Annotated in this window: 44 protein-coding genes and 2 pseudogenes; 13 read left to right on the top strand and 33 right to left on the bottom strand. The window is 44.4% G+C overall.

The window, feature by feature from the left end:
- Positions 1-47 precede the first annotated feature (47 nt).
- The 8 genes and pseudogenes from MHN09_RS14055 to MHN09_RS14020 form a co-directional block, all read right to left on the bottom strand.
- Positions 48-503, bottom strand: a complete 456-nt coding sequence (locus MHN09_RS14055; protein WP_239241148.1) for an MFS transporter — start codon at positions 501-503, stop codon at positions 48-50.
- A 308-nt stretch (positions 504-811) separates the two neighbouring features.
- Positions 812-1696: a type II toxin-antitoxin system RelE/ParE family toxin gene (locus tag MHN09_RS14050; protein ID WP_061095653.1), complete on the bottom strand. Its 885-nt coding sequence runs from the start codon at positions 1694-1696 to the stop codon at positions 812-814.
- Position 1697: 1 nt separating this feature from the next.
- Positions 1698-2774 (bottom strand): DUF3696 domain-containing protein, encoded by a 1077-nt coding sequence (locus MHN09_RS14045; RefSeq protein WP_061095652.1) that lies wholly within the window; start codon positions 2772-2774, stop codon positions 1698-1700.
- A complete protein-coding gene (locus tag MHN09_RS14040; RefSeq protein WP_196494304.1) occupies positions 2771-4057 on the bottom strand; it encodes a DUF262 domain-containing protein in 1287 nt (428 codons plus the stop codon). The genes MHN09_RS14045 and MHN09_RS14040 overlap by 4 nt, the downstream gene beginning before the upstream one ends.
- Before the next feature lie 881 nt (positions 4058-4938).
- The gene (locus MHN09_RS14035) at positions 4939-5574 is read right to left on the bottom strand and encodes a hypothetical protein (protein WP_239241147.1); all 636 of its coding nucleotides are present in this window, start codon (positions 5572-5574) and stop codon (positions 4939-4941) included.
- Positions 5575-5741: 167 nt separating this feature from the next.
- The gene (locus MHN09_RS14030; RefSeq protein WP_060658345.1) at positions 5742-5987 is read right to left on the bottom strand and encodes a hypothetical protein; all 246 of its coding nucleotides are present in this window, start codon (positions 5985-5987) and stop codon (positions 5742-5744) included.
- 100 nt (positions 5988-6087) lie between these two features.
- The gene (locus MHN09_RS14025; protein ID WP_239241145.1) at positions 6088-6630 is read right to left on the bottom strand and encodes a type IV secretion system protein; all 543 of its coding nucleotides are present in this window, start codon (positions 6628-6630) and stop codon (positions 6088-6090) included.
- A gap of 444 nt (positions 6631-7074) precedes the next feature.
- Positions 7075-8122, bottom strand: a pseudogene (locus tag MHN09_RS14020) (IS110 family transposase).
- A gap of 160 nt (positions 8123-8282) precedes the next feature.
- Here MHN09_RS14020 and MHN09_RS14015 point away from each other — a divergent pair.
- Both MHN09_RS14015 and MHN09_RS14010 read left to right on the top strand, forming a co-directional pair.
- Positions 8283-8807, top strand: a complete 525-nt coding sequence (locus MHN09_RS14015; RefSeq protein ID WP_239241143.1) for a hypothetical protein — start codon at positions 8283-8285, stop codon at positions 8805-8807.
- Between the two features lie 25 nt (positions 8808-8832).
- Positions 8833-9492, top strand: a complete 660-nt coding sequence (locus MHN09_RS14010) for a hypothetical protein (protein ID WP_061095650.1) — start codon at positions 8833-8835, stop codon at positions 9490-9492.
- A gap of 242 nt (positions 9493-9734) precedes the next feature.
- Here the strand turns inward: MHN09_RS14010 and MHN09_RS21465 are convergent.
- From MHN09_RS21465 to MHN09_RS13995, 3 genes and pseudogenes are all read right to left on the bottom strand, one after another.
- Positions 9735-10826 (bottom strand): annotated as a pseudogene (locus MHN09_RS21465) (site-specific integrase).
- 203 nt (positions 10827-11029) lie between these two features.
- Positions 11030-11704: a nitroreductase family protein gene (locus MHN09_RS14000; RefSeq protein ID WP_239241141.1), complete on the bottom strand. Its 675-nt coding sequence runs from the start codon at positions 11702-11704 to the stop codon at positions 11030-11032.
- Positions 11705-11898: 194 nt separating this feature from the next.
- A complete protein-coding gene (locus tag MHN09_RS13995; protein ID WP_014977175.1) occupies positions 11899-12267 on the bottom strand; it encodes a hypothetical protein in 369 nt (122 codons plus the stop codon).
- Between the two features lie 332 nt (positions 12268-12599).
- On the opposite strand from MHN09_RS13995, the gene MHN09_RS13990 reads away from it, so the two are divergent.
- Positions 12600-13058 (top strand): retropepsin-like aspartic protease, encoded by a 459-nt coding sequence (locus MHN09_RS13990; RefSeq protein ID WP_239241139.1) that lies wholly within the window; start codon positions 12600-12602, stop codon positions 13056-13058.
- 91 nt (positions 13059-13149) lie between these two features.
- Here the strand turns inward: MHN09_RS13990 and MHN09_RS13985 are convergent, their stop codons facing one another.
- The 3 genes from MHN09_RS13985 to MHN09_RS13975 all read right to left on the bottom strand — a co-directional run bounded on the left by MHN09_RS13985 (position 13150) and on the right by MHN09_RS13975 (position 14684).
- Entirely contained in the window at positions 13150-13560 is a 411-nt protein-coding gene (locus MHN09_RS13985; protein WP_039228102.1) for a late embryogenesis abundant protein, read from the bottom strand.
- A gap of 267 nt (positions 13561-13827) precedes the next feature.
- Positions 13828-14136: a hypothetical protein gene (locus tag MHN09_RS13980; RefSeq protein ID WP_168534214.1), complete on the bottom strand. Its 309-nt coding sequence runs from the start codon at positions 14134-14136 to the stop codon at positions 13828-13830.
- The gene (locus MHN09_RS13975; RefSeq protein WP_039232321.1) at positions 14136-14684 is read right to left on the bottom strand and encodes a YaeQ family protein; all 549 of its coding nucleotides are present in this window, start codon (positions 14682-14684) and stop codon (positions 14136-14138) included. Before MHN09_RS13975 ends, MHN09_RS13980 begins: the two co-directional genes overlap by 1 nt.
- Before the next feature lie 255 nt (positions 14685-14939).
- Between MHN09_RS13975 and MHN09_RS13970 the strand changes: the two genes are divergently transcribed.
- A complete protein-coding gene (locus tag MHN09_RS13970; RefSeq protein ID WP_239241137.1) occupies positions 14940-15581 on the top strand; it encodes a peroxiredoxin-like family protein in 642 nt (213 codons plus the stop codon).
- A gap of 193 nt (positions 15582-15774) precedes the next feature.
- Here the strand turns inward: MHN09_RS13970 and MHN09_RS13965 are convergent, their stop codons facing one another.
- Positions 15775-16683, bottom strand: coding sequence for a hypothetical protein (locus tag MHN09_RS13965; RefSeq protein ID WP_239241135.1), 909 nt, complete (start codon positions 16681-16683; stop codon positions 15775-15777).
- 305 nt (positions 16684-16988) lie between these two features.
- Between MHN09_RS13965 and add the strand changes: the two genes are divergently transcribed.
- Together add and MHN09_RS13955 are read left to right on the top strand one after the other, a co-directional pair.
- Entirely contained in the window at positions 16989-17984 is a 996-nt protein-coding gene (gene add, locus MHN09_RS13960) for an adenosine deaminase (RefSeq protein WP_239241133.1), read from the top strand.
- A gap of 141 nt (positions 17985-18125) precedes the next feature.
- Entirely contained in the window at positions 18126-19556 is a 1431-nt protein-coding gene (locus MHN09_RS13955; protein ID WP_239241131.1) for a glycosyl hydrolase family 28 protein, read from the top strand.
- Positions 19557-19641: 85 nt separating this feature from the next.
- On the opposite strand, the gene MHN09_RS13950 is transcribed toward MHN09_RS13955, so the two are convergent.
- From MHN09_RS13950 to MHN09_RS13935, 4 genes are all read right to left on the bottom strand, one after another.
- Positions 19642-20211 carry a class GN sortase gene (locus MHN09_RS13950; RefSeq protein WP_168534204.1) on the bottom strand — a complete coding sequence of 190 codons (570 nt, stop codon included), beginning with the start codon at positions 20209-20211 and terminating at the stop codon, positions 19642-19644.
- 51 nt (positions 20212-20262) lie between these two features.
- Positions 20263-22401, bottom strand: a complete 2139-nt coding sequence (locus tag MHN09_RS13945; RefSeq protein WP_239241129.1) for a marine proteobacterial sortase target protein — start codon at positions 22399-22401, stop codon at positions 20263-20265.
- A gap of 140 nt (positions 22402-22541) precedes the next feature.
- Positions 22542-23702 carry an MFS transporter gene (locus MHN09_RS13940; RefSeq protein ID WP_239241128.1) on the bottom strand — a complete coding sequence of 387 codons (1161 nt, stop codon included), beginning with the start codon at positions 23700-23702 and terminating at the stop codon, positions 22542-22544.
- 162 nt (positions 23703-23864) lie between these two features.
- Positions 23865-24818 (bottom strand): YihY/virulence factor BrkB family protein, encoded by a 954-nt coding sequence (locus MHN09_RS13935; RefSeq protein ID WP_101565449.1) that lies wholly within the window; start codon positions 24816-24818, stop codon positions 23865-23867.
- Positions 24819-25219: 401 nt separating this feature from the next.
- Between MHN09_RS13935 and MHN09_RS13930 the strand changes: the two genes are divergently transcribed.
- The 3 genes from MHN09_RS13930 to MHN09_RS13920 all read left to right on the top strand — a co-directional run bounded on the left by MHN09_RS13930 (position 25220) and on the right by MHN09_RS13920 (position 27639).
- Complete coding sequence (locus MHN09_RS13930; RefSeq protein ID WP_168463266.1) at positions 25220-25774, top strand: type 1 glutamine amidotransferase domain-containing protein; 555 nt, start codon at positions 25220-25222, stop codon at positions 25772-25774.
- 14 nt (positions 25775-25788) lie between these two features.
- Positions 25789-26481: an SDR family oxidoreductase gene (locus MHN09_RS13925; protein WP_202942139.1), complete on the top strand. Its 693-nt coding sequence runs from the start codon at positions 25789-25791 to the stop codon at positions 26479-26481.
- Between the two features lie 270 nt (positions 26482-26751).
- A complete protein-coding gene (locus MHN09_RS13920) occupies positions 26752-27639 on the top strand; it encodes an SDR family NAD(P)-dependent oxidoreductase (protein ID WP_049587896.1) in 888 nt (295 codons plus the stop codon).
- A 67-nt stretch (positions 27640-27706) separates the two neighbouring features.
- On the opposite strand, the gene MHN09_RS21585 is transcribed toward MHN09_RS13920, so the two are convergent.
- The 7 genes from MHN09_RS21585 to MHN09_RS13885 form a co-directional block, all read right to left on the bottom strand.
- Entirely contained in the window at positions 27707-29122 is a 1416-nt protein-coding gene (locus MHN09_RS21585; RefSeq protein WP_239241127.1) for an ATP-binding cassette domain-containing protein, read from the bottom strand.
- Positions 29119-29988 (bottom strand): ABC transporter permease, encoded by an 870-nt coding sequence (locus tag MHN09_RS13910; RefSeq protein WP_239241126.1) that lies wholly within the window; start codon positions 29986-29988, stop codon positions 29119-29121. The genes MHN09_RS21585 and MHN09_RS13910 overlap by 4 nt, the downstream gene beginning before the upstream one ends.
- Positions 29985-30968 carry an ABC transporter permease gene (locus MHN09_RS13905; protein WP_239241125.1) on the bottom strand — a complete coding sequence of 328 codons (984 nt, stop codon included), beginning with the start codon at positions 30966-30968 and terminating at the stop codon, positions 29985-29987. The genes MHN09_RS13910 and MHN09_RS13905 overlap by 4 nt, the downstream gene beginning before the upstream one ends.
- Before the next feature lie 2 nt (positions 30969-30970).
- Positions 30971-32581: an ABC transporter substrate-binding protein gene (locus tag MHN09_RS13900; RefSeq protein ID WP_239241124.1), complete on the bottom strand. Its 1611-nt coding sequence runs from the start codon at positions 32579-32581 to the stop codon at positions 30971-30973.
- Between the two features lie 425 nt (positions 32582-33006).
- Positions 33007-35217 carry a xanthine dehydrogenase family protein molybdopterin-binding subunit gene (locus MHN09_RS13895; RefSeq protein WP_239241123.1) on the bottom strand — a complete coding sequence of 737 codons (2211 nt, stop codon included), beginning with the start codon at positions 35215-35217 and terminating at the stop codon, positions 33007-33009.
- The gene (locus tag MHN09_RS13890) at positions 35204-36229 is read right to left on the bottom strand and encodes a xanthine dehydrogenase family protein subunit M (RefSeq protein ID WP_239241122.1); all 1026 of its coding nucleotides are present in this window, start codon (positions 36227-36229) and stop codon (positions 35204-35206) included. The genes MHN09_RS13895 and MHN09_RS13890 overlap by 14 nt, the downstream gene beginning before the upstream one ends.
- Positions 36229-36738 (bottom strand): 2Fe-2S iron-sulfur cluster-binding protein, encoded by a 510-nt coding sequence (locus MHN09_RS13885; protein WP_239241121.1) that lies wholly within the window; start codon positions 36736-36738, stop codon positions 36229-36231. The genes MHN09_RS13890 and MHN09_RS13885 overlap by 1 nt, the downstream gene beginning before the upstream one ends.
- A 243-nt stretch (positions 36739-36981) precedes the next feature.
- Between MHN09_RS13885 and MHN09_RS13880 the strand changes: the two genes are divergently transcribed.
- Positions 36982-37632, top strand: coding sequence for a DUF1456 family protein (locus MHN09_RS13880; RefSeq protein WP_061096414.1), 651 nt, complete (start codon positions 36982-36984; stop codon positions 37630-37632).
- A 169-nt stretch (positions 37633-37801) separates the two neighbouring features.
- Complete coding sequence (gene gloA / locus MHN09_RS13875; RefSeq protein ID WP_014950300.1) at positions 37802-38350, top strand: lactoylglutathione lyase; 549 nt, start codon at positions 37802-37804, stop codon at positions 38348-38350.
- Positions 38351-38520: 170 nt separating this feature from the next.
- On the opposite strand, the gene MHN09_RS13870 is transcribed toward gloA, so the two are convergent.
- From MHN09_RS13870 to MHN09_RS13840, 7 genes are all read right to left on the bottom strand, one after another.
- Positions 38521-41997: a DUF748 domain-containing protein gene (locus tag MHN09_RS13870; RefSeq protein WP_239241120.1), complete on the bottom strand. Its 3477-nt coding sequence runs from the start codon at positions 41995-41997 to the stop codon at positions 38521-38523.
- A gap of 145 nt (positions 41998-42142) precedes the next feature.
- On the bottom strand, positions 42143-42733 hold the full coding sequence (locus tag MHN09_RS13865) for a DUF2780 domain-containing protein (protein WP_014950298.1): 591 nt from the start codon (positions 42731-42733) through the stop codon (positions 42143-42145).
- 306 nt (positions 42734-43039) lie between these two features.
- On the bottom strand, positions 43040-44281 hold the full coding sequence (locus tag MHN09_RS13860; RefSeq protein ID WP_239241119.1) for a M56 family metallopeptidase: 1242 nt from the start codon (positions 44279-44281) through the stop codon (positions 43040-43042).
- On the bottom strand, positions 44274-44666 hold the full coding sequence (locus MHN09_RS13855) for a BlaI/MecI/CopY family transcriptional regulator (protein WP_014950296.1): 393 nt from the start codon (positions 44664-44666) through the stop codon (positions 44274-44276). Before MHN09_RS13855 ends, MHN09_RS13860 begins: the two co-directional genes overlap by 8 nt.
- Before the next feature lie 162 nt (positions 44667-44828).
- Positions 44829-46814, bottom strand: coding sequence for a class I adenylate cyclase (locus MHN09_RS13850; protein WP_239241117.1), 1986 nt, complete (start codon positions 46812-46814; stop codon positions 44829-44831).
- 169 nt (positions 46815-46983) lie between these two features.
- Positions 46984-47643: a hypothetical protein gene (locus MHN09_RS13845; RefSeq protein ID WP_049587874.1), complete on the bottom strand. Its 660-nt coding sequence runs from the start codon at positions 47641-47643 to the stop codon at positions 46984-46986.
- 187 nt (positions 47644-47830) lie between these two features.
- Positions 47831-48409 (bottom strand): DUF4136 domain-containing protein, encoded by a 579-nt coding sequence (locus MHN09_RS13840; RefSeq protein ID WP_014977133.1) that lies wholly within the window; start codon positions 48407-48409, stop codon positions 47831-47833.
- 249 nt (positions 48410-48658) lie between these two features.
- On the opposite strand from MHN09_RS13840, the gene MHN09_RS13835 reads away from it, so the two are divergent.
- Positions 48659-49720: an L-dopachrome tautomerase-related protein gene (locus MHN09_RS13835; RefSeq protein ID WP_049587873.1), complete on the top strand. Its 1062-nt coding sequence runs from the start codon at positions 48659-48661 to the stop codon at positions 49718-49720.
- Positions 49721-49737: 17 nt separating this feature from the next.
- On the top strand, positions 49738-50289 hold the full coding sequence (locus tag MHN09_RS13830; RefSeq protein WP_049587872.1) for a DsrE family protein: 552 nt from the start codon (positions 49738-49740) through the stop codon (positions 50287-50289).
- Positions 50290-50469: the final 180 nt, after the last annotated feature.

The following is a 50469-nucleotide window of genomic DNA, read 5'->3' as shown; positions in this document are numbered from 1 at the left end:
ATTTTTGATCGGATAACTCCGAAATAGGCGATCGGATTAGACCGAAATCAGTGATCGGATTGAACCGAAATGGGTGATCGGAATGGGCCGGAACATGCAGCTAAGTCGATGTCTTGGTTTTTTGCCCATAATCCCGAAACGGTCAACATTTGAGACACGGCTCCAGCGCCCACCGACATAAATAAGACGCCTGCAAGAAATACGTGCCAAAACTGTTTGCTAAAGATAAAGGCGACCATGGCAATGCCCACGCAAATCATGGTTAGCCCGTAAAGGCGATTTGCGTTAAAACCTTTGTCTGCCAAGTGCCCGAGGTACTGACTGATCACCAACCCTGATAGCGTAACGGACACCATATAAATACTTATATAAATAGGCTCAACGTTGATCTCATAAATGAGGAAATAGCTCATCAGTGGCGTAACAAACGACGATGTTAGGCCAGTTAATAGACTTAACAGTAAAAAAGGAAGTTGTGAAGAGAATGCGTGACGCGATGACATGAGGATACGAGCTCCGAGGGACTGTTAAACGTGGTTGACCGAAATTCGTAAAGAAAAGGTCGCAGCCCTTAATAACGAGGGCGCATTATAAGTGCTGCGTATCTCATGTCTATGACAAAGCTTTTATTAGTTAGCCACTAACGCAGGAAGTCTAGGAAACCGAGGTAAATTAAGCGTAATTAAAAATACCTTAAATTATTTAGCAAACAGTGGTTTAGCGTAGTTTCTCTAGAGTTGTCAAAGCTAGTGACTGTACTGTTAGTGTACCTAATTACTGTATTTCTTGGCAGTAGTAGAGCAAGCAAAACTTAGTTAAGTAGTCGTTGGTACTCTCTTTCCGCAACTGCGATTGCTTGCTCATACCCCTCATCATTGCTTTTCTTGATAAAGCCGCACAGCAAAGCTTGTATATTGTCTTTATGGTGTTTGAATATAATTCTTATAGCACCTCCAGAATGAGCTGAAAGCCTTATCTCTCGGTATCCACCATCTCCGTGAAGAGAGTCAAATAACGGCCTACCTCCGTTAAAGTTACGTCGACATGCCAAGTCGATTTTTTGGGCCATTCTGATCTGATTCTCAATGGTTTGCTGTGCATACCAAGCCGTCAGATGCTCCGAAACAATATGTTCTCCAAGAAGGCCTGTTAGCTCCAGCTTGTTTTGATTTTCGTAGTGAAGTTTACCGTGTTCAACAGATGCAATATTTTTTAGATATAGGGATTCTTCGACATAACGGCCTTTTTCATCCACTCTACATATTTCAATTTCAGGTTGGCACCAACGTTCTGCGGTATTCAGAGTAAACAAGTAACCTGAAAGAGTCCAAGCTAATCCATATACATCTGCTTGCGAGTCTGCTGGATGGTGAGGAACATAAAAATTGTACTGTGCCATCTCTTCAATTTGTTCTTCAGACAAACTATCAAGAGCAGGGCTTTTATCTTCAATTTCGTATAAAAATAGTGCTAAGTCAGGATCAGAGTCTTGTTCGATAAAGTCCCCAAATGAGTAACCATTTGCGATTTCAAGATCATACAAGGAGCCCTCATTACAATCCAAGTAAAAGAAAAACCTATCCTTTTCACTGTGAAGCTCGAGAACGCCTTGAATTGAATCAGAAAATAGCTCAATTCCAGCATCACGTTCTGGAGCTGGGAAACTATTGGTATTTATACAAATGATTTGATCCATGCTATCTCGCCTTCCTAGCTAGAATTGCTCTGTTCCTTAATGTTTGGTCAAAAAAACCAGTTGGCCAAAAGTCTAGTTTTCCATGCTCATCAATATTAGGGGTGTCAAACTTCGAGCTCCCATCTTCATTTTTTGACAAATAATGGAAGGTCACATCTTGATTGGAAATCTGCTCTTGTTTGACGGCAATCCTAATACCATCCATAACATGTTCGCTATGAGTTTCAACAATTATCTGCACTCCACAAGAGGCAGCAAGCGCTAATAGCCTTCCCATTGCGGTTTGCCCTTGAGGATGCAAATGTGCTTCTGGGTTTTCTATCACTAACATAATGCCATTTGTTGCTTTACTTTCTTCCCAGTCTCTTACCCAATCATCTTGATCTTCTAAGGTTGGAGCTCGGGAAACAGAGCATAAAGTTGCTGCAATGATAGGTAATGTATAGCTTAAGCCAAATCCCACATTAGTAGGCTTGTGCTCATCTATCTCAGCATGAGAGATGCCAGCCTTGCGATTGGTTGCAAACTCAAAATTTACGCCTGGTGCAATCTCAGTTAACCAGCCCTTAACGGCATGTTCATAGGTTTCTCCTGCTACTTCTGGGTGAGTAAGCTTCTCAGGGACAAGGTATCCATACTTTGAAAGTTTATCTATTAGGTCTAAAGTATATTCGCCTCGATTTCCTACTTTGGGGCGTGCGTCTAAAGCCACGTTTAGAGGTAAAAACGTTTGAGGTCCAAGCCTATCAGCACCAACATATATAAACTCTGGGCAGAAAAAGGGAACAGTATTGTTGTGCTCAGAAAGCTCCATTTCCCCAACATTTCCATTTTCGTGTTTTAGAGAGATGTTTATGTTATTTGTTGACCTTACTAGATTAGAACGCAAATCTTCTACGTATCCGTGCCCATCTAGCAATGGAGACTCATTAGAGTAAGCTGCGTGATACATTCGTAACGATTGTATTATTGAACTTTTACCGCAATTATTTAAACCAGAGAGCAATGTTAAACCAGTAAGCGGTATGGTCTCGTCAATGAACGACTTAAAGTTTTTTATGGTAAGTTCAGAAATCACAAATAATCCTCCATTGAAATGACATCTTTAACCAGAGAGCTAATTTTTTGATGTCCATAAATCACACCTTGAGCTCTAGATGAATGTCTACTAATTGAATTACTAAATTCAATATCGTGATATAGCTCCTTTTGCCTTTCATAAACATCGTGTTTTCTACTTAACAGAATTTCGAATTCGGATTGTTCAATATCAGCAAGAACATTAGCCCAAGTCTCAAAAAGTGCTTTATTTATAGGGCTTTTTCTATCATCACTAGGTAATGATTTTCTGAACGCATGCTCTCCAAACAGATACGAAGCTCTATACATTGCGACTTCAAACTTACTCTCAATTTCATTTATCGAGGTAACTTGTAGACTAGGTACTGGGCTAGGGTAAAAAATTTTATTTAATTGTTCGTGCGTCACTTCATCAAGTACATTTAACGTACGCATCGTATTACTTAACCAGCTGTCCATACCTTGTTTGTATTCAGTTCTTGAGAATAACATAAATGAAACAAGTCTTAAGATCAGCTCACTAGCCCCCATACGACTATCATCAATTTTTTTACCTACTGCGTTAATGAACTTACTTGAATTAACCAAACGCTGGAGAAGAGAAGACGATGGGCCCTCGTACAGTGCGTGTCTAATTTCTTGCGATGTTAACGGCATACCACCCGTATTAATTCGTTTAAATATATTCCGCTTAACGGCTTCAGGAGTTCCTGGCTCAATAATAGTGAATCGCATCTCTGTTTCGTAGATGCTATTGACAAGCTTCTGGGACGACAGGTCGTTTTCTATAGCAGCCCAAGCTTTGTTTCCATATCTCTCATTTAAAAACTCAAGATTTTTTAACTGTAGAAAAACACCATTTTTATCACCCAACATAAAGTCTCGAATGGTAGACAACCTCTGCAAGCCATCGACTACTTCCCAGTTACCTTTTTCATCGGCAGCAACATAAAACATTGGTAATGGCACTCGGAGCATAATTGACTCAATTAGTCGGCTTTTTCGTGTAACATCCCAAACTTCTTTTCGTTGAAAAGAAGGAGAAAGTACTATAGAGCCTTGTTTGAGTCTGCGTAGTAGTACATCCATAGGAACAACTCGCTGAGCAATCGTAATCGCGTCAGGATCAAACGGTTCCATTGCCTCTGTTTCGTCTTCCGCTTCAATCCCGATCTTTTCGCCAGATTCAGAAAGCTCTTCTCGAGGCAAATTAAACTCGTTGTATTCTTCGGTGCTCATACTCACTTCGCTTTTCAATTTGGTTGCTAGTTGTGTTGCCATTTTTCGACCTAATGATATTAAATCGGCTAGTACATTATTTGGACGTTGTGTCGGCAAGAATATCACCTTAACGAGAAGCTTTGTACTTCTAGTTGATTCTGCGTAATTAACAGTACACATTCACAACATACTAAGTACTCCATGATATAGTTACAGTAGTGGCCTTTTTTGAACGTCGTTGTTTTAGCTCCTCTCTGGCCCATTTTGACGACTCCTGCATATCCTTCCTCAAGTTTTCCTTTTCGGCTTCTGTGAGGGGGGCGTGGTGGCTCTGTATTGGGTTCTTTTCTTTTCATGTTACCTCTATTGATCTAGCTACGTTGATCTCATTGGTTTAATTCATTCCCTTCTTGGCGTTCAAACCATCATCTCACCATGTGCATTGATGCTTAACAAGTAACCTATACCGACAGCAGGTGACCAAGCTTCCAATGGGAGTCCAGAGGGGCTTGCCCCTTTGGGCATAGCGCAGCGTAAACCTTCAATACCTACTTAAAAAGTTTATTCATGACGAGGGACGAGGCATGAATAAACCAGTGATAGAGCTTAACCGTTAGGTTAATGAAGTTACCACTTGTTATACCGGATTCTTTTATTAACTCTCATTTTTTCGGAACGCTTGTAGGTACATCAAAACGGAGTCTGTTGAACAGACTCAACGGAGTTATATCAGAGGGATACGGTGCAAGATTTTAGATATGTTCAGGTCGAAATTTGAGCATTAGCGTTGGTGGCTGATTTGAAGACGTGACAAGTCGACCAAAGCTAATTGCCATGAAAAACTAAGGAGTGCTAATGAATAGGTGGGTATCTTAAGTCGAGCGGTGTTAAGCCTGTATCAAATTGCCCCTGGAATGATTCTGTTTGTGTGGCTTCATCCACTATCGCTTTAACTCGCTTCTTCTGGGCCATTTTTCTGCAGTAGGTAGGCCATACATTACACAGGCCCGTTTTTTTAACCGCTCCAGTGCACGATTTCTTTGTTCATCCAGCCAGCCCGACTTCAAACGAAGCTCTTTCATCAGTTTCATGGTTAACCATTTGAGTCCAGCCGTCCCACGAATTTGACCGTCTTGGTTACGAATATCCATGTTGGCACTGTTGAGGTAGCCTGTTTGCGTTAATTTATCGATATAACGAAACCAAGAGGATTCAGGCATTGTTTCGTTATACATTTTTTCATACCGCTTGATCATGGCTCGGTGTTTGACTGGATCATTAAATGCGGTCTTTGGGACTCCAATGCGGAATGTTGCCCAATCCATATAACTGATTAGAACCGTTAAGACCCGAAATGCTCTGACTCTTACACGGCGCTGCATATCCCTGTGAGGGCTAATCAATGAATTTAGTGACTTGAGAACAAAGGGGTTGTCCTGAAAGTGCTTCAGCTTGTCTATCAAGCGGCAAGTAGCCTCTGGCACGCTACTTTGTTTTACTACTCGCAGAACTACACGTACTTCAGAGGAATAGCCTTTGATTGCTGTTGGTGTTGTTTTAGTGTTCTTGCGTGACATACTATCAGTCCTCACAAGACACATTGGATAGGGTAAAATTTAAGCACTTTAACTCTGTGTGAGGTGCTCTATAATGTTTTATTGTCATGTTATACCTCTCAGGAAGGTTAATGTGAAAATGCGGGCCGGTGTTGCGAGCACCGGCCTGTGTGTCTTTATGATTTGCGTTACTTGAACGGCCAACCTTTGGTTTTATTGGTTTGCTTATTCAACGACATCATTCCTCGATACGCCTTGTTTGCCACTTTGTTTTGAATCCCTTCCAGCACGTCAGCTAAGCGATAAAGCTGTTTACTGTATTTGGTGGAGTGTGCCCACTGACCTGCAAAATAAAACGCCAGCATTACCAGGAACATGACCGCGAAAAACGCGCCAAAGTCGGTCCAGTTTTGAGGTGGAAAATGTAGTTCCATGCTTGTTCTCCTCTATGCCTAATGGTGAAATCCTGGAGACCTGTTCTCTCAGAACTTCGGTGTGTGATTCTTTAGCCAACCGTCTACCGGCCAGTGAAACTCAATTTGACTCACGCCCCATACCTGCCGCTCTGGCAAATGGTGTGTCGCCTGTACCTGGTTCTTTGGACTTTGCAGAATCGCTGCCAATTGAGCCTGTCATCATTTCAGCCATCTCTGAGTTGGTCGCCGACTTAAACGCGGCTTGAAGGGCGGATGCGCCACCGGCAGTACTCATCATTGCACCAGCCGCCATTCCCCCTGTGGTCATTGCGGCCCCGGCCATTGCTCCGGCACTGATGTTGCCCGAAGTGGTGGCGGCCCCTGCGCCTGGGATGAGACCGGCAACGATATTGGGAACGGAGTGGATTAGTAACACCAGGACCAACGCAACAATAAAAATAACCAGTAGCTCTCGCATGGGGGCGTCGTCAGAGAGGTTGACCAGGAATGAATCCATGATGGACATCGCAATGCCGATCATGAGAGTCATCGTCATGAGTTTTAACGCCAGGCCAAGGACGTTACGGAAATAGTTAATGGCGATATCGGAAGTCCAGCGCGAGCCGCCAAAGCCGAGGACAAAGATTCCTGCATAACACATATGAGCCTCCGGGCTGTCAATGAAAAAAGATAGCCCTTTGACCACTATTTCAAGATCAATACCTTTGCCTTTTTAGAACTCGTTTACTTCGTCTGTCATGGTCGATGTTAAGCGTATTGCCTATGTCAAACACATATAGAGGCTCTTATTGTTGCTCTTTTCAAATCCTTTTGACTGGCAACGGCACTAGACATTCATCGGTTAACCTTCCTCTGTCCTATTCAAAGCTAAGTGGCTGCATTGACCAGTTAGTATCAGGTTCAGTTAAGGTGTAAGCAAATTCGTAAAAAGGTAGAGATGCGCAACAGTGGCATGTCTAATCAAACGTAGCAGGTCATGACTTGTTGGTATACTTATCGATGCTGCTTGATGCAGAGTGCTGTGCGATAAGTCGATACTCGTCGTTTAACCAGTTAGACGTTGCAGCTTATGCCACTGTGCGACTTACCCGTTTAAAAAACGTTCTTCATCGAATACCTGCTGGTTCTTCAACATAAAGTAAGCACATCGCCCGATTTTATGAGCGAGTGCAGATAAGGCCTTCGCCTTGCTCATTCTCTTTTGTAGCTTGGCTAAATATCGTTTGGCGTTGTCATTACCTTTGAGGTACAACACCGCTGCTTCACTGAATGCCCACTTCAAGTGTGCGTTGCCAATCTTATTACCCTGCGTACCGTGTGTGTTACCGGCCGACTCAGCTTTGCATTTCACTAACCGTGAATACGGGGCAAACTTCTGAACTGATGGAAACCGCTTAATATCGCCAACTTCATACAAAATGGTCGGGCTAAAGTTTTTCCGATACCTGGAAACGACTTAAGGATATGTAAATCTGTTGCACGGTGTGTTTGTGCCTGAGTCTTTACATAGTGTTCAATCTTGTAAAGTTCACTCACCATGGTTTCGATAATATTGAGGTTTAAATCCATGCTCTTTTGCACAGCTTCATCAGGAAAAAAGTGATGCATTTTTTCTCGGTCAGGTGAATTTTGCAGATTCAAACGAGACTCCAGCGCTGGTAGGTTGTATTGACTGATCGTACTGGACACGTGCGCTTTCAGTTGCGCACTCATTCTCATTATGTGGGTTCTACGACGAAGCGCATCACGTATTGAGCGATGTTCTTTTGAACAGGCATGTGCTAACGGGAAATTGCCACCACGCATGAGCTTGGCAATCTTGAGTGCATCAATCTTATCATTTTTGGTTTGCCTGCATGAATGGCTTTCATGTAAAGCGCATGGCCAAGAATAAAATCAATATTGTGCTCTTCACAAAAATCAGACACCCAATACCAACAGTGCATGCATTCAACACTAACAACAATATTGCCCAGATATGGCTTTAAAAGCGCTAACAGTTTGTCCGGTGAATCATCGATTTTTTCGTGAACGAGAATATTGTTTTCATTATCAATAATGCAGACGTAAAGCAGTCTTGTGTGAAGATCGATTCCACAATAGTACGGATGTGTATTAGTATAAAAGTTCATTGAGTTTTTTCCCTTGGTTTGGTCGCCTATTAGGATAAACTCAGTTTATGCTGATAGGGAGGGGGCTCAATGATTATCAAAGCGCTGCTATCGGACAAATTTTCCGATGCGCTTCAAATTTGCAGCAGAGCGCGGCGTTATGAATTAAGGTAAGTGACAGATGATTTCTCCTCCAACAGACAATTTATATAAATTTCTCGCTGTGCTTGGACTTCTAATTGCCGGGTCATCGGGTGCATTTTGGTGGAATGCTTCCAACGATTTCGATGCCTTTTTCGAGTCCAATGAAGGATATATAAATATGATGTTTGAGGGAGCGGAGGCATACGGAAGGTTTGCAGCGAAAACAAATGAAGGAATAGCCATTTACAATAGCGACCAAGGCGATATTAACTCTCTGTCTGAAACTCACAAAAAGGAACTTGATGCAATACTTCAAGGGTCCGAGAAATTGAAGGTAGAGACTGGCGCACTGCTTGATGCAAACCCTGCCAAAAGATTCACAGTCAATTCGAAATTGGAAAAATACCAATGGGCGAGAAACATAAGCGTTCTTGGAGACGCTTTGGGTGTTCTCATTTCAGGATTTGGTTTTTATTTTTGGCATATACGTTTGCAGCGGCATATCGATCATCTACATTCACAGGTCACGCATAACAAGTCAGTGCAGCCGTCCGCTGAATGAGGCGTTAAGCCTCAATGGAAAAATAATGAAATACGAAGAATTACAAGCTATAGCTAATGCAATTATAGATTCGAACGATAAGCTCATATATCTCAATTTTTTTATCTTTTTGATTACCGTTGTCTGTGTATATTGTGTAGCTCTATTCAAAAAATCGGGTGAATTAACAGCTATTAAACTTGCTTTTAGAGACATAAAAGAACAGAACCGAGTGATTACATCAGAGACCGAAAGCATTAAACGTCAGTTGGAAAAGGGCACCATTGAGTATCAAATTAAGCTGTCTAAGTATCATGAGAAAAAGATCGACGCGATTGAGAAAATTTACTCTAAATTGGCAGACTTGTTGAGTGGCTCGAGAAAAATCCTCTTGGCGACTGATGAAAACAAATTTCATGAATTCAACGATGCTGTGGACGAGTTTCGTAATAGTTTTGAGGCTGAAAAGCTTTGGCTGGATGCATCGGTCAGTAAAGAAATTGAAGAGTTTGCTATAGAAATCGATAAACAAGTTCGCCAATACCAAGGAGCTATGAATGTATCAATGTTGCCTGGTTTACAGGGGAAACACGTTGATCAGGTGTATGACAAGCAGGAAAACTTTTATGAGTTTACAGTAACCAAATCAAAGGTTTTAAAAGAGCAATTGGAAGAGTTGCTGAGAGGCTATTTGTCTCCTGAATAAAAGGCTTAACAAACGATCAAGGAATAGACATAGTTTCCTAACCCGACAGAAAGTTTTAAATCATGTTTAAACTAACATGCGTCTGTTTAAACATGATTTAGGCAGTATTGAATTGTTATGGATATTGGAGGCTGAAACGTACCGGCTTCCCAAGTGTCAATAAACCAGACTTGTCCATTGCTCACAGCCAGGACACGTCGGCCTAATCCCCATTTCATTGACACTTGAGGGGGCGGTGTTGTCTAAGCCTTTTTCCCTTTAGCAATCGCGTCAAGTTCTTCAACCAGGTCTTCAGCTCTTGGGTGGGTATAGTGGCGTAGCATCTGTATCGATTTATGGCCGCTGATGGCGGCGGCTTGCTGATCACTCAATCCGCCTTCAACCAAACGGCTGACGCTCTCGTGGCGCAGGTCGTGGAATTTAAAATCCTTCAGACCAATCTTGGCTTTGATCTTCATCCATACCTTGTTGAAGTTGTAGGGGTGTCGCTTGCCGTCTTTGCCTGATTCACCAAAGAAAATCAGGTCGGTATTAATGGGCCGTAGCGGATTATTAATCGCCTGCTAAAAGGATTCTAACGCCAGGAGAGAAAGCGGAACGGTTCTCGGCATGGTGTTTTTGGTTTCGAGCAGGAAAACCACACGCTTTTTTAAATCGACCTGGGAGCGGCGGAGAGAAGTGATTTCAGATGAACGCATACCAGTTTCCAGCGCGATACGAACAATCCAGGCCAGCATCGGATTGGTGTGTACCTCAACAGCTTCCAGGAACTGTAGCTCTTCTTCCTCGGTCAAGCGTCGTTCCCCGCCAGAAGGCGGGGAGTGCTTACGAATATTATGAACCGGGTTAATTGCCAGACCGATACCCCATTCTTTAATCGCAATGTTGTACAGGTGACTGAGCAGAGCAAGGTCAATGCGCACGGTATTAGGTGAGCGTGACTTGGGTGCTAGGTTACCTCTGGCGTCGCAACGGTCCAGGCCAGCTAACCGGTCATCTCGATACTTGGCAATGATTTCTGGAGTCAGGGCGGCCAGGGAGTATTTCCCCAGGGCTTTGATAATCGGTTTGGAATGTCTTGCATCACAGGCTGCGGTCGCCGGTCGTTTGGTCGGTGAGATTTCTGCCAGGTAGCGTTTTAATGCTTCTTCAATGGTGAGGCGTTCTGACGAGGAACGTTTGATGTAGACGCCACGCACAATTTCATCTTCAGAGCGTCTTACCCAATCCTCGGCATCGCGTTTGAGACGAAAAGTTTTGGACGTCGTCGGCCAGCCGGTTTTTCGAATAACGGCTTTCCAGGTACCTGAGGTAGTTTTAACTAAAGTTGCCATGTGAGTACTCCCGAATGCGTACTGTACTGATTTTGTACCTCGGGACGGAATAAAAGGCAACATTCAAAGAAGGGTAAGCGATAAGTGCTTGATTTGAATGGTGGCCCCTCGCAGACTTGAACAGCGGACCAATCGATTATGAGTTATGCCGTTTTAAATACTTAGTTTACTTCATGCGCCCAGGCCAATAGCGCTTTTTAAATTTAAAGAAAGCTCGCAATTTCGCTAAGCGACTTTTTTTGCATGGCGTGTGCAGGAATTGTGGCGTTATCCGCCGGATAGCCCGCAATAATAAGCATATAAGCACGCTCGTTATTAGGCCGTTGACAGACTTCGGTCAAAAAGTTCATTGGCTTTGGTGTGTGGGTCAAGGTTGCCAAACCTGCGTTGTGGAGTGAAGTAATAAGCATACCCACTGCGATACCCACCGATTCGTGCACAAAGTAGTTTTGGCTTTTTTCGCCCGTTTCTGTCTCTCCAAACTTTTGACTGAATACGGCAATAAGCCAAGGCGCGGTTTCCAGATAGGGTTTACTTGCGTCAGTGCCTAACGGCTTTAGGTCATCTAGCCACTGTTGCCCCGCACGCCCATTATAAAAACCGCGCTCATGCGCTTCAGCCTGTTCGCGTATTTGTTGTTTTACTTCGGGCGACTGAATGGCGGCGAAATGCCAAGGCTGATGATTCGCTCCACTAGGTGCGGTGCCAGCAGTCAAAATACAGTTTTCGATTACCGCTTTATCAACGTGCTTGTCACTAAAGTGACGAATACTGTGGCGGCGCTGCATGGTTTTTAAAAAATCTTCGCTTCGGGAAAGCATTTGCTCTTCAGGGTACTCAATAAAATCACTGAGCGGAGAATGGTCGTGAGGCTGCATTTATAATCTCGTTTTTCTGCTTTTTTACTACTCTATCGTTAGTGACGGGTTATTAAAAATAAAAACGTGCTAACTAGGGCGTGTTATATACATCGAAATAGAAAATGGCGTAAACAAGTATGCACAATAAAAAAGCGACTCACTCAGGAAAAGTGAATCGCTTTGGTGAAATACGTTGGTAGTAGAAAACGCTGTTAGTGGCGTTTGAACGGCGGGCGAGTGCCGCGTTTTTGCGTGTCAGTCTGCTCTTCTAGCATTTCAAGTTGGGCAACGTCATACACAGGCATCATGGTTGTCACTCTGCGATACGGTGGCTTACCGCGCATGATGACTTCTTTCACTTCTACGTACTCAATCGCTTCTTGCCCTACGGATTCCAATTGCGCTACATCGTTAACCGATAAGCTTACGATCTTGCGTTTAAATGGCGGCTTTCCTGAATAGTCAACTACTTGTACATCAACCGTTTCATCAGTTGATGATGTCATAGCTTGCGCTGCGTTTGCAGAAAAACCAAGTGAAACAGCCGTAATTAATGAACCCAATACATAGCGTAATTTCATGTCGTGTCCTCTCGTTGACATACATACCTTTCTACATTGTATGAGCAAAAAAGTTCTAAACAATGACGATTGGTGATAGGTAATTGCTATCACCTAACTGGATATAGAGAATTTAAGTAATCAAGAGAATGGGGAGCAGTTGAAAGAGAAGCTACTGCGTTGAAAACGGAGTGTTTAACGATGGTGCGGAATGGATGGTTTTGTGCACTATTATGGTGCTGTGGCACCGTCTGATATTGTAGAGTTTCGGTAAAATCAATCATTTACCCTTTGGTCTTTATCTTGCTGTCAATCAACACCTATATAAAGTATCGACAAAGGGTGTATGTGCGGTGAGTGTAAAATTTAAAATCCCCTTATTTGTTCTGCTAACTTTTTGGTTAGCGTGCACATCTGCCGTGTCAGCGATAGAGCAAAATATTCCTCTTTCACAAAGCAAAGGCGGAACACTGTATCTAGAAGCGACCCTAGAATCGAACATAAAGGCTTCGTTTCTATTAGATACGGGTTCAAGCTTGTTAACCCTCAATCAAACTACGTTCGACGCGCTAACAAGAAATCAAAAGCTTCTTGCCACCAGAACCTCTGCTGCCAGAATGGCAAACGGAAAGATCGTTAAAATATCTCAGTATCAATTAAACTCGGTTCGTATAGGAAATACGTGCGAAGTGGGGCCAGTGGAAGTGGCCGTGCTTCCCAAAGGGAACAATATTTTAGGTATTAATACGTTGCTTAGGGTCGCACCTTTAACTATAACACCAGACGCTGTTATTTTAGCCGGGTGTGAATAGCGTGAATGATTCACTTTTGTTTGATTAAACAGCAATAAAAAAGCGAACCCGAAGGTTCGCTTTCAAATTTGTTTTTCGCTGGAAGATTAAATTAATCGTCGCACTCGCTAACGTCACCGCCCATTTGCTCTTTCATTTTTACGCAAGCTTCATAAGCTTTCTTCGCTGCGGCGTCTTTAAATTCGCCTGCTTTCTCAGCCGTTGCGTCGTATGCGTCAGAGGCCATTTTCTTGCCATCTTCGTATGCGTCTGAAGCCATCTCTTTGCCGTCATCAAAGGCATCAGAAGCCATTTCTTTACCTTCTTCGTAAGCTTCAGAGCTCGCGTCTTTGGTTTTATCCCATGAATCTGCAGCACTTTCTTTTGCGCTGTCATAGGCGTCTGCTGTCGCTTCGCCCGCTTTTTCCATCTCTTTTTTTACTTCGCTTTTCGTCTCTTCGCTAGACTCAGTACAGCCCATTAAAGACAGTAACAGTGCTAACGCCATTGCTTTAGTTTTCATTGTGAAGCTCCTTTTGCTGGGATAGTGGCTTGTTTCAAAGCCGGTCAACATGGTGTGTTCAAATATCCATTGTAAACGTTCAAAATGCCTGCCGTTTTATTGTCATATTCGGCAAGCTGAATATTCGACGAGACCAGTCTAGCCTACTTACCTGATAAAGTGTAAGTAGACTTTATGAGGAAAAATGAAAGGTTTATAACCAAAAACAAACCTGGCTAAGATTGAACAAAGAAGTTGGATATCCTGTTCTGCAAAGCGTGATGTGGGTTACTCTTCTGGGCCTTGTGTGGTAAATACGAGATGCCTGCGCATATCTTTCAACACAACGCCTTTTTTAAGTAGCGCTGCGCTTAATTTTCGCTGCCACTTCTTTAGCTCAGGTTCAGCGTTTGACACCGCTTCTTCATTTTCGAATTGAAAGCGAAGCAGTAACGAGCCGGGGAATTGGTGATACTGAACGTCAAACCAACACTGTTGCATACCATTTAACTCTTCAAGCGCTTGTGCTTCAAGGCTATCGGCTACACTAAAAACCAGTGCTTGCTGTTTGAGTTGAACGGCAGAGAGTTTTTTCATTACAACTGCTTCTCTATAGACACTTCAACGCTCTCGGTGACATCTGCACCTTCAATGGTTAGCCACATTTGCCCATCTTGAATAGTAACCTGTATTTGCATAGAGCGATGAACAGCATTGGCCAAAGTAGCGGCAAGCGACTCTGGCAAAGTGAAAACTGATAAGTTCTTTTTGGTTTGTAGCTTGTTATGTTCTTTCTTCCACCACGCGTCGAAGCTGTTGTCGGCGTAGGAATAAATCATCATTTGTTGGCTTTGATTGCAGCCCTTTTTGATGCGCTGTTCAGAGGGTTGGCCTAACTCAATCCACAGCTCTATTTCATCGCTAAAACTCTTTTGCCATAAATCTGGAACGTCATCGTCAGACAGCCCTTTGGTAAACTGTAGGCGTTCATGAGCATTAACAATAAACGCAACCACGCGCAGCATCATTCGTTCGTCATTTTCAGAAGGGTGACGGGCAATCGTAAGGTTGTGGTCGTTATAGTAATTGCGATCCATATCCGTTATGGATATGTCAGCTTTAAAAATGGTCGCTTTAAGAGCCATGGTGTTCCTGCTTTGTTCTTAGGAGGCTTGAAGTTAACCCCGTGTGCTATGTAAAAAATGGCATAGCAAGTTTTGGCGCTATAGTAGCAGTAAAAAGCAAATTTCGCTGTAGGTGAGTAGCGCCCAATACAAGTATTTGTCGGTTTATTTATTGGAGCGCGAAATTTCTAGTGAAGCTTCTCGGTCATATTGGACATCGCGCAAAGCGCGGATAACCAAAAACTAAACAAACAAAAATGAAAACGGAGAGGGGTGATGAAGAGACTAGTGGCTATGGCGATGTTAATGTTCGCCTGTATAGCAGGCGCATCAAATGCGTATGCTTTGGAGCGTGGCACTATTGCAGAAGATGCAGATTCAGTAACGCCGTTGCTTAATGGTCAAGTGGCGCCTAAAACAACACTTAAAATGGCAGATGGTTCGCCAGTAAGCTTACAAGCGCTTACCATGCAAAAGCCCAGCATTGTACTTTTTTATCGCGGCGGGTGGTGCCCGTATTGTAATGAGCAGCTTGCCCAGCTTAAAGATATTGAAAAAGACTTGGTGGATATGGGCTATCAGATTTTGGCCATTTCACCTGAATCACCAGAGCGCTTGCAAGAGCAAAAGCTTGAAACAGAATTCTTGGTTACGCTTTTATCCGACGACAAACTAGACACTATTCGTGAGTTCGGCGTTGGATTCTATTTAGATACTGTGACTGAGTTAAAGTACAAAACCTATGGCATTAACTTAACAAAAGATGAAAGCGGTAATAGTGTTTTGCCAGCACCCAGCATCTTCATGCTCAATAAAAAAGGGCAGGTTTTGTTTAGCTATGTTAACCCAGACTTCAAAGTTCGCCCGTCGGCAGACCTAGTTTTAGCGGTTGCGAAAACCCTTAAAAAAGAAATGTAATGCGAATAGCCTTACCAAGGCGTTGTTCTTGGTAAGGCATGCCAAAAGTACTCTATGATATCGAGCACTTCATTTCATCGCGTCTTATAATGATTAAGTTAGATTCGCACGTATTTGACTGTCATAACGAGCTGTACTTAACCATTCACCGAGTCACCCTATCTCAAAATATCAAAGTGTAAGGAGTAAGCATTTACACTGAGATCAATGAAGTGATGTGCGCGGCTAGACGTTTAGGTTCAATATAAGTGTCGCCTTTGCAGTTGTTTACGACGCTTAATAGCTGAGTAAGTAAGTGTTTATTCGCTACGTTCCGCTGACATATAGCGTGAACGGTATTGAGTTCAAGTGTACTTGCTAACGCGTACACACCTTTCAAATTGCGATTTATTAGAAGCGCGTTTAACACGCGGTTAGCGGTGTATCGACGCCACGCCATATGAAAGCTGTCGAAATCGCACGTTAAGTCAACAGTTAACGCCACACGAAGCGCCCAAGACAATGGGCGAAAGTGTAAAAGATGTTCGGTTAGTAAGAATATTTCAAGTGCATGGTCAACAAACAGTGACGGCTTTGCAGTATTAGTAAGCTCAATAATGGGGAATAGCCCTTCGGCGGCGAACATAGACTCTACGAATTCAAAGGTGTAATACCCGTTACCATGAAGAGCAAGAAGGCATGTCTCAATTTCATCGAGAAGCGCTTCATCGAGGGTGTTAGCAATGTCTTGAAGCGTTAGGTTATCTAAAAACTTCGCAATGTTCGGGTAGAGGGCATTAATCTCAGCCCATTTACTTTCTTTTGAATGACGTAAGGCCCTCTGATATTTGAGAACGTCGTCATGCCGTGTTAAATCGATTTGGGTGTGCGATTCGTTTCTCGAATAAATCCATCCTGCCCAAGCTATCATTGGCGAGTCCGCTAATCCAAGTGCGTGGAGCTCATTGAGCGAAGAACCTAATGAGCATACCGCTTCCACCAAGCCATGGGCAGCCTTTACATCATTCCCCATAAAATCGGGTTCTTCTTGCATATGTTCGAATGAATACACGCCATTACGCCAGCCTGCTAAATAGCAGCCTTCTATACATTTTCCGCACATGATTGTGCTCCTGTTAGTGTTTTTTGGTGATAACGAAGAGGCCTGTTGCTCTTTGGTGGTATTTAGCCTGTGTGACAAGGCGCACGCCAACGAGCAACTGGCTCGTTGCTACTGAAAGTTATGAGAAGTAATCAAGAAAAGCATCGATAGAGTGAAGTTAGATGCCAAGAGCGAACTTAAAACAAATTTTGTTTCAAAAAAAGTACTGTTTTGTCCCGCTATAAAAAAGTTATTTTCTGCAAGAATGCGAGGTTTACAGCGCCAAGTGGTATAGTAGGGCTTACGCCTTAACTCATCGTATTTCTATGATAAATAAAAACTTTCCATTACTTGATTTACATCGTCATTTAGATGGCAATGTGCGTCTGCAAACCATTCTGGAGCTTGGTCAGCAATTTAACATTTGTTTGCCAGCTTATTCGTTAGAGGGCTTGCGACCGCATGTTCAAGTAATGGAGATCGCCCCCGATTTGGTGTCATTTTTAGATAAGCTTACTTGGGGCGTTAAGGTGTTAGGCAGTCTCGACGCCTGCAAACGGGTGGCGATAGAGAATGTAGAAGATGCGGCTAAGCAGGGTATTGACTACACAGAGCTGCGTTTTAGTCCTTATTTTATGGGGGAAAGTCACGGGCTACCAACTCAAGGTGTGGTTGAGGCCGTGATAGACGGTGTAAAAAGCGCAGCTAAAAATCACGATGTTAAAGTTAATCTCATCGGTATTTTGTCGCGTTCTTATGGCGCAAAAGTATGTCAGCATGAGCTAGATTCAATCTTGGCCTGTAAAGCGCATATAACTGCAATTGATTTGGCGGGAGATGAAAAAGGCTTTCCTGGCAACATGTTCATAGAGCACTTTACAAAAGTGCGCCGCGAAGGGCTGCCTATCACAATTCATGCAGGTGAAGCAGTAGGCTCGCAGAGCATTTGGCAAGCCATTAACGACTTAGGTGCTGTGCGGATAGGACACGGTGTTAACGCTATTAATGATGCTAAGCTAATGGACTATTTGCGCGACAACCGTATTGGTATTGAAAGCTGTTTAACCAGCAACGTATTGACGAACACGGTCACATCATTAACAGAGCACCCGTTAACAACCTTTTTGGATCACGGCATACTCGCCTGCCTGAATACCGACGACCCGGCAGTTCAAGGTGTAGAGTTAGATCACGAATTCTCCGTTGCAGCTAAGCAAGCTGGCCTTATGCCTTCTCATATTAAACAAGCGCAAGAGAATGCATTGGCAATTGCTTTTTTAAGTGAAACCGAAAAAGCCGCACTTAAGCGCAAAGTAAACTAATCCGAAAGATAAAAATCGTGCCGTGGTTAAACGGGCAGTAACATTATTTTGATTAATAATGCCACCGGTGGCATTATTGTCGTGATGTGAATATTTTGTTTCTTAAACGTAATCAGTTACGACTTAAATAATGGAGCTTTTATGCTGCGCTTTATACCTGATGTTGACCGTTCTATGAGTAGCTACCCCAGCCGTTTCACACACCGCCGGGCTTTGGGATGGGTGGCGTTTATTGTGACCCTTCTAACTTGTTTCTATGCGTCGGCATCTACTGACGAAGACTGGGAAATTGCTGAACAGATTGTAAATCAGATCCAGCTGCCCACTATTCCAAACGAAAAATTTGTGGTTGATGTGAGTGATACTTCACTAAGTGCAGCGCGAGCGCCAATTCAAAGTGTAATTGACAAGGCTTCGGCTAGCGGCGGCGGTATTGTTGTTGTGCCCAAAGGAACATGGCAAGTAGACGGTCCTATTCGTCTTAAAAGCAAAGTGAACTTGCACCTAGAGGAGGGCGCTACTCTGCTGTTTTCCGGCGACCCTTCGCACTACCTACCGGTGGTTAAAACCCGTTGGGAGGGTACTGAGGTATTTACCTATTCACCGCTAATTTATGCGCTAAATGTGGAAGATGTGGCAATTACAGGTAAAGGTACTATCGACGGAAATGCCCAATCGGCGTTCATTGGCTGGTATGAGAAACAAAATACAGATATGCATGCGCTTCGTAAAATGGGTTTTGATGGCGTTCCGGTAGAGAAGCGTCAGTTCGGAGAAGGGCATTACTTGCGCCCTCCGCTTATTCAGTTTTTCCACGCCAAGCGTGTGCTGCTTGAAGATTATACGGCCCTGAACTCACCGTTTTGGGTTAATCACTTAGTTTATACTTCTCATGCTACGGTAAGACGAGTGAAGGTAGAAAGTCACCTGTACAACAACGATGGGTTAGACATTGAGTCGAGCCAGTTTGTGCTTGCTGAAGATAGTCACTTTAGAACCGGTGATGACGGTATCGTTATTAAGTCTGGTAGAGACGCCGACGGTCGAAATATAGGTATACCTAGCACAGACATTGTTGCGCGAAACAATGATTTAGGCGGGGAAGACGGCATTGGTCTTGGTTCGGAAATGTCTGGCGGCATTAAGCGCGTATTTTTTGAGAACAACATCTTGCATGAAGGCGACTCAGCATATCGCTTTAAGAGTAACTTAGACAGAGGCGGGCGCGTCGAAATGGTTCGAATTAGAGGCAGTAAAGTGGCTTCGTTTAAGCACTTATTCTGGTTCCAGCTAAACTACCCAAGTAATTTACATGGTAATTTTCCGGCTACCTATACCGACATTATTATTGAAGATTTAACGGTAGAAAATGTGGGAACGGTTTTGGAAATTCACGCTCCGGACGCAGCCCCTGTGCACAACGTTAAATTCAAAGACATTAAAATTAAGGAAGCAGAAGAAATTCTTATCCTAGAAAATGCCGACGATATTAGCTTTGAAAATGTCAGCATAGGTGAGCAAATCTGGAACGGCACGTTTTCTTCGCTGCACATAGAATCTGTTACTCGCTAGAGAACAGGTTAAACGCGATAGGTTGTTCGCATTGGTCCTTTATTTTCGCCGTAACAAGCGGCTAATTAATTGTAGGCGAACCTATTTAGGTTCGCTGGCTTTCATTTTCGACCAGCTCAACAACAAGGCGTAAATTACTTTGTGTTGATACCGCATTAAATGGGTAGCAGGTAACTAAATAGAGCTGCTGCCCATTTACATCTACTTTCATTGCCGAGGCGGCATCGACTATCGTCTTCGATACAACCCGATAGGTTACCCACTGTGAGTTCGGCAACTGCAATTGCATAATATCTCTGGCTCTCACCTTCTTTAAGAACGTGAAGTGAGTATCTCTATGTCCGCCAATCACACTACCACCCTGTCCGAGTGGGGGCGAGTCGGTGTGGTGTCCAGGGCCAAATGCAAGAGCGTTTCCCTGTGCGCCTTCTAGTACATACAGCTGCGTTTCGCTTTTGGCATGAACCAGCTTGCCTACTGGCCAAGTATCAGACCAACGCCAAGGCTTCTGGTTAGCACCAGTGGTTAGTGTTTCTTCCCACGAAGATTGAATCAAATACTGCGCGAGCTCGGCTTTCAGTAATATCCAGCCAGCTTTGCCAAAGCTGGCTGTGGCGATCAAGACTAAGATGATGGTAAAAGAGTATTTAATCATTGTTTGTCCAAGCAATATTCAGTCAAAAAATAAAGAAATGAGCCTAAGGTGCTAATCTCGTCCCCCTTTGTTTCGCAAAAAGGCGATGCTGTGAAAAAGCGACAATAAAAGTATGGCAATCACACCTAATATGACATGCTCAGATACACCCGCTGCGGTTTGGGGGTAACTGATTTGTCTGAATTGCGTTCCCTGTGGCATTAAGTTTCTTACGTTTTCGGTGGAAGACGGTATGCGCTGTGTATTTGCTATTTTTTCTTCAATAGCAACGAAGCTGGTGAACTCTGTTATAAGTTTATGGGGCAGGGCTACAGCAAGAATGTCCTGTTTTACTTCATCTACATTTCGCCCTAACGCTTTTTCATCCATTAACGCCGCCACTTTCTTTCTTGCCCACGCAGTCGCTACGCCAATGTGTTGAGTAGAACCTGTCGACGTTGGCGATATTGCTACCGAACGGGTCCACTCGCGAGTGGTGCCCTGCTTGTCTACTAGTGTGCCTTTAAGGGTTATTTTTCCGCTTGTACCGGCGTTATGAGGCAGTTTCACATTCAAGAGCAAAGGTACTCCCGCGTATAAATCAGGGATCTTAGAAGGGTAAATCTCTGCTGACTGTGCATAGCCAGCTGGTAGAGTAAGGCTTAAATTACTCAACACAGGGCTTTCTAACTTATAAAGCAAGCTATCCATTTGCTGTTTAATATCTGCAGTATTGCTAACAAATACATAGCTTCCGCGACCAAACTGAGCGGCTCGGGTCATAAAATAACTATTGGGCGCGCTGCCTATGCCTACTGTAAAAAGGCGCGCATCACCCAGTTCGTTCTTTATTTGCGAGAACAATGCAGCTTCATTGCCTACCGCCCCATCGGTGATAAAGACAACTTGTTTTATAAAGTTTTCAGCTGTCGTGGGTTTAAGTGCGGCATTAAGCGCTGGTGCCATTTCAGTGCCGCCCCCTGCATTGAGGTGCTTTACAAAGTTCCTCGCATATTGCTTGTTTCGTGTTGTTCCCTCTACCGAGGTTTCAAACAAACGCGTGGTGTCATTGTTAAATGCTACAACATTAAATCGGTCTTTCTCACTCAAGCGGTCTATCGCTAATTGTAAACTCTCTTTTGCGTCGACAATTGGCCGACCTCCCATAGAGCCTGACGTGTCGATAACGAAGGTGATATCGCGATCAAAATCCTGTAAATCTTGGCTCTTCACTTGTGGCGGCATTAGCATAACAAGGGCGTAGTCATGCTGATCTTTTGATTCAGTGAAAATAGCTGCTTGTGGTGCACTAGAGGGCGAAGGCTGCCACTCTAGCCAAATGTCTCGGTCCATTTTGATATTGCTTTGATTAAAGGTGACAAGATAATTACCTGTGGATTCTGACCAATTCACACGGTGATTTCTGCTAGTGACGCTATTAAGCGTTAAACCAGTATTTAGTGTTGCGTTGAACGTAAGTTGCGGGCCTTCATTGCCTTCTCTCATAAAAGGCGTGATAGCTCTGGCATCGGGTACCTGATCTGTGGGTTTTCCCCAACCTGTACCTGATATTTCAGCCTCTATATTCTCGTCAAACTGATTTAGCGGAATGCCGGGCGAATAGCGAGAAGTGAGCGTAGTAGGCAAGTGAAAAGTAAATTTTCCATCGCGGTAGTCTACCTGTTGGACATACTGAAGTGTCACCGTTATTTCCTCACCCGGCGCTATATTCGCGACCTGCTGGGTGAATAAATTTGGGCGTTGTTGCTCTGTTAAGCTGGCTTTCTTTCCCGCTTTTTTGGCCGCTTCAAATGCTTCTTGCGCTTCTGCCTTCGGCTTAATTTGCCCCCGGATTATTCTGTCTCCTATACGCATTTCCATACTGTTAATCGCCGCGTTTTCATTAAGCGGAAAGGTGTAAACGGCATGCTTCCATTCATTACTGGTGTTAGTGAATTTTTGAGAATAGGTAACGTGCGCAATCATGCCACTCACCTGTAAATCCACCTCAGTTGAATGCAATAGAGCGGGGGAAGACTCACCGTCCACGCTTTGCAGCATCAACTCGCCAGACTCAGCGCGACTTAGCGGGCTAACTACTACACCAAGCAAAAAGCAGAGGAAGGAAGTAAGGATAAGCAACCTGTGATTACGCGGCTTGGCTGCATGTTGCCGTTCCCTAAATAAAGGTTTGTGAGTATTGGCAGGCATTAAATAATCCCGCTTGGGTGTTTTGGAAAATAGCATCAGGTAAGCTCGCTTTAGTATCGATACTTACCATTAAACGCCCTGAATAGGGCGAATTGTGAACAGAGATTATGGCAATCTAATGGGCAATAGTGGCGAGTGTGTTACTCGCCTGCCATGGCGCGCCCTTTGGTTTTAACACTGGCTATCAGCATATAAATACTGGTAGCAAGTAAGCACGCAAATAAGTAGCCCATCAACCCTTGAGGGCCTACTAAAAAGTTATCGGCAATGAGTGGGCCTACTACTGAACCCACGCTGTAGCTGAAAAGCATGACCTGTGTGGCGCATACAATGAAGCTAGCATCGAGTTTGTCGCAAGCGAGATTTATTGCCACTGGGTATAGGGCAAATATTGCCATACCTAATAGAAACAGACCTGCTCCCAAAGCGTATATACCGCTAACCGCTGCGGTTAATGTTATGGCGGCGACACCCAGTAAACAAAATAGCGCCATGAGTAACGTGCGGCCTAAATGCTTGGATAACGCAGGAATTAAAGGTTGAACTGCCATAGCGCCTAAAATAATTAAGGCCATTAAGCTACCCAAATCGTCATGAGCAATGCCCCGGTTTAATAGTTCAAGAGGCATTAGGCCGTAAATGGCACCTAGGGTTAAGCCTGACACTATGCAACCAATAATTGCGGCATGATTTAGTTTCGATATTTGCTTTAGCGACAGTGGCGTACTGTGGGAAGCTTCAGGCTGCTCGCTCTTTGCAAACAAAAGTACGCCAATGGCTAAAATCAATATGGTGAAAATGGCAGCAAAAGGAAGCATGCCGCCTACGCCAATAGCGCCAATACCTAACTGACCTAAAGAGCTTCCCCCGTAAAGTGCGCCCATGTATAAGCCTAAACGTTTGGCTCTATCGGCTTCATCGCCGTGTAAAAGCCACGACTCTACGATAACAAATACACCCGCTACAGCAACGCCAGCCACTAACCGAGCCACAAGCCAAACTGCGGTGTGAGCAAACAAAGGCATTACTGCGATAGTTAGTAATAGTACGCCTAAACACAGCGCAAAACCGTGCTTGTAACCAACGCGGGTTACCAACGGTTCAATACTAAGGGCACCCACTAGTAGTCCAGCGTAAAAGCTGCTAGCCAGCCAACTGGCGATAGCCGTGTCTAGGTTGTAATGGCTGAGCATTAGTGGGATCAGACTCATCAAATAGCCAGACGCAACTGCGTACATACCCAGCGCAATAACGGGAACAGAAACCCGCGCTTTGGCTGGCGGGATAAGGGTGTTGTCCAAGGTAATGCCTTACATCAAAGGAAAGAGAAGATAATTTCGCGGCGCGAATATGAGGCAAATTCAGATATAGGTAAAATGAAAAGAAATGCTCGTAAAGATGCTAAAAATTGATGGTGAGGAAGGCGCTGCTAGATAGTGCATGCGCCTCAGATAGTTTAAGCATTAGCGCCTTAAATCATCCGGTGTATGGTCTGCCACAAATGCGTTTCTTTCGCCCATGGGTCTGTCTTCACCCACCGTACTGTCTGCAGTAGTTTGGAGCTCTATCGACGAGTTCACCTCTGCACCGATTAGAATGATATAGGCGGTTAAATACAACCACATAAGCAAAATAATAATGCCCCCAACGGAGCCGTAGGTTTTGTTGTAGCTTCCAAATTCATTGAGGTATATCGAAAAACCATACGAGGCTACCACCCATAATAAGGTGGCAAAAACTGACCCCGGCGTCACCCAGCGCCACTGGGCTTCTCTTCGGTGAGGGGCATATCGATATAGGGCTGAAAGCGCAATATTAAATAGGGCCAGCATAACTGGCCAAGTCACCCACATGGCTTGCTCGGTACTAAGGGCATTTGACGTCATCCAGTTTAATGCTTCGGGTAAAATGGTGATGCAGGCGAGGGACACAATTACGGTAAGGATCATAAATATGGTGCACGTAATGCGCGCTAGAATACCTTTGAAAAAGCCTCTTCCTTCCGCCTCGCTATAGGTAATGTTGCATGCTTTTATCAGTGCGTTGGCGCCTTTGCTACTGCTCCACAGTGACAAGAGCAGAGTAAATAAAAAACTCCAGCCTAATGCAGTATTCGACTTCTCGGTTAAATTTTTAAGCTGTTCTTCAATGATGTAGCGACTGTCATTTGGCACCACATTTACCAGCAATGCCATGTGGCGTTGCAGTTCGTCGGGTGATACAACAAGCCCATACAAGGCAATGGTTGCCCCTAGTAAGGGGAAGATAGCCAGCAAGCAGTAAAAGGCAACCCCAGCGGAGATAAGAGGAATGTTATCTTTTTGCAGGCTAGTGAAAATACGCTTTGAAATACTCCACCAACTTTTCAAAGAAAGCTCGAATGCAGATTTAGCGTGGTTGAAACGTTCCTTGCTCATGTGTCCTCATGTTTTGCCTAATCGATAGAACTCTTAAAGCTTGATACATGAAAACTTCGCTGTCGGCTTACATCAACTTAAAAAAAAGGAGCGAGAAAGAAGCTCTGTAAATCGTTCACAAAATCTGAATATGTGCGTGACTATTGGTGTTGGTGAGATTTCTTTTTTTTGTATTTATTTTCATAAAATCAATGGTTTGCTTTGTTCTTTGGGAATGGTTTGCAATTTGCACCTTCAATAGCATCTTAGCTAGATAGTAAGAGCTAGGTTATGCCATGCACAAACTAACGCGTTCACCTGATGTGATTTGCTAATGGTGGTAGGCGGACAGTTATTCCTGTCGTGTGGCGACCCCTGTTTTTACTAGCTTTACATTTCGTCTTTCAGAAGGAGAGAACACTATGAGCAACACCCAAAACCTTAAAGGCAAAAAAATCGCTATTTTGGCGACCAATGGTTTTGAGCAAAGCGAGTTGATTCAACCAAGAGACAAGTTTATTGAGCAAGGTGCTGAAGTTGATGTGCTATCTATTGATGATCAGTCCACGATCAAAGCATGGGACGAAGACAACTGGGGGAAAGAAATTAGCGTTGATAAACAAGTTACGTCAGTAAACCCTGAAGATTACGATGCCCTTGTGCTACCCGGCGGTCAAATCAATCCCGATGTGCTGCGTACCAATGAAGATGCTATTGCCTTCATCAAAAGTGCAAACAGCGCGGCAAGTATTAAAGCTATAGGTGCTATCTGTCATGGTCCATGGTTGCTGGTGGAGTCTGGGTTAGCGAAAGGTGCAACACTCACCTCGTTTCCTAGTATCCAAACAGATCTCAAAAATGCTGGTGCGACCTGGGTTGATGAAGAAGTGGTGACCCACTCAAAACTAGTCACTAGTAGAAACCCAGATGATATTCCAGCTTTCGTAAGCAAAATTAGTGAATTGGTTGCCCAGTAAAAAGGAGGAAGTGTATGTCCACCTCAGCTACAAATGAAAAGGTTATCGCGATAACGGGTGCCTCCAGCGGCATTGGTGAAGAAACGGCGAAGCAACTGGTAAATAACGGTTTTAACGTTGCCCTCTTAGCGAGAAGTGAGGACAAACTGCGTGCCTTAGTTGAAGAGCTTGGCAATGATAATGCATTTGCTGTAAAAGCTGACGTAAGCGACTTTAATGAAGTAAACAAGGCGTTTAAACAGGTAAGCGAACATTTCGGTCGCATTGACGGCATTTTCGCCAATGCCGGGCGTGGCGCGAAAGCCGCCGGCATTGAAAAGGGGGACGTAGATGACTGGGATGGCATGCTGGGCGCAAACGTAAATGGACTGCTTTATACTGCAAAAGCCGGATTGCCGTACCTGCGCGATACGCAAGGCCACTTCATTATTACGTCTTCGGTCGCAGGTCGAATAGCCCTCAAAGGCTCTGTATATGGGGCAAGTAAGTGGTTTGCTTATGGTTTCGGTCAGAACCTCGCCGAAGAAATGCGCGAGTGGGGCGGCCGCTGTACAACTATCTGCCCTGGTATGGTGAATACGCCATTTTTCGATGAACCTAAGGAAGATAAGCTTCAGCCAGCGGATATCGCAAAATCGGTATTGTTTGCCCTAAGCGCAGAAGAGTCAGCCTGCGTTCGCGAGGTTTATGTTATGCCGGCGAAGTAAACGAACTAACCACGGGTAAGAGATAATTTATTCAAGCAAAGGGCAGGGTTAGTCACTGCCCTTTTTTATTTGCCCCGCGTACGTTCAACCTGACTTATTAATTTCATGAAGCTATCCAAATTAGCCAAATAAAGTATTTTCCCCTTCCTGTTACCCCTAATCTAGGTGTGTAGATAAGCGCTAGTTGAGTGAGATAGGCGATTGCAAACTCCTCATTGAAATGGCTTTTCCAAAGGGCCCGCGGCGCAATAACAATAACAGGAGAGTAAGATGTCTAACGAATTTACGGGTAAGACCGCTATTATTTCTGGCGCCGCTGGCGGCATAGGGTTAGCGCTGGCAGAGGCATTGGCACGGCAGGGTATGAATATCGTCATGGGCGATATTGATAATGCTGCATTAACCGAATCGGGTAACGACTTACGTGAGAAAGGTTTCGATGTATTGACTTGCGCCCTTGATGTTACCGATTACGCTCAGTGGGAAGATATTGTAGCTAACGCCAAAGAGAAGTTTGGCAAGGTTCATATGGTCATCAATAATGCTGGCGTTGGCGGTACGCCGGGGAAAGTCGAAGATTCGGAGCATGAGACCTGGCGCTGGGTAATGGACGTCAACGTTATGGGCGTACTTTATGGCGCACAAGCATGCGTGCCAGCTATTAAAGAGCACGGCGAAGGAGGCTGGGTGCTAAACGTGGCGTCGATGGCGGGAATGATGGGCATGCCATATGCGGCGGCCTATTGCGCATCAAAGGCTGCGGTTGTCTCTATGACGGAAAGCTGGGTACCAGAACTGAAACCTTTTGGAATCCATACTTCTGTATTGTGTCCAGCATTCGTGAAAACCCGCATTCACGAGTCGTATAGAAATAGGCAACAAAAATATGCAGTAGCCGCTGAAAAACGCATTGATAAAGAGAAGCTTAAAGCCGGAGCCCAAGCAGCCACTAAAGCAGTAGAGTCGGGAATCGATGCCTCTGTGCTAGCTGAGCGCGTGATAGAGGCGCTTCAGTCAGAGCAAACTTATATTTATACACACCCGAATTATCGAAAGGTTACTACGGCGCGCTTTGGCGCGATTGATAGCGCCTTTGTCGATGCTGAGCAGAGTCAGGCTGTAGGTCATCTTATTGATGATGAAATCGTGACTTTTTAGTTCATTCGCGGCTACGGTTTGCGTATAAACACACGAAAGTGCCCTGAATCTTGTCTTCCAAAAGCCGTTATATAACGGCTTTTGATGTTGTGAGAGTCTGAAGGTCAATGACGCGGTCACAGACTTTTTCTAGCTGTGTTCTATCGTGACTGATAAAGAGCACCGTGCAATTTTCTTCTCTGCATTGATCGACAAGTAAGTGAGTAATTGCCTTACTTGTAATGGGGTCGAGCCTAGATGTTGGCTCATCAGCTATAAGTAGCTTGGGCCTTAGTAGCAGCGCGCGCAGCAATGCAATGCGTTGAAGCTCACCTCCACTTACCTCAGAGGCGCTGCGCTCAAACAATCGCTGGTTAAGGCCTAGTTGAGATGAAAGTAAATCGGCACGCTTTTTAGACACCTTGTGAAGCTTTATTACGTCATCAATCAATGATTTAAGCGTAGTGTGATCGGCAAATGAACTGGGGGGATCTTGATATAGCTTTAGGGTTTGATAACGGTGTAAAAGCGTATGAAACGCAATATTGCCTTGATAGGGTAGAAGCCCAAGTAGAGCATCACCTAGAGACGTTTTTCCACTGCCGCTATCACCACAAAGCCCGACAATTTCGCCTTCCCCTAAAGAAAAACTAAGGTCAGTAAATAGTGTATGGTTACCTCTCATAATTGTGAGGTCATTCACCGATACCAGCGGTGCAAACCTATGCGTTTTTTTTGTGGTAGCCGTCCAGTGATGCGGAGCCGACGCAATAAGGGTTTTGGTATAGTTTGAAGACGGGGAGGACAGTATCTTGCGGGTATCACCTGTTTCAACCAGTTTCCCGTTTTTAAGCACCATACATTTACCACCCAGTGCCTCTGCCACTGAAACATCGTGCGTAATGGTAAGCAGCGTACCGTCGTTAGCTTTTTGCTTTAGTTGCTCAATAATGTGATGTTTGCGTCCGGCATCTAGCCCTTTTGTGGGTTCGTCGGCTAGAAATAAAGGTGCATTAGTCACTGATGCACAGGCAAAAGCAACACGCTGTGCCATTCCACCAGAAAGTTGAGAAGGGACTTTATCGCTGTCGTCTTTAAGAGCTAGTCTGTCTAGCTGTGTCTTTGCACTCTTTTGTGCTTCGCGAGCACCGTTACCCAATGTAAACCGAAAAACTTCGGCGACTTGCTGGCGAATTTTCATCATTGGGCTTAGAGAATGCCATGGCTCTTGCGGCAGCATAACAATGTCTCGCCCCCACAATTGTTCACATTCTCGTCGGTTCGCACGAAGCATATCTACACCGTTTACCAGAACATTTCCCGTAACCCTCAGTGCAGGTGGTAAGTCGCCCATAATTGCTTGCGCTAGCAGACTTTTACCTGCCCCGGTTTCACCCAATATAGTCAGTGTCTCGCCTTGTTCAAGGTTGAGGGATAGATCCTCTACAATAATGGTGTCTTGCGCGTAAATTGATAAGTGTTCAATAGCAATGTACTGGCTCACAGTTTGCGCTCCAATGCTTCACTCTTTGATAGTCTACTGCTGCTGTCAAAAATGAACTTATTTAAACGAGGTGTTTTGTCACTCTTCGCAGAAAGTAAGTGAAAGCCCAGTACGAGAGCGAATAGGGTGAAAATAGGTTGTGCGAGCAGCCAAGGTGCTTCGTGATAGTATGGAAAAAGCTCAACTATCATCAGCCCGAGCTCAGGGCTGGGTGGTTTTAAACCAACATAAACGAAGCCCACCGATGCCATGGCGATAATTGAGGAGGAGGCACCAAAAGCAGCAAGTGATAACACGTCTTGTCGAATGGCGGGCCATATATGCTTACTAAATAAATAGCGTTTTGGAAAACCCATTAGCGCAGAGTTTTCCAGTGCAGGGCCTGTCACTACTGGTAGAGTGATAGCACGTACCAGCCTGAAGTACTCGACGGCCAGTACTAAGGAAATGGCTAAATACAGCATAATGAAAGAGCCGGGTACTAGAGCCGCGAAAAGAAGAATAAGTACCAGTCCGGGGAGCGCTAATATTGTATTGGCAATGAAATTCAAGGTCGTATCTACCCAACCTCTACACCACGCTGCAATTACGCCCGTTAGCACGCCAATGATTGATGAACTTAGTACACACAGTGCAGCGAGAGAGAGTGATATGCGCAGACCCTCTGAGATTCTGGCTAACATGTCGCGTCCGAACTGATCTGTACCTAACCAATGTTGCGCACTTGGGGCTTCGAGTACTTGCTTTAAATTTTGTTGATTACCGTTTGTTCCCAATAGAACAGGCTCGCCCAACGCAAGTAATAAGAGCAGCATCAAAAGTGAAAAGCCAATCACTTTTTCAACAGGTAAGGCGGGTGTCTTCATTGGCTATGTCCTCGATTTTCCCTCACCCTTGGGTCGAGTGCATACTGACTTAAATCGACTAGTGTGTTGACCAATACGAATAACATGCCCATCAGCAACGCTGTGCCTTGTAACATAGTGATGTCGCGGGCAAAGACAGCATGGGAAAGTCCGTGTCCTATGCCGGGCCAAGCAAAAAGGCTTTCAATCATAATTACGCCTTCAATTAACCCGATAAGTTGTATGCCCATGAAGGTTAGAGCAGGTATTACAATGTTAGGTAGCGCATGGCACCTGAACGCTTCTAGAGCGCTTAACCCTTTTATCTTGGCGAAATGGAAGTAACCCGATTGAACCGCATTAACAGTACTATTGCGAATTACGCGGTTTGATATAGCCGCCAGGCTTAACCCTAAGGTCATTACAGGTAATATGGTATAGACAAAGCCTGAAGAGCCCGCAACCGGAAGCCAGTTGAGCTCTAGAGCAAAAATAAAGATGAGAATTAGCCCCAAGCAAAAGACTGGTTGAGAGCGCACGAACGTGGAAAACACTAATACTGCTTTATCAAAAAGAGAAGCACGGCTTTTAGGAGTATTTTCACTTTTTCGAGCGCTTCTGATGCCGCTATAAATTCCCAGAGGAAACGCAATTAATGCGGATACCAGAATAGCGAGTCCAGCGAGAACAAGGGTGTAAGAAAGCTGATTTTGTAGCTCAACAACAATGGGGGCCCCCGTGACCAAGCTATTACCTAAATCCAGTGAGGCTAAATCAGTCATCCAGCTTACGTACTGTTCGAAAGCGCTTCTGTGCAGACCAAGTTCCTCTGCTACGGCGTTAGCGGCACTTGTACTTACCGCATCGTCACCGTAGCGGCCAGCCGCTATTTTGTAAGCCATATCTCCAGGTAGTGAACGGGTTATAATAAATGTGAGTGTGCCTACACTCCACGCCATCAGTACAGCTTGAAGCAGCCGTTGAAGTAGGATTTTTCTCATTATTATGGGGCTATTCTCATTTGAGATACGCGAAAAGAACGCTCGTAAGGGTCGAAGCTGAAGTTTCTTAGTCGGCTAGAAGTCGCCGTTTGCTGCACATAGTACATAACGGGGATAAGAGGAACGTCTTGCTGAACTTCTTGCATAATTGATGATATCAACGATTTGTAAGCGTGTTCATCCGTAGTGTGACTCAATGTCTTTAAATCGCTAAACACTTTTTCATTTTGCCAGTTCATTGGCCCCCAATCGCCGCCTTCTTTTGAAGAAAAGTCAGCCAGCATTATACCGAGAGGGTCTGGGATGTTAGCAAAGTTACGCGCCATAAGTGCAGTTTGTAATGTACCATCAGCATGCCCTGAAGGAATGGCACTTACATTTTCCATATGAACAGAGAGCTTCACTCCAATGCTAGCCCACTGATCTTGAATTGCCGTGGCAATGGTAATGAGTTCTGGCCGATTGGCATAGGTAATCATATCAAGCGTTAAAGGTGAGCCATTTTTGTAGCGCACTCCATTCTCACCTACTAACCATCCCGCGTCGGTTAGCAGCTGTGCCGCTTTTTTCCTATTTAATAATAAGTCGCCATTTTCAACGCTATTTTTAATTGTTGGATTATTGTCAGCGTCACCCATTGAAATAGTATTGGTAGCATTATCTGTGGCAGTAGAACGAATATGCCAGTCTCGAATATTTGGGCCAAATAGCTGATCAGCAGAGATATTCGATATACGCATTACGCCAGATACAATGCCTTTTCTGTCAATCGCTAAACTCAGTGCTTGCCTTACTTTTACATCTGAGAGGATAGGATGGCCGCTATTTAACTTAACTAAAGTGGTGCGAGGGATCCTGTCGCTAAATACGTTTACGTTAGAGTCCGTGCGCAACATGCTGACCGCCGCAGGGTCGAGGTTGTACACAATATCTGCTTGCCCCGTTCGTACCATAAGCGCCCGCGTTTCAGAGCGGTGACCCGTTACGTACTCAACGTTTTCAATAACAGCGGGCTCGCCCCAATAATTGTCAAAGCGCGTGGTTGTAATATTGTGGGGTGGTTCAAAGTGCGTAATCTGATAGGGGCCTGTACCTATTAAGGTTTTAATTCGATTGAACTTGCCGAAGGTAGCAGGTGCCACGATCGCAGTTGCATAATTACTTAACAGGGAAGGGAAAGGACGGTAACTTTGGTTCAAGGTGAACTTGATAGAATATCCTGATACCACCTCCATGTTGGCGATCATATCTTTTGAAAATGGCGTTGGTTTACCAAACGCGACCGAAAGGCTTTTGTAGACGGCGTCGGCGGTCATTAATGTGCCGTCATGAAAATACACATCAGGACGTAAATTAAATGTCCAAACAGTAAAGTCCTCATCATTTGACCATGAGCTAGCAAGCCCTGGGATAAGCTGACCTTGGTTATCCACGTCTATGAGAGTTTCCAGAATTTGCATTCGTGTAAACATGTAGCCGGTACTTGCCGGATCGTTATTGACTGGTTCAAAAGGACCACTGATCAGAATTTTGTTTGTAGGTTGTGAAGGTGTGCAGGCACTAAGTAGAACGCTGGCAACGACGAGTAAAATTGTTAGATGTCTAATCCGCATATTATTTTTATGTATTCCCTTCGAGCCTTTAAGCTTTTTCGTGTCTATTTGAATCCTGTGAATCAGTATCAGTATTCTTAGGCTGACGCCCTGAATAGTAAAACAAAGATCCAGATTGGATAATATACGATTTGTTGAATAAATGTACAGGTTGAGTCGGTAGGGCTAAACTACTTTTTGAAAAAATGCACTGGCTAATGACCATCAAGATATTAAGTAATGTTAAGTCGGTGCACAATATTTTCAACTTTTGTAATGGGCAGTTGGTCGTATGTTACATTGTAACTTTAAGCATTTATTAGTAATGCTATAGAGTGATAGTACTACAAATTAAAAAAGGGTTTTGAGCCCTATCAAACACACTGGATAACAATAATGAAAAAGCTTCTTAATGTGAAGCGGCCTTGTCAGGCCGCTTTTTTTGCTTAGTTTTTACCTGCGATTATTTTATCCATGGTAATGGGAAAGTCTCGTACTCTCACTTTGCATGCATCATAAATTGCGTTAGCGATGGCGGCGCCTGCTCCAGTAATGCCTAGTTCACCAATACCTTTTGCACCCACTGGCGATGCGGCATAATCTGCCTCTTGTAAGAAATCCAGGCTAACTTCGGCAATGTCCCGATTGACTGCCACATGATATTCACCAAAATCTGGATTTACAAAGCTTGCCGTGTCTCTATGGTGATGGATCCCTTCAGTAAGTGCGTAGCCAGCGCCCCATACCATTCCCCCTTTTATTTGAGATGCAGCTGTTTTCATATTCAAGATTTGCCCCGCGCTGAACATACCGTATTGGCGAAGTAGCCTAACTTCACCCGTGTATTCATCTACCTCTACTTCCGCGAAATGAGCGCCACATGAATACTGCTCATCATCGCTGGTGTCATCCTCGGATACTTTACCGGTTGCTGTTATGGGGAAGTCGCTGTCGGACATAAAGTTGGCGAGTAATACCGGACTACTTACTTCATCATCACCTTGTGCAATCGAGACTAACTTTATTTGCCCATCTAAAATTTGTACTTCAGCTTGGCTAAGGGCTGGGGGAAGTGAGCTTTTAATATTCGCAATAAGCGCTTCACAGGCTTTTTTAACCGCAGAACCAGAGCTTGCTGCGCCAAATGAGCCACCTGAACCACATGAAGCAGGGTAGCGGCTATCACCGAGTTTTACTGTGACATTGTCTACCGACGTATTTAAAGTATCGGCGGCAATTTGTGTGAGAATTGTGTAGGTGCCTGTACCAATATCTGTCATATCAGTGCGAACCGTTACCTCACCGGTAGCACTCAATTCCACTTCAGCTGAACTTTCCACCAGCACATTCATACGCATAGCACTCGCTACGCCATGGCCGATTTGTTTACCCGGTGTGGGCTGTGTTTTATGCTGCCACTTGAAGTTTTGCGCGCCTTGACGAAGGCACTCACCTAAGTTGTGGGTGGTAAACCGCGCACCTTTCATAGGGTGAACTACCGGCAGGTTTTTTATGCGAAACGTAAGCGGGTCGATACCGGCTTCGTGGGCAAGTTCATCAATGGCCGATTCAAAAGCAAGGGAACCAATGGCATCTCCGGGAGAACGGGTAGAGTCAATAAGCGGCAGGTCTACGTCTTTGACCCTATGCGTACTTTCAATGAACTGAGATTTATAGGTAACCCGTGCGCCAGCCCCTGTTGCTTCGGCAAACTCATAGCCCTTGGCTTTTGGCATAGCGCTTTTGTGTTGTACGCTTAACAGTGCATGATCATCACCAGAAGCAAGGCTAATTTTCTGTATGCTGTGCCCTCGATGAGGGGTGTTATAAAAGACCTGACGCCTGCTTAACACCACTTTGACAGCCCGCTCTAAATACCTGGCCCCTATACAAGCGAGCGTTGCATCGTAATGAAGACCTAGCTTAGAGCCAAACCCGCCACCTACAAAGGGGCTCTGCACTACGATGTCTGCTTCATCCATTTCAAGCGTAATCGCAAGCGCCTCAACAGCCGTCGCTATAATCTGAACGCTACAATAGACCTCAAGCTTTCCATCTTTAAAGTCGGCAACCGTGGCGTGAGGCTCCATAGCAGCAGAGATTTGGCTGGGTGTAGTATAAGTTTCGTTAATGCTTGCTTGGATATCACTTTGCTGCGGTTTATCACCGCTAGATGCATCTGCCTCAAACCCACCATCTAGCGACGCTGGTTTTTGCGTTGCATCATCGAATTCTGTCAGCAAATCTGGTATTTCACCGTCTATGGTGAAGGTTACTAGACTTGCGGCATAGCGTGCTTGCTCCAACGTATCAGCAATAACTAGAGCGACCGGCGCACCGAAATGACGAATGTGAGGTTCATTAAGTACGGCGCGACTTTGAGTAAACCTGCTTTCATCTGCTGGCTTGCTAAAAGGCTTGAGAGTACCTGCATTTTTATACGTGATCACAGCATGTACGCCATCGGCCTGTTCCGCTTGTTCTGTATTAAGGGATGTGATTTTACCTACGGCAGTATCACTTGATACAATCCAGCCTATCAAAGGAGTGCGATCGCTCATATGCTCCGCAGCGTACCTTGCTTGACCTGACACCTTTGCTGAACCATCAACTCGATTAACTGGCGTCCCTACAGTTTTGGCATTATGCGTTGTCATATAAAGCTCCTTCATGTCCTGGGTGCTTTACCTGATGTTCTGCTAACTCTAAAAGCACTTTTGTTAACATCCTGCGCAATAGTTCTGGTTTAAAGTCATTACTGCCAAACGTTTTTGCTTCGGATAACTCAGCTTCCGCGGCTTGCAATATGACTTCTTGGGTTGGTTCCGCGCCTTCAAGAAAACTGATTGCTTTTTGCGGATACCAAGGCTTGGTGCCCACACCACCAAAGGCGAGAGAAAGGTCTTTAAAACGACCATCTTCAATTTTCAAACCAGCCGCAACAGAAACGAGTGCAAACGCATAGGAAGAACGGTCGCGTACTTTGTGATAGTACTGAGTACCGTTTGCTTTTTTCTTTATGCTGACATGGGTAATGAGTTCATCTTCGTCTAATTGGGTTTCTATGTGCGGCGTGTCGCCAGGTTCACGGTAGAAATCTAGTAGCGCGATTTGACGCGTGTTGCCATCAGGTTGCTGCGTATGTACCTGTGCGTTAAGCGCAATCATGGCTACGGCCATGTCGGAAGGGTGTGTGGCGATACAGCTCTCGCTAGTGCCAAATATGGCATGAATTCTATTCACGCTGTTATATGCGCTACAGCCAGTGCCTGGCTCTCGTTTATTACAGGCTTTTGTGGTGTCGCAAAAATAATAACAGCGGGTGCGTTGTAGCAAATTGCCTGCAGTGGTTGCCCTATTTCTAAGTTGAACTGTTGCACCGCTTAATAAAGCTTGTGCAAGTAAAGACAGAGAGGGCTGCGTGTGAGCAAACTTCGCTAAGTCAGAATTCGTCACCATGGCGCCAATATAATAGTAATTGTCGTCTTCGCTGATCGTGTTAGCTTTATGCCATTTCGCAAGACTTACTAATGTTTTAGGCGTTTCTACCTGTAGTTTCATTAAATCTATTAGGTTTGTACCTCCGGCCAAAAAACGTGATCTTGTGTCCAGGGGCAGGCTACTCAACGGCTTTTCGCCGTTATAATGATGAAGAGTGAATGGCTGCATTATTGTCTCTCCAAAGCAATAACATCGGTTATAGCATCCACAATGTTAGGGTAGGCGCCGCAGCGGCATAGGTTACCGCTCATGCGTTCGCTGATTTCTTCTTTCAATGAAGCTTTACTGTGACGAGTTTGACTATAAGTAACTGCGCTAGGGTCTTCATTCTTCATTTCCCTAAGTAGGGATACGCCTGAACATATTTGACCAGATGTGCAATAGCCACACTGAAACGCGTCGCGCTCGATAAAAGCTTTTTGCAGCGGATGAAGACTTTCACCTTCACCGATACCTTCAATAGTTGTGACTTCAGCGCCTTCTAACTGGAATGCAAACACTAAGCATGCATTAATACGCTTGCCGTCAGCGATAACGGTACAAGCACCACATTGACCGTGGTCACAACCTTTTTTGGTGCCAAAAAGTGATAAATGCTGGTGGAGAAAATCTAACAAAGTCGTTCGTGGATCATCGGGAATACTGACGTCTTTCCCGTTGAGATTTAATGTTGCCATGGAAGTATCCTTCTACCAATGAGCTCAATTTCGGTACGCCGATGAAATGAGCGAAACCAGATGTACAATGTCGTTACGCCAAGTACGTTAATTTGGTTTCACTATGTGTTGGTGGAAATAACGCTCCTGACAGCCCGCGATAGATGCATATGGCCAAGTAGTGTAAAATATGCGAAAGCGTGCTTTGCGCTACACTTTAATCCATACCAATTATTGGCTACTCCACTTTTCGGGCCCATTTTCATGATCCACAACGATGTTCTGCGTCGCCTTCGTTATGCATTAGCTATCAACGATACCGCCGCCATAAGTATTTTTAAATTAGTTAACTACGACATGGAAATTGATTATTTACATGCTGTGATGAAGCGGGAAGGCGAAGAGGGCTATCTACCGTGTCGCGACAAGATTATTGCGTTGTTTCTAGATGGATTGATTATTAAAAATCGTGGTCGTCAAGAAGGGCAAATGCCTCAAGAGCTGGGGCCAAAAGAGCGACTAAGTAATAACGAAGTACTGCGCAAAATCCGTATTGCAATGAGTTATAAAGATGACGATATGATAGCGGTGCTTAAACTAGCAGACTTTAGAATGAGTAAAGGTGAGCTGTCGGCGTTTTTTAGAAAGCCAGACCATCGCAACTTTAAACCCGCTGGCGATCAAGTGGTTCGCAATTTGTTGCAAGGTATGGTGAAAAAATATCGACCGGAGTCCACGCGACAAACTTCGTCTAAAAAATCAGATAGCCCAAGCACTTCTGGTACTAAGTCAGGCTCATTTAATAAAGGCGCTAGTAAACAAAAAGAAGCGGCTGGCAAAAACACCAATTCTAAAGTGTCGCCAGTGAAAAAAAGTGATGCAGGTTCGGTTTGGGGAAAGCTCCCTAAAAAATAAAAGCGCTGTAAAAATAGACGTTGAATAAAACGCATCTGAGGTAAAGCGCGTAAGAGGATAGACTAAGTGCTGTTGTGAAAAGAAAATTACCCCTCACTTCTATGCACTCGTTTTTAGGCAAAGCAAGATTGCCTTGCCTTAATTATCTATATCGCTAAGGACGACTATTATGAGCCGACATTTCGATAAGGCCGAAGGCCTGTATGAAGAGAAAGATGCCGCGACACAAGGTTTTGTGTTCAACCAAACTATGCTGCGCATTGCCGACCCCAAGCGTTCGCTAGATTTCTATACGCGAGTTATGGGAATGACGCTAATTAAGCGTCTAGATTTTGAAGAAATGAAGTTCAGCCTTTATTTTTTGGCGGCAGGTGATGATTTCTCTGATATTTCTGACGATGTAGACGAACGTACTCAGCAAACTTTTGGTCGCCCGGCCATGTTGGAGCTAACCCACAATTGGGGCGATACACCAGAAACGGTTGATTATCATAACGGAAATACAGAGCCAAAAGGTTTTGGGCATATTGGTTTTCATGTGCCTGATGCTGAAGCTGCATGTGCACGATTTGCATCACTAGACGTTCCTTTTCAGAAAGGGCTTAATGATGGTTCTATGAAAGGGATCGCATTTATCAAAGACCCAGACGGCTATTGGATCGAAATTTTCAACGCGTCTAACGTATCCGCAACTTGCGCGCCCCATTTGAAGAAGTAGGCGAGGCACGCACTACGGTACCATTTGCTAGCTGGGTTTTAAGTAGCAAGTAGTATCAGAAGTCACTGTTTACAAAAAAGGGTAGCTTAACTGAATAAGCTACCCTTTTTTGTTTAGTGACCTTATGGAACCCTAAATTATAGGGTTTTATTTTCAAGCCAACCCGTTCATTACTTCGCTTCTAACGTTAATTCCACACCGCTAAATTCGGTATGTAAGTCGTGCTGAGTATTAAGCAAGAATAAGCGATTCGCTTCTACCTCAGCTTCATTTGCCAAATAACCTTTCACCGCTTTACTGCGCGCGTCAGCCAGAAGGATTAAGTCACTTTCAGGGATATCAATGTTGTTACGTAGTTTGTTGTATCGGGCAATGCTTAATGCTCGGTTTACACTTTCTTCGTTAATGACTTCCTTATTGTTATCAGCACTCTTTTGGATCTGTTCATTGTCTGAATTTGCGAGTTCAGGGTAAAGCTGCGCCACCATGTTGTCATATTCTTGATTAAGGTCAGGTGTAAACACCTCAACATAGTAGGATAAAAGCGCATCGGCTAACGGGCCTTCCAGTGGGATATTACTGCCACTTATTGAGTCGCGCTGTACGCTGCCAGGGGTGTTGGAACTTTCATTTTCACCGCCAGCAAGAGAATTTACGTTAGTACTAGCATTGCCGGAAGTAGCAGATGCATCAGCATAGCCGCTTCTTGTTAAAAGTGTAGTGTTTAACTGACGTTGGGCTAGGGCACTTGCATCAGACATGGCGTTGACTGTACCTTCGATATTAACCCTAAGCCCTGGACGTTTTTTAAGTGCTTTGGCAAGGGTATTCAGTTTTTCTTGAGCGTCCGCATTTAGCGAATGCTCTCCAAACCCAAACTCAACGTTGTCGAGTTCGTCGTCACTGCCAACCAGGTTCGCAAGTAGCGAAAACGGTGCAGTAACAGCTTTGGTTATAATATTGCCAATAGCATTGAGGATAATGGAGCCGAAACTGAAGTCCGGACTATCGATATCGCCAGACACATCCAAACCCAAATCGATAACGCCGTTTCTGTCTTCTAATAACGCAATAGCAAGGCCAAGCGGTAGGCTTAATGCCTGATCAGAGTTCGACTTCTTGCCCAACGTTAATTGGTCAATAACAACATGATTTTTACCTTCCAGTGCCTTACCGTTTAGTTTGTATTGCACAGCCAATGACAGCAAGCCTTTGTCAATGTAGTAGCCCATGTAGGTGCCTGAGTAGGGGTTAACTGAAGTCAGTTCGGCGCCTTTGACTGAAAAATCTAAATCAAGGTCTATATCATCTTTTAATGGGTGAATAGTGCCTGCTAGTTTGACCGGAGCATAGTTGTCTATCTTTCCGGTGATATCAACATTGGCAGGGGAAGTTGAGCGAGAGTCAATTCCCAATACTTTGCCATTTAAACTCTCTATAGCAGACGCAAATTTGGGCGTTAATGAATGGTCAGCAAAATACGCTTTGCCGTTTTCTATTGATATGGTGTTGACTGCGATGGCCAATTCGTTGGCTTGTGAAGGCTCAGCTGTAGTGCCCGCAGGCACGTTTGCGTTTGATGCTTTCGACGCGGTTGCGCTGCCAGTTTCGCTGGCACTTTCACTGTTAGCGGACTTGTCTGATGAAGCGACAATCAGCTTACTCACATTGGTCTGTTTCGCTTCATCAATAATAAGTCGTGCAAATGGCGCTTGAAGGTGAATATTGTCTACGCTTAGCTGGTTCGACGCGTGATCAAACTCAATGTTGTCTACATTTAAAGACTGCCATTGTAGTAGGGGAGAGCTGGCGTCATCCAGTACGCTTAAATTATTAATGCTAGTACTAGCCTTAACGTTTAGTGAGTCTATATCGTCTTTATCAGCGGCGTTGTTAAATGCCCCATCAAACTCAACGTTTAAATTAAATAGCCCATCTTCAAGGGTCACATTTGCGAGGGGGGAAACGTACTGCTGGAACTGACTTAGCACCAGTTGCTCAATCGCTGCTTTACCCTTTATGGTCTGTTCGGCAATAACTACTTGGCCGCTGCTGCTTAGCGCACCGTTAGGTGCATCGCTAAACGTTTGTGGATTGGCAGAGACATGCAAACTTGTGGTGTAGGATATGGGTTTAGAGAAGTCAGTGGTAACTTCGCCGCTTTTAATACTAATATTGCTGAGGCGGTAATAGGTGCCATCACTTACGCTGCGCTCTATTAGGTCGATGGTACCCTTACTAAATTCAAATTGTTGTAGCTCGACATACCACGCGGTCTCTTGTGCTAGTTCATTTGTGCTGTCGGTTGCTACGTTGGAAACATCCTCATCTTCTGTTTCACTATTTCCTTCTTGCGCTGTGCTAATACCTATTTGCGCTGCGCTATTACTTGTATGTGCTGCGCTGGGGTTAGCGTTAGCTGATGTAGCATCTGCCGCTGAGCTTTTTGGGGTAAACAGGCGCTGTAAGTCAAGCCCTGACTCATTAAATAGGGCCGACACTCGAACGTTGTCGATGGCAACGCCAGCAATGCTTACTCGCTGTTCTAAACCGTTTACGTTTACATCGTGTATGGCAAACGCGGGTATGGCAATGATCTCTTGCGAACTCTTGGCGGTGCCTGTTGTGGCTGGCGAAGAATCAGCGTTAAACGCAAGGTTGTTAACAGCAAATTCGCCACGCTCTAAAATAAACTGAAAAGTTGTGTCTTGTTCAAAAACTTCAGCATGCAGGCTTAAGTTAACCTTGCCGTTTACTAAATCTGCTTCTATCAAATCTTTCGAAAGTGACCAAAGCGGCGTAAGCGCTACATCGTTTATCGTGATGTCTGTCGTAACTTTTAACGGAGATAGCTGAAACTCGCCATCAATGGCGATGTTACCTTTCTCTGCGGTGAGCAAGTTAAATTGATATTGGTTGAACGCTAACTTACCTTTTGATTGATCACTCTCACTTTTATCGCTTTTAGGGTTAGCGTTTTTGTTGCCAACACTGGTTGAACTGATCAAAGCGTGAGTATCCAAATCTTGCAAGTCAACGCTCAATTCTGGGTAATCAAGTAGGGTGTTGGTCACCTTGTCTTCAATAACCACTCGCCCTTCGTTAAGTGCAAAATCACGTAACGTAATTCGGGGAATTTGCCCTTCGCTAGTGTCATTAGGCTCTTCAGGTGCTTTTGTACTGCGTTTCTCTACGTGGGTAAGAATGTCAGAGAAGTTAAAGGTTTGTTCGTCATCATTTTCGTTTAAACGAGCAACAGAAATAAAAGGCTTGCTTATGGTCAGCGATTCAATGGCAGGAGTGAAGGTGAAAAGTGATTGCCAGAATCCAACGTCCAGCGAAACATTGCCTACGCTAAAAAAATGATTTTCTTGGTTCAGGATTACGACGTTATCTTCGCTTTCATTTGAAGAGTGCATATTTGGATAGATAACAAAATTAGTCACTTCTATTTTTAGCAAGAAAGGGTTGATTGCAATATCTTCAACAGCAGCATCTCTTCCAGTGTTTTCTTTCACTATGTTGGGTAACTTTGCCTTTAATACCGCAGGCGTAACTACGCCGATAAGAAGCGCGTAAGTAAGGTAGATGAGAACAAGATAAGTGGATAGTCGAAACCATTTGGGCTTCGTAGAAAACCGAGACATTGCATTTTGCATAGGCGATTAGGCTGTGTATTTGAGTGTAAAAAGATAAACAGGAGTTGCTATTTCACCAAGCTAAAAGCCCCTGCAAAAAAGTTAAAGCGTATTAATTTGGATTGTAGAAGAGAATTAATACGCCTTAGACAGGTTACAGAGCGGTTAGCAAATTATCTAGGCCAGATTTAAACAACGCCTGTGTTTCTTCATCTGCATTTACATTTAAATACGAGCTGATTTGAGTGACAAAGCTGGCAATCATATCGGTTGAAAGGCCTAGCGCTTCAAATTGTTGCTTTAAGTCGTTTACCGATTTAAGTGTAGAGCTGTACTCAGAGGCCTTATTGAGTAAGCCTGATAGTGAAGAGCTTGAGCTTGCTGCTGAGTTACCACTAAGAGAGGGAACATCTTCAAGCAGGCTATCAATACCTGGAATGCTGCTTGCCAACTGGGCGTAATCAGCGCCTGAAAGGTTGCCTTGTACATAGTTCATAATTGACGCTATGCCACCTTCTGATTGGTTTTCAGACACGTTAAGGTTACCTGCAACTGAACTCACTAAGCTAGCCAAGTCGATATTAGATGCTGCGCTGGTTGCCATTTCAGTTAGGCTACTGGAAGTGACTGTCGATTCCGCTTTCTTACCGCCTAACAGACCTTTAAGCTGATCAATATTGGCATTAGCACAAGTAGTAAAAAAAGTAAGGGCAAGCACTGTAGGTGCTAAAACGATACGATTCATTATAGATTTCCTTTTTGTACACCAGCAGCGAAAGCCCATCTGGAGTAACATGATTGAAAATAACCGTAGCAATTGCGCTATCGACTATTTAAACCTTCCATAAATTAGAAGTTTTCAGGTGTGTGAATACTCACATTCTAACGTAGTGAGGTCGTAAATTCTCTATAGAAATTGTAAAGGCACTTTACATTTTATAAGAGACTTGGGTGATCGAGTGGTAGTGTGCAGCAGGCAGGAACTAAGTCAATTAGACAAAACACTAAAAGGAGCGATACGCTCCTTTTAGTATTCTGACAATTTTGGGGCTTACTTGCTCTGTTTGGGTGGAACGATTATACGCTCTACATCAGGGGAAGCGTTCTTTTCAACACTCGCCGTATCAAGAGAGGCACCAAGCTGATAGTCTAGCTGCACCAGAAGGCCGGTCTGCCTCACGCCTTTGCCACCTTGAATACGAGGCTTGTATTCCCATTGTTTCAGGGCAACTTTTGCGCTTTTATCAAACACGCCAGCAGGCACTGATGTTACTACTTTTACATTATCTGTAGCGCCCGTTTCAGTAATATCGAAAGAGAGTACAACGAAACCTTCTACATTTTGCTGCGCTGCTTTTTCTGGATAGCTTGGTGGAACGCGTTTAACCGGCGATGCCTGGTTAATCTTAGCTTCAGATTTTGTCTCTGCTACTGGCGCATTGGCTAAAGCCGTGTTGATGGTGAGCATGGCGGCAATTGAAAGTACGCCTGCAGCCAGTGCCTTATTGTTACGCATAGGTTGCTTTATCGCGTTTAAACGTTTGATCATAGTCCTTTTTTCTCCAAAGGTTGGGTAAAGCCCGCGAGTAAAGTGCAGGGCGTCTGAACCATGCTCGGCACACTGCACGAGTGCTTTTGCATAGATAAGTTTTTCGTTGTCTGTCTTGTCTTTCAGTACTGCGTGATCACAAGCCAATTCTTGATTAATTCTGAAGGATTTTAGCGCAAGCCAAACCAGTGGGTTGAACCAAAATACAATAGCGATAACCAGCGCTAACGCGTTCCACAGGTGATCGTAATGTTTGCGATGCACGTTCTCGTGCTCTAATACCAGTGCTTGTTGTTGAATCGAAAATGCACTTTTAAATGAGAAGGGAATAAGCACCTTTGGCAAGATAAAACCAAATAGCATAGGTGTGGTAGCTTTGCTGGAATAGTAGGCATTGGTGTGGATAGCGTGGCGCTTTCCTATCGATGCCCATATTTTAAGATGATGCGCTAAGACATAGGCTGTAATTGCGCTTACGCCAATTGCCCATACAGTAAACCAGGTTTCGAACTCAACGGTGTCTAATGTGGGCTTAACGCCAACCACATAGCGAGCAAAGCTATTTGATGGAATGTTAACCAGCGACATTGGAAGGTTGTTGACTATGAGGCAAGCTGGTATCAGCGCCCATAGCTTATAGGTAAGCGAAGCCCCAATTTTATTAGTGAAAAAGTGTTCGCACACCATGAGTAAAACAAGCGCTAGCGACAAAATACCCTGCTGAGCAATAATCCAATCAATCATTGTTTTCTTCCCATTTCTTGATAAGGGCTTTGAGCTCGTCCACATCTTGTTTAGATAACGAGTTTTGATTTGCAAAACCGGCGACCATAGGGGCGATCTTGCCTTTAAACAGTCGGCTAACAAAACTCGTGGTTTCTTTCTTTGTATAGTCTTCTTTAGCAATCAGCGGATAATAAAGATACTGGCGCTGCTGCTTTTCAAACCCTAACACTTCTTTTTTTACTAAGCGGCCTAACAAGGTTTTGACGGTTTTTTCGTGCCAGTCTTTTTTGTCATTAAGTCGCGCAATAACCTCGTTCGACGTGGCAGGATGGTCGTCCCACAGTACGTCCAGCACTTCAAATTCAGCGTTTGAAATTTCGGGTTTGTCTGACATTTTACTCATAATTACGACGTCTGTTATTTTGATTACATTTGTAGTCCATATTTTTAGATTACACTTGTAATTATAAAGCGCAAGCTTTTTCTGCATATTTTTCAAACTGAGAGATAGTGTGAGATGGAGTACTACGCTTGGCGCTTCTTTGAAAGCGTTACGTTGGACGTATCAGTATAAAACGGTGAAATTAAGCTCGTTAGCTTCTAAGAACTCGCCGAGTATTCGTGCTTGTTGATTTCCACGTGGCACCATTACATAGCACGGCGGCTTTGGGGTTACTTCTTGTAAGTCGTACCACAGCGTATCCAGCACGTCGCTGCCGTGTCTCAAAAAGGTTTCACCCCAAGACGTCGTATAAAGGATGGATACATTCTCTACCGTGGCTTTTTGGCGTAGGGTGGGGAAGTTCACAATGGCAAAACATGCGGTTATGCGTTCTGGCGCCAGCAAGTCATTACGCGGTAGTGACGACACTTTGACTGGAGGAAAATACTTGCACAAATGCTTAAGCAAATCGTTCAAGTCTAGTTCGCTCACTTCACCGTAATTGTAATCGAGATAAACCTTACTGTTTGTATCTATTATTTTGCTCGACACAAGCCAGACCATCAGTGCAATGGCGCTAGCCGCTTGAGTAACTTTTTGTGAATCGTCGATAATGCCCGATTTACTCAGTAAATCACCAGCATAAGCTGACCATACTTCATTACCATTTTTGAGCTGACGCATAGCAATGGTGATCTTTTCACAGTAAAGGCTTTCATCAAAAGCGCGTCGCAAAAACTCAATTTTATCCGGCTTTTTAGCGTAATAGGTACTTAATCGGCGACCTAGAACGGTCATGTCTTTTTGATCCATCACCTGTTGATGATGACTAATCTCTTTGGAGATGCGGCGGTAACACTTTAATAAAAAGCGGTGAATTCGACGGCTCAGCTGCACACGTTCATTGAATGTCCAATCTTGTTGGTTATCCAAGTGGGCAAGTAGTTTGCGGCTCCACCCCCACTGTTTTGCATACGAGGCCATAATTTTGCGTTTGAAATTCGCTTGCTCACCTTCTACAAGCGGGTGGCTCAATGTACACCCACATTTCAAATATAAACACTGCTGCAATACAGCAATATCTTCCGCCTGACCATTGGCTTTGTAGTGAGCGATGAGTTCGTCAAACATGAGTGCGTAAGGGTCGATATCTGCAACATGCCCTGGAGCTTCAGCACCGCGGTGTACATGCTTTTTCAAAAGGTTGCACAGTGGTTGTCCGTGAGAGATATTGGCAAGGTATACTTCAAGCTTTGCCATTTTTAATACGGACTTGAATGGCGAGTCCATGGCTTTGCCTAATTGCCAAATGGCGGCGCCAAAAAGTTCGCTTGCGTCTAGTCGCTCTAAGTGACCCAAGTCCATGAACCAGTCTACGTCTGGTGAGCCGCCTTTTTCCAAACTATTATAAATAGCCTGATACTGCTTCTCTGATGTTTTCTCTGGAGTAAGCCACCAAAACGGCGCTTTGCCTGCTACCACTATATTGGTGTTGTAAAACTCAGCTTTTAGAAACAGGGCTTGCGCAGAGCCCGCGCTTTCACCTTCAGCGACGCCAAAATCGTTTTGCTTAACTTTATCTATCTCAGATAAAAAGAAATGCACCTCAATACCAAAGGTGTTATCCGCCCATTTTTCAATGGCTGTAAGCTTTTGTTGAAGTAAAGCCAGCTCAGTAGTCGAAAAACGTTTACCGTCAATACACACCCAAAAATCAAAGTCTGAGTCGTCAGTCTGAGCGATAGTCCCCACGCTGCCCATTAAAACCAGTGCATCAACCGCCCGCTGTCTTGGCCAAATTTGCTTAATGTCTGAAAACAAGTGACTCTGTGCAGGAAAACAGCGCTGCAAAGCTTGTTCTACATCAGGTCTAAACGAGTAATTGTTGATACCAAATGGAACGGTTTCACCCGAAGTGAGTGGGGCCACATATCCAGGAAGGGCTTCGTGGTTAACATGCACAAGAAAGGGTAGCACATGAAAAAGCGGCCTGTGCTTTTCAGGCATGAGCGTGAGTGCACGCTCAATACGTGCTTTGTTGTATCGCAATACGCGCAATAACCTAATGGTAAGGTTTTGCTGAACGGAAAGCGGCTGTTGCGCTGCCATTATGTCAATCTGCACTTCATCATGCAGCCAAGCATAGCGTTATTTCGCGTCGACTTCCTCTAATTTCGCACAGAAAAAGTGATTCTTAATTTGTGATATTCGGTACTTATCTGCTCTCGTGTGAGAGGAAGGTAATGAATAGAGACTTATTCACTTTGTAAGATTGCTCCTACTGCTTCTCAAATGCATCAATTAGCGCATCAGTTTTACCATCGGAAGAAAAGCCAAATCCATTTTTATTGAATATCAGCGTATTGTCAGACGTCACTGACGTGCGGGCTTCTTTTAAAAATGACTGGATAGTCGCTTCGTCAGTGCCTTTCTCTTGTAGTGTTGATGCAAATGACGTGGCATCTCCCCATTCGTTGAACTGAGACAGACGAGATGTTTGTTGAATAAGTGACGTAAGGTTGGAGTCCTTTTCTAGGTACTGTTGTAGGCGCAACGTGGTTTTATTAAACTCTTGCTCGCCCTGACTGCTTTCAATCACCAGCTCACCTTTACTCACTGTTAGCTTTGTATCGTCTGAAATACCAAGTTTTGCCGCTAAATCACTTAATTCCGAGGCAAGCTTTTGCCGATTAAAATCGAGGTAGTTTGCAATTGTGTTGCCGTTGAGTGAGGCCTCGCCGCTTTCTATTTTTTCAAGATATGTGTCAATTTGATTGCCCTGTAGTTCACCATTAAACGCACTGAACGCATCACCGAGAGCATTAGCCTGCTTGGATTTTTCTACAACATCTTGAAGTGCGCTTTGGGCATTTGCTGTGTCGCCCAAGTAATTGAATAGTGAAGGTGAAGATGACAAGTGGCTGTATGTGGTATCCATTTCTGACTCTGTGTAGCTCACTTCATAGCGTGGGGCATAAAAGTGGGGGACCTAATATAGGCATTCATATGCAAAATAAAGTGCAAAATCAGCGCCAAGTTCATCGTTATGAAGAGTTTTTATGGAGTAAGGGCTCTTGCGAGCCCTTAGCGAAGAAGTCGGTTCTTATTGGTGCCCCAGGTGTGAGCTATCTGTTAGACGGATATTGCTCAAGGAGCTTGATGACGAGTTCATCAAGTTTATTTTGAATGCTGATACTGTCTTTCGACTCCAGCTCTACCGCTCCCGACGCGCTGTAAACAAATGTACCGTCTTTAACCATGTCAATTTGAAGCCCTTGTTGAAGCGTGGTTTGCTCTCCAACCGGAATGCTAAAAATGCTGCCCAATGAAATGCCGCCAGAGCGACCGTAACTTCCGGTGCCCAGCCCTAGATTCAAGGTGGTGCCATCCTCTTTAGTGGTGGTGGAAGGTAGGTATCCCACCGCGATATCGGCGTCCTCCTCTGAAGATGGGGTGAGACCTTTCTCAATGAGGCGCTGGGTAATGGCTGAGGAAAGGTGATTGGCCAGCGTTGCGTTGATTGGGTTTAGAGGAGGCTGAATATAGAACGTTTTAATATCGGCAAAGTTTTGTGTTTCATCCATATTTACCTGAGGCTTACTGCTACTGCATGCGGCAACCACGACCATGCATGCTGTTAAAAGTAGCACTTGTTTCAAATACTTTGCCTTTTGCATTAAACCAGTTTCACGTTTTTTCATCATACTGCTGTGCATAATTTTCAGTAAAGTTTGTTAGCTCTTAACTTAAACGAAAGCATAGCGTGTTTTGGATCTCATAAGTGGTAAAGCAAGTTTCACCGCTTGATTTTCGTCAGCCTGCATAGATAAGCCGCTAAAAGGTGTTCCACATTCACAATAAGACCGTATGCTTTATTCCATTCAGTTTTGTTAATGCGCACCGCTTTGTGGTGTGTGCTGACAAGCGAAGCCACTAATTAAAGGTAAAAGGACATGAATACAAAGCGTATAAAACAAGGGGTACTTGCCACGAGTGTCGCCGCACTTTTTTCTGTAAATGCAATCGCGCAACATTCACCAGACGCGAATGTTGAATTAGTGGGTGACATAAAGGGCACGCAAATTACTGGTGTTACGGTAAGTAATGATGGTCGTGTATTTGTGAATGCGCCCAACTGGCGTGACGGCGTTCGCTTTTCCGTAGCTCAGGTTACCGACACCGGAGAATTTGTCGCTTACCCTAATAGCCAAACAAATGAATGTGTGGCACAAAGCGAAGTAAGAAAAGACTGCTTTTTAGCGGTGCAGTCAGTGGTTGCGCACAAGGATAAGCTGTATGTGTTGGACACCCGAAACCCTAAGTTTAAAGGTGTAGTGGATGCACCTCGCTTATTTGTTGTTGATTTAGCCTCAAGCGAGATAGAAGGAACCTTGATACTTAGCGAAGACGCTTACCATCCTGATTCGTACATTAATGACTTGCGAGTAGACGAAAAAACGAATCGCATTTATATGACCGACTCGGCTCACGCGGGTTTAGTGGTATATAACCTTGATGACAATACCAGCTATCGTATTTTAGATAACCATAAAACCACTAAAGCTGAAGTCGATGCGTTAAGTATTCAGGGCAAACCCTTTACTATGCCTGTTCAGTCTGACGGGATCGCGCTAGATACGTTAAACGACACACTATATTTTCACGCGTTGTCTGGTTATTCGCTGTATGCCATCAACACATCTGACATCGAGAAATCGTCAAATGACGTGTTGGCAGAAAAAGTGCGAAAAGTAGCGACGACAGGCGCACCAGATGGCATGATTTTTCATCAAGGTAATGTTTATTTGGCCGACTTGGAAAAGCAAGAAGTACAGTACCTTACGCCAAGCCTAGACCTTCGCACCCTTGTGAAGGGTGATGTGGTGAATTGGGCTGACACCTTTAGTATCTACAACAATGCGCTTTACTATACCAATAGCAAAATACAAGATGCGGGTAGAGATGTTAGCGACATGATATTTGAAGTGTATAAGACAGCGCTACCTGCGCGTTAAAGTTCGAGGAATTAGCAATGAGCATCACAAAAGGGATTGGCAGCGCGTCACTGGGGTTTGCAGCAGCACTCTTAGTAGCCGGGCAAGCTTCAGCTAAATCAGATTTTGATTATGGCCCTGTGTTTGACACTTTCGGCAAGCATGCTCATGTTGAGGGCGTAAGTTTTCCTGAAAATCAGACATTCAAGGTTGCGTTTGACGTAGCCAAAGCGGCAAGCCCTGGTGAGGTAAACCGCAAGTTTGAGTCGCTGGCACGGTTTATCAATATGCACGTAGCCAACGGCGTTAAGCAGGAAAATCTTTCGCTTGCGCTTGTCGTTCACGCCTCTGCCACAGAAGAAGTGCTTAAAACTGCAAACTTCAAAGAGCGTAAGGGCTTACCTAATGGAAACGAAACGCTACTTGTAGCGTTGATGGAGAAAGGTGTAGACGTAATAGTGTGTGGGCAGTCTGCCGCTGCCCATGGCGTTGAAAAAAATGCGTTGATAGACGGAGTGAAAATGGATTTGTCAGCCATGACAGCCCACGCGCGCCTGGCACAAAAAGGGTATTCGGTTAACCCTTTTTAAGTTGTGAGTTAATTCCTCTTGCGCACAGGAGCTTAACTATAGCTCCTGTACATTGGTTAGGTAGGGCCTGTTGACCTTTGCTGTACATTTTTGCAGCGGTCTGTGTGCCATCTAGACAAGGCGAATGTTTGACGGTTTAGTGGTTCTAAATCGAGAACATTCAACGCAGTATAGATGGCA

Origin of the sequence: Alteromonas sp. MmMcT2-5, from assembly GCF_022348315.1 — a bacterium.
Classification (GTDB): Bacteria; Pseudomonadota; Gammaproteobacteria; order Enterobacterales; family Alteromonadaceae; genus Alteromonas; species Alteromonas macleodii.
This window is presented reverse-complemented; position numbering and strand designations above follow the sequence as displayed.

Bases quoted from the DNA above. Each gene is read 5' to 3' on its own strand.
- MHN09_RS14040 (WP_196494304.1), bottom strand. From the start codon at position 4,057: ATGGCAACACAACTAGCAACCAAATTGAAAAGCGAAGTGAGTATGAGC.
- MHN09_RS13865 (WP_014950298.1), bottom strand. From the start codon at position 42,733: ATGAATCGTATCGTTTTAGCACCTACAGTGCTTGCCCTTACTTTTTTT.
- MHN09_RS14015 (WP_239241143.1), top strand. From the start codon at position 8,283: ATGATTTCTCCTCCAACAGACAATTTATATAAATTTCTCGCTGTGCTT.
- MHN09_RS13975 (WP_039232321.1), bottom strand. From the start codon at position 14,684: ATGGCTCTTAAAGCGACCATTTTTAAAGCTGACATATCCATAACGGAT.
- MHN09_RS13925 (WP_202942139.1), top strand. From the start codon at position 25,789: ATGTCCACCTCAGCTACAAATGAAAAGGTTATCGCGATAACGGGTGCC.
- MHN09_RS14055 (WP_239241148.1), bottom strand. From the start codon at position 503: ATGTCATCGCGTCACGCATTCTCTTCACAACTTCCTTTTTTACTGTTA.
- MHN09_RS13835 (WP_049587873.1), top strand. From the start codon at position 48,659: ATGAATACAAAGCGTATAAAACAAGGGGTACTTGCCACGAGTGTCGCC.
- MHN09_RS13980 (WP_168534214.1), bottom strand. From the start codon at position 14,136: ATGAAAAAACTCTCTGCCGTTCAACTCAAACAGCAAGCACTGGTTTTT.
- MHN09_RS14035 (WP_239241147.1), bottom strand. From the start codon at position 5,574: ATGTCACGCAAGAACACTAAAACAACACCAACAGCAATCAAAGGCTAT.
- MHN09_RS13995 (WP_014977175.1), bottom strand. From the start codon at position 12,267: ATGAAATTACGCTATGTATTGGGTTCATTAATTACGGCTGTTTCACTT.
- MHN09_RS13935 (WP_101565449.1), bottom strand. From the start codon at position 24,818: ATGAGCAAGGAACGTTTCAACCACGCTAAATCTGCATTCGAGCTTTCT.
- MHN09_RS13840 (WP_014977133.1), bottom strand. From the start codon at position 48,409: ATGATGAAAAAACGTGAAACTGGTTTAATGCAAAAGGCAAAGTATTTG.
- MHN09_RS13985 (WP_039228102.1), bottom strand. From the start codon at position 13,560: ATGAAAACTAAAGCAATGGCGTTAGCACTGTTACTGTCTTTAATGGGC.
- MHN09_RS13970 (WP_239241137.1), top strand. From the start codon at position 14,940: ATGAAGAGACTAGTGGCTATGGCGATGTTAATGTTCGCCTGTATAGCA.
- MHN09_RS13905 (WP_239241125.1), bottom strand. From the start codon at position 30,968: ATGAGAAAAATCCTACTTCAACGGCTGCTTCAAGCTGTACTGATGGCG.
- MHN09_RS14010 (WP_061095650.1), top strand. From the start codon at position 8,833: ATGAAATACGAAGAATTACAAGCTATAGCTAATGCAATTATAGATTCG.
- MHN09_RS13900 (WP_239241124.1), bottom strand. From the start codon at position 32,581: ATGCGGATTAGACATCTAACAATTTTACTCGTCGTTGCCAGCGTTCTA.
- MHN09_RS13860 (WP_239241119.1), bottom strand. From the start codon at position 44,281: ATGATTGATTGGATTATTGCTCAGCAGGGTATTTTGTCGCTAGCGCTT.
- MHN09_RS13910 (WP_239241126.1), bottom strand. From the start codon at position 29,988: ATGAAGACACCCGCCTTACCTGTTGAAAAAGTGATTGGCTTTTCACTT.
- MHN09_RS13945 (WP_239241129.1), bottom strand. From the start codon at position 22,401: ATGCCTGCCAATACTCACAAACCTTTATTTAGGGAACGGCAACATGCA.
- MHN09_RS14000 (WP_239241141.1), bottom strand. From the start codon at position 11,704: ATGCAGCCTCACGACCATTCTCCGCTCAGTGATTTTATTGAGTACCCT.
- MHN09_RS13880 (WP_061096414.1), top strand. From the start codon at position 36,982: ATGATCCACAACGATGTTCTGCGTCGCCTTCGTTATGCATTAGCTATC.
- MHN09_RS13890 (WP_239241122.1), bottom strand. From the start codon at position 36,229: ATGCAGCCATTCACTCTTCATCATTATAACGGCGAAAAGCCGTTGAGT.
- MHN09_RS13830 (WP_049587872.1), top strand. From the start codon at position 49,738: ATGAGCATCACAAAAGGGATTGGCAGCGCGTCACTGGGGTTTGCAGCA.
- MHN09_RS13955 (WP_239241131.1), top strand. From the start codon at position 18,126: ATGCTGCGCTTTATACCTGATGTTGACCGTTCTATGAGTAGCTACCCC.
- MHN09_RS13965 (WP_239241135.1), bottom strand. From the start codon at position 16,683: ATGTGCGGAAAATGTATAGAAGGCTGCTATTTAGCAGGCTGGCGTAAT.
- MHN09_RS14025 (WP_239241145.1), bottom strand. From the start codon at position 6,630: ATGTGTTATGCAGGAATCTTTGTCCTCGGCTTTGGCGGCTCGCGCTGG.
- MHN09_RS13845 (WP_049587874.1), bottom strand. From the start codon at position 47,643: ATGGATACCACATACAGCCACTTGTCATCTTCACCTTCACTATTCAAT.
- MHN09_RS13920 (WP_049587896.1), top strand. From the start codon at position 26,752: ATGTCTAACGAATTTACGGGTAAGACCGCTATTATTTCTGGCGCCGCT.
- add (WP_239241133.1), top strand. From the start codon at position 16,989: ATGATAAATAAAAACTTTCCATTACTTGATTTACATCGTCATTTAGAT.
- MHN09_RS13850 (WP_239241117.1), bottom strand. From the start codon at position 46,814: ATGGCAGCGCAACAGCCGCTTTCCGTTCAGCAAAACCTTACCATTAGG.
- gloA (WP_014950300.1), top strand. From the start codon at position 37,802: ATGAGCCGACATTTCGATAAGGCCGAAGGCCTGTATGAAGAGAAAGAT.
- MHN09_RS13870 (WP_239241120.1), bottom strand. From the start codon at position 41,997: ATGTCTCGGTTTTCTACGAAGCCCAAATGGTTTCGACTATCCACTTAT.
- MHN09_RS13950 (WP_168534204.1), bottom strand. From the start codon at position 20,211: ATGATTAAATACTCTTTTACCATCATCTTAGTCTTGATCGCCACAGCC.
- MHN09_RS13885 (WP_239241121.1), bottom strand. From the start codon at position 36,738: ATGGCAACATTAAATCTCAACGGGAAAGACGTCAGTATTCCCGATGAT.
- MHN09_RS13855 (WP_014950296.1), bottom strand. From the start codon at position 44,666: ATGAGTAAAATGTCAGACAAACCCGAAATTTCAAACGCTGAATTTGAA.
- MHN09_RS13930 (WP_168463266.1), top strand. From the start codon at position 25,220: ATGAGCAACACCCAAAACCTTAAAGGCAAAAAAATCGCTATTTTGGCG.
- MHN09_RS14050 (WP_061095653.1), bottom strand. From the start codon at position 1,696: ATGGATCAAATCATTTGTATAAATACCAATAGTTTCCCAGCTCCAGAA.
- MHN09_RS13895 (WP_239241123.1), bottom strand. From the start codon at position 35,217: ATGACAACGCATAATGCCAAAACTGTAGGGACGCCAGTTAATCGAGTT.
- MHN09_RS14030 (WP_060658345.1), bottom strand. From the start codon at position 5,987: ATGGAACTACATTTTCCACCTCAAAACTGGACCGACTTTGGCGCGTTT.